Source organism: Pedobacter cryoconitis (genome assembly GCF_014207135.1).
In the GTDB taxonomy this organism is placed as follows: domain Bacteria; phylum Bacteroidota; class Bacteroidia; order Sphingobacteriales; family Sphingobacteriaceae; genus Pedobacter; species Pedobacter cryoconitis_D.
This window is the reverse complement of record NZ_JACHCC010000004.1, coordinates 346,029-403,699: the sequence shown is the minus strand read 5'-3', so window position 1 is coordinate 403,699 and position 57,671 is coordinate 346,029. Positions and strand designations below refer to the sequence as shown.

At 39.5% G+C, this 57,671-nt stretch carries 55 protein-coding genes (2 of these 55 cut by a window edge); 27 read left to right on the top strand and 28 right to left on the bottom strand.

What is annotated here, in order from left to right:
* Nucleotides 1-234, bottom strand: partial view of a sensor histidine kinase gene (locus HDF25_RS09435; protein WP_184624492.1) — the start only. Its footprint begins 1,593 nt before the window's first position; the window shows 234 of its 1,827 coding nt (coding positions 1-234); its start codon is at nt 232-234; the stop codon falls past the left edge of the window.
* A 146-nt stretch (nt 235-380) separates the two neighbouring features.
* Nucleotides 381-749 (bottom strand): DUF3127 domain-containing protein, encoded by a 369-nt coding sequence (locus HDF25_RS09430; protein ID WP_183880680.1) that lies wholly within the window; start codon nt 747-749, stop codon nt 381-383.
* A gap of 71 nt (nt 750-820) precedes the next feature.
* Between HDF25_RS09430 and HDF25_RS09425 the strand changes: the two genes are divergently transcribed.
* The 6 genes from HDF25_RS09425 to HDF25_RS09400 all read left to right on the top strand — a co-directional run bounded on the left by HDF25_RS09425 (nt 821) and on the right by HDF25_RS09400 (nt 5,909).
* The gene (locus tag HDF25_RS09425) at nt 821-2,029 is read left to right on the top strand and encodes a class I SAM-dependent RNA methyltransferase (RefSeq protein ID WP_184624491.1); all 1,209 of its coding nucleotides are present in this window, start codon (nt 821-823) and stop codon (nt 2,027-2,029) included.
* Nucleotides 2,030-2,152: 123 nt separating this feature from the next.
* Complete coding sequence (locus tag HDF25_RS09420) at nt 2,153-2,413, top strand: helix-turn-helix domain-containing protein (protein ID WP_184624490.1); 261 nt, start codon at nt 2,153-2,155, stop codon at nt 2,411-2,413.
* A 24-nt stretch (nt 2,414-2,437) separates the two neighbouring features.
* The gene (locus tag HDF25_RS09415) at nt 2,438-3,097 is read left to right on the top strand and encodes an HD domain-containing protein (RefSeq protein ID WP_184624489.1); all 660 of its coding nucleotides are present in this window, start codon (nt 2,438-2,440) and stop codon (nt 3,095-3,097) included.
* A gap of 34 nt (nt 3,098-3,131) precedes the next feature.
* Nucleotides 3,132-4,157, top strand: coding sequence for a sensor histidine kinase (locus HDF25_RS09410; RefSeq protein ID WP_184624488.1), 1,026 nt, complete (start codon nt 3,132-3,134; stop codon nt 4,155-4,157).
* A gap of 87 nt (nt 4,158-4,244) precedes the next feature.
* On the top strand, nt 4,245-4,886 hold the full coding sequence (locus HDF25_RS09405) for a DUF47 domain-containing protein (protein WP_184624487.1): 642 nt from the start codon (nt 4,245-4,247) through the stop codon (nt 4,884-4,886).
* A 12-nt stretch (nt 4,887-4,898) separates the two neighbouring features.
* Nucleotides 4,899-5,909, top strand: coding sequence for an inorganic phosphate transporter (locus HDF25_RS09400; RefSeq protein WP_184624486.1), 1,011 nt, complete (start codon nt 4,899-4,901; stop codon nt 5,907-5,909).
* A gap of 66 nt (nt 5,910-5,975) precedes the next feature.
* On the opposite strand, the gene HDF25_RS09395 is transcribed toward HDF25_RS09400, so the two are convergent.
* Nucleotides 5,976-6,884 (bottom strand): energy transducer TonB, encoded by a 909-nt coding sequence (locus HDF25_RS09395; RefSeq protein ID WP_184624485.1) that lies wholly within the window; start codon nt 6,882-6,884, stop codon nt 5,976-5,978.
* Complete coding sequence (locus tag HDF25_RS09390; protein ID WP_184624484.1) at nt 6,877-7,455, bottom strand: RNA polymerase sigma factor; 579 nt, start codon at nt 7,453-7,455, stop codon at nt 6,877-6,879. Before HDF25_RS09390 ends, HDF25_RS09395 begins: the two co-directional genes overlap by 8 nt.
* 185 nt (nt 7,456-7,640) lie before the next feature.
* Here HDF25_RS09390 and HDF25_RS09385 point away from each other — a divergent pair, with 185 nt between their 5' ends.
* Both HDF25_RS09385 and HDF25_RS09380 read left to right on the top strand, forming a co-directional pair.
* On the top strand, nt 7,641-8,441 hold the full coding sequence (locus HDF25_RS09385) for a DUF4197 domain-containing protein (protein ID WP_184624483.1): 801 nt from the start codon (nt 7,641-7,643) through the stop codon (nt 8,439-8,441).
* A 140-nt stretch (nt 8,442-8,581) separates the two neighbouring features.
* A complete protein-coding gene (locus HDF25_RS09380) occupies nt 8,582-9,832 on the top strand; it encodes a DEAD/DEAH box helicase (protein WP_184624482.1) in 1,251 nt (416 codons plus the stop codon).
* Nucleotides 9,833-9,936: 104 nt separating this feature from the next.
* Here the strand turns inward: HDF25_RS09380 and HDF25_RS09375 are convergent, their stop codons facing one another.
* Nucleotides 9,937-12,360: a glycoside hydrolase family 3 N-terminal domain-containing protein gene (locus HDF25_RS09375; RefSeq protein WP_184624481.1), complete on the bottom strand. Its 2,424-nt coding sequence runs from the start codon at nt 12,358-12,360 to the stop codon at nt 9,937-9,939.
* A 330-nt stretch (nt 12,361-12,690) separates the two neighbouring features.
* Between HDF25_RS09375 and HDF25_RS09370 the strand changes: the two genes are divergently transcribed.
* Nucleotides 12,691-13,971 carry a replication-associated recombination protein A gene (locus HDF25_RS09370; protein ID WP_184624480.1) on the top strand — a complete coding sequence of 427 codons (1,281 nt, stop codon included), beginning with the start codon at nt 12,691-12,693 and terminating at the stop codon, nt 13,969-13,971.
* A gap of 232 nt (nt 13,972-14,203) precedes the next feature.
* Complete coding sequence (locus tag HDF25_RS09365) at nt 14,204-14,887, top strand: OmpA family protein (protein WP_184624479.1); 684 nt, start codon at nt 14,204-14,206, stop codon at nt 14,885-14,887.
* 88 nt (nt 14,888-14,975) lie between these two features.
* Here HDF25_RS09365 and HDF25_RS09360 read toward each other — a convergent pair whose 3' ends face one another.
* The gene (locus tag HDF25_RS09360; RefSeq protein ID WP_184624478.1) at nt 14,976-15,320 is read right to left on the bottom strand and encodes a hypothetical protein; all 345 of its coding nucleotides are present in this window, start codon (nt 15,318-15,320) and stop codon (nt 14,976-14,978) included.
* A gap of 93 nt (nt 15,321-15,413) precedes the next feature.
* On the opposite strand from HDF25_RS09360, the gene HDF25_RS09355 reads away from it, so the two are divergent.
* Together HDF25_RS09355 and HDF25_RS09350 are read left to right on the top strand one after the other, a co-directional pair.
* Nucleotides 15,414-16,430, top strand: a complete 1,017-nt coding sequence (locus HDF25_RS09355) for a Gfo/Idh/MocA family oxidoreductase (protein WP_184624477.1) — start codon at nt 15,414-15,416, stop codon at nt 16,428-16,430.
* Nucleotides 16,430-17,209: a zinc-dependent peptidase gene (locus tag HDF25_RS09350; protein ID WP_184624476.1), complete on the top strand. Its 780-nt coding sequence runs from the start codon at nt 16,430-16,432 to the stop codon at nt 17,207-17,209. Before HDF25_RS09355 ends, HDF25_RS09350 begins: the two co-directional genes overlap by 1 nt.
* Nucleotides 17,210-17,212: 3 nt before the next feature.
* Here HDF25_RS09350 and HDF25_RS09345 read toward each other — a convergent pair whose 3' ends face one another.
* From HDF25_RS09345 to HDF25_RS09335, 3 genes are all read right to left on the bottom strand, one after another.
* Nucleotides 17,213-18,202, bottom strand: coding sequence for an alpha/beta fold hydrolase (locus HDF25_RS09345; protein WP_184624475.1), 990 nt, complete (start codon nt 18,200-18,202; stop codon nt 17,213-17,215).
* A 127-nt stretch (nt 18,203-18,329) separates the two neighbouring features.
* Nucleotides 18,330-20,648 carry a TonB-dependent receptor gene (locus HDF25_RS09340; RefSeq protein WP_184624474.1) on the bottom strand — a complete coding sequence of 773 codons (2,319 nt, stop codon included), beginning with the start codon at nt 20,646-20,648 and terminating at the stop codon, nt 18,330-18,332.
* Between the two features lie 140 nt (nt 20,649-20,788).
* On the bottom strand, nt 20,789-21,130 hold the full coding sequence (locus tag HDF25_RS09335; protein WP_184624473.1) for a hypothetical protein: 342 nt from the start codon (nt 21,128-21,130) through the stop codon (nt 20,789-20,791).
* A 176-nt stretch (nt 21,131-21,306) separates the two neighbouring features.
* Between HDF25_RS09335 and HDF25_RS09330 the strand changes: the two genes are divergently transcribed.
* The 4 genes from HDF25_RS09330 (at nt 21,307) to HDF25_RS09315 (ending at nt 24,739) form a co-directional block, all read left to right on the top strand.
* Nucleotides 21,307-21,963, top strand: coding sequence for a TetR family transcriptional regulator C-terminal domain-containing protein (locus HDF25_RS09330; RefSeq protein WP_184624472.1), 657 nt, complete (start codon nt 21,307-21,309; stop codon nt 21,961-21,963).
* A 1-nt stretch (nt 21,964) separates the two neighbouring features.
* Nucleotides 21,965-23,266: an ABC1 kinase family protein gene (locus HDF25_RS09325; protein ID WP_184624471.1), complete on the top strand. Its 1,302-nt coding sequence runs from the start codon at nt 21,965-21,967 to the stop codon at nt 23,264-23,266.
* A 207-nt stretch (nt 23,267-23,473) separates the two neighbouring features.
* The gene (locus tag HDF25_RS09320) at nt 23,474-23,950 is read left to right on the top strand and encodes a nuclear transport factor 2 family protein (protein ID WP_184624470.1); all 477 of its coding nucleotides are present in this window, start codon (nt 23,474-23,476) and stop codon (nt 23,948-23,950) included.
* 18 nt (nt 23,951-23,968) lie between these two features.
* Nucleotides 23,969-24,739, top strand: coding sequence for a dienelactone hydrolase family protein (locus HDF25_RS09315; RefSeq protein ID WP_184624469.1), 771 nt, complete (start codon nt 23,969-23,971; stop codon nt 24,737-24,739).
* Here HDF25_RS09315 and hisS read toward each other — a convergent pair.
* The 3 genes from hisS to pdhA form a co-directional block, all read right to left on the bottom strand.
* Nucleotides 24,736-26,136: a histidine--tRNA ligase gene (hisS, locus tag HDF25_RS09310; RefSeq protein WP_184624468.1), complete on the bottom strand. Its 1,401-nt coding sequence runs from the start codon at nt 26,134-26,136 to the stop codon at nt 24,736-24,738. The genes HDF25_RS09315 and hisS overlap by 4 nt on opposite strands.
* Before the next feature lie 81 nt (nt 26,137-26,217).
* Complete coding sequence (locus HDF25_RS09305; RefSeq protein ID WP_184624467.1) at nt 26,218-27,849, bottom strand: pyruvate dehydrogenase complex dihydrolipoamide acetyltransferase; 1,632 nt, start codon at nt 27,847-27,849, stop codon at nt 26,218-26,220.
* 31 nt (nt 27,850-27,880) lie between these two features.
* The gene (gene pdhA / locus HDF25_RS09300) at nt 27,881-28,873 is read right to left on the bottom strand and encodes a pyruvate dehydrogenase (acetyl-transferring) E1 component subunit alpha (protein WP_184624466.1); all 993 of its coding nucleotides are present in this window, start codon (nt 28,871-28,873) and stop codon (nt 27,881-27,883) included.
* A 235-nt stretch (nt 28,874-29,108) separates the two neighbouring features.
* Here pdhA and HDF25_RS09295 point away from each other — a divergent pair, with 235 nt between their 5' ends.
* Nucleotides 29,109-29,663, top strand: coding sequence for a C40 family peptidase (locus tag HDF25_RS09295; protein ID WP_184624465.1), 555 nt, complete (start codon nt 29,109-29,111; stop codon nt 29,661-29,663).
* A gap of 70 nt (nt 29,664-29,733) precedes the next feature.
* Nucleotides 29,734-30,837 carry a CapA family protein gene (locus HDF25_RS09290; RefSeq protein WP_184624464.1) on the top strand — a complete coding sequence of 368 codons (1,104 nt, stop codon included), beginning with the start codon at nt 29,734-29,736 and terminating at the stop codon, nt 30,835-30,837.
* Nucleotides 30,838-30,839: 2 nt separating this feature from the next.
* Here HDF25_RS09290 and HDF25_RS09285 read toward each other — a convergent pair whose 3' ends face one another.
* Nucleotides 30,840-31,025 (bottom strand): hypothetical protein, encoded by a 186-nt coding sequence (locus tag HDF25_RS09285; RefSeq protein ID WP_184624463.1) that lies wholly within the window; start codon nt 31,023-31,025, stop codon nt 30,840-30,842.
* A gap of 124 nt (nt 31,026-31,149) precedes the next feature.
* On the opposite strand from HDF25_RS09285, the gene HDF25_RS09280 reads away from it, so the two are divergent.
* Entirely contained in the window at nt 31,150-32,076 is a 927-nt protein-coding gene (locus HDF25_RS09280) for an SPFH domain-containing protein (protein WP_184624462.1), read from the top strand.
* A gap of 68 nt (nt 32,077-32,144) precedes the next feature.
* On the opposite strand, the gene HDF25_RS09275 is transcribed toward HDF25_RS09280, so the two are convergent.
* From HDF25_RS09275 to HDF25_RS09260, 4 genes are all read right to left on the bottom strand, one after another.
* A complete protein-coding gene (locus HDF25_RS09275; protein WP_317618196.1) occupies nt 32,145-34,274 on the bottom strand; it encodes a carboxy terminal-processing peptidase in 2,130 nt (709 codons plus the stop codon).
* Nucleotides 34,275-34,490: 216 nt separating this feature from the next.
* On the bottom strand, nt 34,491-35,162 hold the full coding sequence (locus HDF25_RS09270) for a hypothetical protein (RefSeq protein ID WP_184624460.1): 672 nt from the start codon (nt 35,160-35,162) through the stop codon (nt 34,491-34,493).
* Nucleotides 35,163-35,182: 20 nt separating this feature from the next.
* Nucleotides 35,183-36,025: an isoaspartyl peptidase/L-asparaginase gene (locus tag HDF25_RS09265; protein WP_184624459.1), complete on the bottom strand. Its 843-nt coding sequence runs from the start codon at nt 36,023-36,025 to the stop codon at nt 35,183-35,185.
* A gap of 7 nt (nt 36,026-36,032) precedes the next feature.
* A complete protein-coding gene (locus HDF25_RS09260; protein ID WP_184624458.1) occupies nt 36,033-36,908 on the bottom strand; it encodes a cyanophycinase in 876 nt (291 codons plus the stop codon).
* A 400-nt stretch (nt 36,909-37,308) separates the two neighbouring features.
* Between HDF25_RS09260 and cphA the strand changes: the two genes are divergently transcribed.
* Nucleotides 37,309-39,924: a cyanophycin synthetase gene (gene cphA / locus HDF25_RS09255; protein ID WP_184624457.1), complete on the top strand. Its 2,616-nt coding sequence runs from the start codon at nt 37,309-37,311 to the stop codon at nt 39,922-39,924.
* Between the two features lie 42 nt (nt 39,925-39,966).
* On the opposite strand, the gene HDF25_RS09250 is transcribed toward cphA, so the two are convergent.
* The 5 genes from HDF25_RS09250 to fumC are packed head-to-tail and all read right to left on the bottom strand — an operon-like array spanning nt 39,967 to nt 43,675.
* Nucleotides 39,967-40,512, bottom strand: a complete 546-nt coding sequence (locus HDF25_RS09250) for a DUF1543 domain-containing protein (RefSeq protein WP_184624456.1) — start codon at nt 40,510-40,512, stop codon at nt 39,967-39,969.
* Nucleotides 40,513-40,517: 5 nt separating this feature from the next.
* Nucleotides 40,518-40,967, bottom strand: coding sequence for a low molecular weight protein-tyrosine-phosphatase (locus tag HDF25_RS09245; protein WP_184624455.1), 450 nt, complete (start codon nt 40,965-40,967; stop codon nt 40,518-40,520).
* On the bottom strand, nt 40,968-41,768 hold the full coding sequence (locus HDF25_RS09240; protein ID WP_184624454.1) for a S1/P1 nuclease: 801 nt from the start codon (nt 41,766-41,768) through the stop codon (nt 40,968-40,970). It abuts the gene before it with no gap.
* A 10-nt stretch (nt 41,769-41,778) separates the two neighbouring features.
* Entirely contained in the window at nt 41,779-42,276 is a 498-nt protein-coding gene (locus HDF25_RS09235; protein ID WP_260409347.1) for a fumarate hydratase, read from the bottom strand.
* 1 nt (nt 42,277) lies between these two features.
* A complete protein-coding gene (fumC, locus tag HDF25_RS09230) occupies nt 42,278-43,675 on the bottom strand; it encodes a class II fumarate hydratase (protein ID WP_184624453.1) in 1,398 nt (465 codons plus the stop codon).
* 226 nt (nt 43,676-43,901) lie between these two features.
* On the opposite strand from fumC, the gene HDF25_RS09225 reads away from it, so the two are divergent.
* Nucleotides 43,902-45,110: a serine hydrolase domain-containing protein gene (locus tag HDF25_RS09225; RefSeq protein ID WP_184624452.1), complete on the top strand. Its 1,209-nt coding sequence runs from the start codon at nt 43,902-43,904 to the stop codon at nt 45,108-45,110.
* Between the two features lies 1 nt (nt 45,111).
* Here HDF25_RS09225 and recG read toward each other — a convergent pair whose 3' ends face one another.
* The 5 genes from recG to HDF25_RS09205 all read right to left on the bottom strand — a co-directional run bounded on the left by recG (nt 45,112) and on the right by HDF25_RS09205 (nt 50,143).
* On the bottom strand, nt 45,112-47,217 hold the full coding sequence (recG, locus tag HDF25_RS09220; protein ID WP_184624451.1) for an ATP-dependent DNA helicase RecG: 2,106 nt from the start codon (nt 47,215-47,217) through the stop codon (nt 45,112-45,114).
* Nucleotides 47,218-47,228: 11 nt separating this feature from the next.
* The gene (locus HDF25_RS09215) at nt 47,229-48,146 is read right to left on the bottom strand and encodes an EamA family transporter (RefSeq protein ID WP_184624450.1); all 918 of its coding nucleotides are present in this window, start codon (nt 48,144-48,146) and stop codon (nt 47,229-47,231) included.
* 1 nt (nt 48,147) lies between these two features.
* Entirely contained in the window at nt 48,148-48,528 is a 381-nt protein-coding gene (locus HDF25_RS09210) for a RidA family protein (RefSeq protein WP_184624449.1), read from the bottom strand.
* The gene (locus HDF25_RS25930; protein ID WP_317618194.1) at nt 48,529-48,660 is read right to left on the bottom strand and encodes a DUF6728 family protein; all 132 of its coding nucleotides are present in this window, start codon (nt 48,658-48,660) and stop codon (nt 48,529-48,531) included.
* 133 nt (nt 48,661-48,793) lie between these two features.
* Complete coding sequence (locus HDF25_RS09205) at nt 48,794-50,143, bottom strand: OmpA family protein (RefSeq protein WP_184624448.1); 1,350 nt, start codon at nt 50,141-50,143, stop codon at nt 48,794-48,796.
* 169 nt (nt 50,144-50,312) lie between these two features.
* Between HDF25_RS09205 and HDF25_RS09200 the strand changes: the two genes are divergently transcribed.
* Genes HDF25_RS09200 through HDF25_RS09190 form a run of 3 tightly spaced genes read left to right on the top strand, consistent with a single transcriptional unit; the run spans nt 50,313 to nt 53,178 of the window.
* On the top strand, nt 50,313-51,602 hold the full coding sequence (locus HDF25_RS09200; RefSeq protein WP_184624447.1) for an aminopeptidase P family protein: 1,290 nt from the start codon (nt 50,313-50,315) through the stop codon (nt 51,600-51,602).
* Nucleotides 51,603-51,605: 3 nt separating this feature from the next.
* Nucleotides 51,606-52,259 (top strand): glycosyltransferase family 32 protein, encoded by a 654-nt coding sequence (locus HDF25_RS09195; RefSeq protein WP_184624446.1) that lies wholly within the window; start codon nt 51,606-51,608, stop codon nt 52,257-52,259.
* Nucleotides 52,260-52,302: 43 nt separating this feature from the next.
* Nucleotides 52,303-53,178 (top strand): glycosyltransferase family 2 protein, encoded by an 876-nt coding sequence (locus HDF25_RS09190; protein ID WP_184624445.1) that lies wholly within the window; start codon nt 52,303-52,305, stop codon nt 53,176-53,178.
* A gap of 1 nt (nt 53,179) precedes the next feature.
* Here HDF25_RS09190 and meaB read toward each other — a convergent pair whose 3' ends face one another.
* Nucleotides 53,180-54,076: a methylmalonyl Co-A mutase-associated GTPase MeaB gene (gene meaB / locus HDF25_RS09185; protein ID WP_184624444.1), complete on the bottom strand. Its 897-nt coding sequence runs from the start codon at nt 54,074-54,076 to the stop codon at nt 53,180-53,182.
* A 59-nt stretch (nt 54,077-54,135) separates the two neighbouring features.
* On the opposite strand from meaB, the gene HDF25_RS09180 reads away from it, so the two are divergent.
* The 3 genes in view from HDF25_RS09180 to HDF25_RS09170 are tightly spaced (at most 26 nt apart) and all read left to right on the top strand, a layout consistent with a single transcriptional unit that may run on beyond the window.
* Nucleotides 54,136-55,959: an ABC transporter ATP-binding protein gene (locus HDF25_RS09180; RefSeq protein WP_184624443.1), complete on the top strand. Its 1,824-nt coding sequence runs from the start codon at nt 54,136-54,138 to the stop codon at nt 55,957-55,959.
* Nucleotides 55,960-55,985: 26 nt separating this feature from the next.
* A complete protein-coding gene (locus HDF25_RS09175; RefSeq protein WP_184624442.1) occupies nt 55,986-57,035 on the top strand; it encodes a glycosyltransferase family 4 protein in 1,050 nt (349 codons plus the stop codon).
* Nucleotides 57,028-57,671: the 5' portion of a glycosyltransferase gene (locus tag HDF25_RS09170; protein WP_184624441.1), read on the top strand. Its footprint extends 76 nt past the window's final position; only the first 644 of its 720 coding nucleotides appear in the window; it begins with the start codon at nt 57,028-57,030; the stop codon falls past the right edge of the window. The genes HDF25_RS09175 and HDF25_RS09170 overlap by 8 nt, the downstream gene beginning before the upstream one ends.

Sequence of the window (57,671 nt, the reverse complement as noted above, 5' to 3'; positions counted from 1 at the left end):
ACGTTGATTTTCCATCTTCAAACGCCATTCCAGATCTTTCTTATTGATATGGTTTACTGCATTTAACCGCTGAACTTTCCCGGCAACAGCACTTAATGCCTGGTTAACCTCCTGTTCGAAAAGTTGTGATTTAAGTCTATAAGCTTCCCTGATGTAATACAATTGCATTACAAACACACCAAGCAACGCTATGGTCATGAGCGCTGTGATTAACCAAAGACTTCTTTTCTTCATTATTCTGTTCAAAAATAACGAAGACAGGGTAAATAAATTCTATTTTAACAATATTTAACACGAATAAGGGCGCGTTTCAGCAAAAAAAAATGCCGGAAAATAATTCCCGGCACTCTTAGTACAATTTGTTCCCTATAAAAAGATCTTTAGAATGGCAAATCGTCTTCCTCACCCGGTGCATTATTTAAATCTGCAGGAGGAGCGTATTGTGGAGTAGAAGCAGCTGCAGCACTGTTAGTCAATGCATTGATACGCCAAACTACTAAACTATTGAAATAAGATACTTTTCCCATTTTATCTGTCCACGGACGACCGCGAAGATTGAATGAAACTTCTACATCATCGCCGGTTTTCAAGCTATCAAATAAAGCAGTTTTATCCTGTAAAGCTTCGAACCTGATATATTCAGGATAAGTTGGGTTTTCTGCATATTCAATAATGAGATCACGCTTTTTAAAAGTCTCACTCACCTGCTGTAATGCACCGATTTCGTGCACTTTTCCTTTTAATTCCATAACAAATACTCTTTTATTCTACTTACTAGTTCAAATCTCTATATTATTATTGATAACTTAGCACAATAATTATGCAAGTTTTCCACAACAAAAGTAAGGTTATTTTAACCTGTAACAAAAGACTTTCTCCTTATCTGGTAGAAGAGGTAAAAGCACTTGGCTACGAAATCGTAAGAGATTTCCCTACGGGAGTAGAACTGAATATCACTTTAACCGAGTGTATTAAACTAAATTTAAATTTAAGGTGTGCCAGCCAGATCTTATACTGTTTAAATAGTTTTAAAGTCAATAATCCTGAAGAATTATACCGTGAGCTGGTTGCCATGCCATGGGAAGAACTGATCGATTTTTCCGGCTATTTCTCCGTTACTTCGAATGTAGATAATCCAACTATAACCACTCCTCTTTTCACTAACCTGAAAGTGAAGGATGCTATTGTTGACAGAATAAAAGAGAAGAAAGGCATGCGCCCGAACTCGGGTTCGGATGCGAATAAAACAGTAGTCCATCTTTACTGGAAAGACGACGAAGCTGATATTTTTATCGATACGTCGGGAGAAACCCTGGCAAAACATGGTTATCGTAAAATACCAGGAAAAGCGCCGATGCTTGAGGCTCTTGCTGCCGGGGTAGTCATGAGTACAAACTGGGACCAGAAATCACCGTTTATCAATCCGATGTGTGGTTCAGGAACACTTGCCATTGAGGCTGCTTTACTGGCGACAAACAGAAGACCCGGTTTGTTCAGAATGAACTACGGTTTTATGCACGTGATTGGCTATGATGAAGAGGTGTTTTTTGCTGAACGCAGGATCTTAAAAGATCAGGTGATCAAAAATGTCGATTTACAGATTGTAGCAACTGATTTGTCGGAAGATGCAGTAGATATTAGTCGTAAAAACGCAAAAACTGCCGGAGTAGATACACTGATTACTTTTGAAGTATGTGATTTTGCAGATACTCAGGTTCCTGAAGGTGGAAAAGGCGTGGTTGTATTCAATCCTGAATATGGAGAACGTTTGGGTGTCCATTCACAACTGGAGCTTACTTATAAACGTATAGGTGATTTCCTGAAGAAAGATTGCAAAGGATACAACGGCTATATTTTTACGGGTAATCCCGATCTGGCTAAAAAAATCGGATTGAAAGCTTCCCGTAAAGTTGAATTTTATAATGGCAAATTAGATTGCCGGATGCTGGAATATGAATTATATGACGGTACGCGCAGGGCGGAAAGTGAAAGGCCTCAGTCTAAAGATCCAAAACCGGAAGATCAGTAAATCAGATCCGCAAAAAATAAGAAAAGTATACCCGCTCTGGCAGGTATACTTTTTTTTATGCTCAGGCCCTAAATCCAATAGGTCTTTTTTTTCGTTAGTTGTCTTTATGCTAAACTTAGTATTATGAAAGACCCACTGGATCTAACATCAGAAATTGTGGCAGTTAATATCAGAAAGATCAGAGAATTCAGGAATTACACTCAGGATTACCTGGCTGCCAAGCTGTCAATTTCTCAAAATGCCTATAGCAAGATTGAACTGGGATATAGTAAACTTACTGTAGAAAGGTTATTTCAGATTGCTGTAATTCTTGAAGTTAAAGTCATACAACTGATTTGCATGGACCATAGTCAAAAAGTTGATCTCCATCAGCAGATTGAATAGCCCGGAATATAATATCTTTGTTTCATGCAAATGGACTTTGATAGTATAAAAGAAAAAACAATCCGCTTTGTAAAAGACACATTAGCAGGAGCCGAGGCCGGCCATGACTGGTTTCATATTGAAAGGGTTTATAAAACGGCCCTGAGTATAAATGAAAAAGAAGGTGGTGATTTACTGATTGTCACCCTTGCGGCACTGTTACATGATATTGCCGACAGCAAGTTCAATAACGGTAATGAAGAGATAGGTCCTGAAATTGCCGGAGAGTTTATGAAAAGCATTGGACTTGACGATCATATTATCTTACATGTACAACAGATCATCAGGAACCTGAGTTATAAAGCAAGCCTTGGCAAAATAGATTTCTTTTCGAAAGAACTGGATATTGTTCAGGATGCAGATCGCCTGGATGCTATAGGAGCAATAGGGATAGCCCGTGCCTTTACTTATGGTGGCTATAAAAACCGGGTGCTGTATGATCCAGAGATTCAGCCCGACCTGAACATGAGTAAGGAGGCCTATAAAAATTCTGCAACACCAACTATCAACCATTTTTACGAAAAACTGTTGCGTTTGAAAGAACTAATGAAAACCGGTGCAGGAAAAAAGCTTGCAGAACAAAGACATGAGTTCATGTTGATTTATCTGGAGCAGTTTTATAAAGAATGGGAAGGTGTAAACTAAGCCCTATTTAAAAATTATCTTGTAAATTGCCTTCATGAAGTTAAGTGTTCTTGTTCTCATCACTGCGTTGGCAGTAGGACTGTCCATCGGACTGGTCAATTTCCATTTTCAGCAAAGCTGGTATTTTATGCTTGTCTCTTTCGGAGTTTCGTTTGTGACAAGTTTCATCATGTTTTATTATTTGCTGGAGAAGTATATCTATTCCAAAATTAAACTGATCTATAAACTGATCCATAATCTTAAACTGGGTAAAGACCTGAAAGATGCATTGGGTGAGTATGTAAGTACTGATCCTATTAATGACGTAGAGCATGAAGTCAAAGAATGGGCGGGGGCAAAAAAACAGGAAATAGACCTATTGAAGAAACAGGAGCAGTTCAGGAGAGAATTTCTATCTAATGTATCGCATGAATTTAAGACCCCACTTTTTGCTATTCAGGGATATATTGAAACTTTACAGGATTGCCTGATTGACGATCCGGAAATGGCCGTTAAGTTTTTAAATAAGGCTGAAAAAAACGTAGAGCGTCTGAGTTACCTGATTAATGACCTGGATGCTATCTCAAAACTGGAATCTGGTGAAGTACCTATAGATTACCGGAAATTTGATTTCGTACTCCTGGCCAAAGAGGTCATGGAAGCCCTGGAAGATAAAGCCAACAAAAGGAATGTGAAACTCTCGTTTAAAGAGAAGTATATGCACCCCGCTTTTGTAAATGCAGACCGCGAAAAGATCAGACAGGTCATGATTAACCTGATTTCTAATTCCATTAAATACGGAAAAGAAAACGGATCTACAGCAATCAAAATATTTGAATTACATGATCAGTACCTGATAGAGGTTACAGATGATGGAATTGGAATTGATGAAAAGCACTTGCCACGATTGTTTGAACGTTTTTACAGAATAGATTCGCACAGATCAAGAGAGGTTGGTGGAACAGGACTCGGGCTGGCAATTGTGAAGCATATCCTGGAGGCGCATCAGCAAATTATTTCTGTAAGAAGCACATTGCAGATCGGAACAACCTTTGCTTTTACACTTCAAAAAATCGGCTAAAATTTAAAGAATTATTCCTTTAATGTTAACACTTAACACTAACTTAACATTGAGACCCTACTTTTGTAACCATATCTTATAGTTAACATGAATAATATTTTTAAGTTCTTTACACCAAAAGACAAAAAATTCCAACCGCTGTTTGAACAAGCCGGAAGTAATGTATTAAAGATCTCAGAGGCACTTTTTCTGGCGTTAAGTACCAAAGATCTGGAAAAAAGAAAAGAATATATCAAAGAGATCGAACGACTGGAACATGTTGGCGATGAAATTACCCACTCTATATTTTTAGAATTAAGTAAAAACTTTATCACTCCTTTTGACAGAGAAGATATTCATGCACTGGCAAGTGCAGTTGATGATATTGCAGATTATATCCATGCTTCGGCAAGTAATATAGAGCTGTATAACATTACGAATATCGGTGATGCTATGATCAAATTAGCTGAATTACTGGTTGAAATGTGTACAGATTTAGATAAAGCCATCAAAGAATTGAGAAGCTTTAAAAATATCCGTGTAATTGCTGATGCTTGTGTACGTATTAACAGCGGAGAAAATCAGGCGGATTATGTTTGTAATATTGCAATTGCGCGGTTATTCGAATTTGAAACCAATGCAATTGAACTGATCAAACAGAAAGAAGTTCTTCAAACACTTGAAATGGCTACAGATAAATGTGAAGATGCAGCAAATGTGTTGGAATCTATCCTGGTTAAGAACGCTTAAAAATTCAAAAAAATGCTTACACCCTTATTGATCGTTGTAATTGTTCTGGCTATAGGTTTCGATTATATCAATGGCTTTCATGACGCAGCCAACTCTATCGCTACGGTTGTATCGACAAAAGTACTTACCCCTTTCCAGGCAGTACTCTGGGCAGCTCTTTTTAACTTTGCAGCGTATTTTGTTTTCACTGATCACAAAGTTGCAAATACAATTGCTAAGACGGTTTTGGAACAATATATTGATCTGCCGGTAATTCTTTCGGGATTAATTGCTGCAATCATCTGGAATTTATTTACCTGGTGGTATGGTATTCCTTCAAGTTCATCACATACTTTAGTAGGTGGTTTTGCTGGTGCAGGTATGGCAAAAGCGGCTAGTGTTGGTGCCAATGCACTATCAGCAATCAGCCTTGCACCTATCCTGAAAATTGTCGCCTTTATCGTTCTGGCTCCGGTAATCGGTATGTTTATCTCGGTAATTATATCGATCATTCTTTTGCACCTTTCTAAAAATGCCAGACCTTCTGTTGCAGAGAAGTGGTTCAAAAAATTACAGTTGATCTCTTCAGCCGCTTTGAGTTTCACTCACGGAGGAAACGACGCGCAAAAAGTAATGGGGATTATCTATGTGGCCATGGTTGCCGGTAAAGTATTAAAGACAGGCGATACCATGCCGGAATGGATTCCTTTTACCTGTTACGCAGCCATCTCCTTAGGAACAATGAGTGGAGGTTGGAAGATTGTGAAAACAATGGGTTCTAAAATTACTAAGGTAAATGCTTTTGAAGGTGTAGCGGCGGAAACTGCAGGTGCGGTAACCCTGGGATTGACAGAGCACTTTGGTATTCCGGTATCTACTACGCATACAATTACAGGCTCTATCGTTGGGGTTGGCCTGCTTAAAAGAGTTTCAGCTGTAAGATGGGGAGTAACTGTAAGTTTACTCTGGGCCTGGGTATTAACAATCCCTGTATCGGCAGTACTGGCAGCTGTTATTTTCAAAATTGTTTCCCTTTTCTTTTAAGATTTCACTCCTTTAACGGAACTCAATCATAAAAAAGCCCTGAACGGAAAGTTCAGGGCTTTTTCTTTAGAATGCAATTGTATAAATCATCCTGCTTTCCGGTGATTTAGGCTGCTCCCATTTTGGTCCTTCCTTAATCAGCCGGACAGCCTCATCTTCAAATTCCTTAGCTGCACCTCTGATAATTTTAATATCAGCTGGTTTGCCTTCCTGATCAATCAGGAAATTTAGTTCGACAAAAGTACCCGTATGACCAGTCAGTTTGTTGTGATCATTCAAGTAACTGTCAAAATTAGCCCAGCCACCTATTGGCGCCGATACTATCGGTATAGCTGTAGCCACAACTGCCTTACTCCTTACACCAGCCACTTTCCCCATCAGCACACGTGATGCAGATGCTGCGTTACTATCCGCTGCTACAGCAGGAACAGGAGCACTCTGAACAGCATAAGACTGCACAGCCTTATCCATTACGACTTCCTGTAACTTTTCTCTTGCCGGACTGATCTGGCCAGGGATAACCGTTTTTTGTTTCTTAGATACTGCCGGTATATTCGCAGCATAAATATCATTTTTAGCAGAGTCTATAACCGCAGGTGCCGGTGCAATATTCACTTCTACCTTTCTGGGGTGATTTTTTGCCATTTGCTCTCTCTTCTCTCTGTCTTTCATAAAGAACATAATACTGACAGAAATAAACATAACCGCAGCTGCAGCAGCAACACTTAAGCGCTGCCAGGTAAATACAGTTTCTTTTTTAGTTTCCTGGTGTTGTGCAATCCGTTCGTACAATTGCTTCTGAAGCAGCGATACTGAATGCACGGCCCTGCCCGGGGACTCACTTAATCCAGCCAGCGCCTGCGCAACAAAAGGATCTTCCAGCGCCTGCTTTTCAATCTTGTGCATAGCCTTGCTATCCAGTTTACCATCCAGATAATCTTCCAGTAACTCTATATCTAACCAATCGTTATTCACCGCTGTTTTTCTCTATGCAATTTTTTAAATTCCGTTTCCCATTTTGAATATAGCTCTTTACTTTGAGCATTTCATAACCAGTAAGTTCTGCGACTTCTTTATAGCACTTCTCCTGGAGATAGAATAGGTCAACACTCTTCCTTTGTTCTTCGGTAAGCGTCTCCATACACTTTTCCATTATTGTGAGTTGCTTTTCTTTGGTATCATCTATATCCAGATGCACGAAGTCGGTATTTTCCACAAAAGTATCATCAATCGAAACCGTATTGTTCTTCGATAACTTCCTGAGTGCCATTAAACAATGATTTCTTGTTAATACATGCAACCAGCTTTTGAAATTCTGCACCTCATGAATTTTCAATTTCAGGATCAGCTCTTCAAAAATCTGCATAACGGCATCTTTACTCGCCTCTTCTTCCTTGAAATAATTAAGACATACTCCATAAACCAGATGCATATACCGGTTATAAAGCAGACCTAATGCGTCCAGACTTCCTGTACTTTTGTACTGATGAAGAAGGGCTGCATCACTGAGTTCTTTAATTCCTGCTGTATTTTTTATAAATTTCAAGGTGTCTGGGACGGAAAATTCTTCTCAAGTATAGAAATATTTTCTGAACTCTTGTAGACACCCGTTTAAAATTCATGAAATAAATTCAAACAATGTCAAAAGAACAGCTGGCCTCAGAAGATAAAATTATTGAATCACCATTTAATGGCCAGAAATTTGCTTACCATTGACTTTACACAAAAAACATGCAAAAAATTAAATTATTCTCACTCGCTTTCTCTGTCATCGCCCTGAGCAGCTATAATGCACAAAGTCAATCCATTGGAAGTTTACTGAAAAAAGTTACCTCGGCCAAAGAAACTAACAATTCAACTACTCAGCCTGCGAGCCAGACAACGGGTACCACGACCACTTCTTCCTTAGGAAAACCCAGTACATTGGAAATGGGACAGGGTATTAAACAAGCACTTGAAGCTGGTATTTCAAAGGGCGCGGATCAGCTGTCTAAGAAAGACGGATTTCTTGGAAACGTCGCTGTTAAAATTCTTTTCCCTCCTGAAGCTCAAAAAGTAGAAAAGGCACTCAGAAGTGTGGGCCTGGGCTCATTGGCTGATAATGTGATCACCAGCTTAAACAGGGCAGCAGAAGATGCAGCCAAAGAGGCTAAGCCCATTTTTGTTGCGGCGATTAAACAGATGACCATTACAGATGCGACAAATATCTTGTTAGGCAAACCGAATTCGGCAACAGAATATTTCCAGAAGGCAACGACAGCACAACTAACGGAGAAATTCAGACCGGTAATCAATACCAGCCTGAACAAAGTCGGTGCAGCCAAATATTGGGGCGAGGCTACCGGACAATACAATAAATTACCTCTGGTTAAACCTGTAACGACAGACCTTCCGGCTTATGTAACACAAAAAGCAGTAGAGGGTATGTTTATTCAGGTTGCTCAGGAAGAGTTGTCTATCAGAAATAATCTGGGAGGCCGTACAACTTCAGTACTTCAGAAAGTATTCGGTTATGCAGATCAAAAAAAATAGAATTCCGGTATTAATGTGATATCACAGCAATTTTTCCCTTTTTTGCGCCGTCTTATAGCTAAAGCAGTACATACTAGTTCTTAAAGCGAAAAATAAAGGTTACTTTTAGGCAGAACAAATACGAATAACATACAAGTATATTGGATTTTAAAGATTTTAATTTTAACCCTGATTTATTAGAGGGTTTATTAGCTATGGGTTTCAGAAATGCGACTCCAATACAACAGGAAGCAATTCCTCTTATTTTAGCAAAAAAAGACCTGATAGCATGTGCTCAAACGGGCACAGGAAAAACAGGGGCCTACCTGCTGCCGATCATGAATATGATCAGCCAGACAGAGAACCGACATAACAACACCCTTATTCTTGCCCCTACCCGGGAACTCGCCCAGCAAATTGATCTGCAGGTTGAGGCACTCTCCTATTTTACAAATATCAGTTCACTGACAGTATATGGAGGAGGGGATGGTATTGCCTATGAACAGCAAAAACGCAGTATGCGCGAAGGTGTTGATATTATTATTGCCACACCAGGAAGATTAATTTCCCACCTTTCCTCAGGCGCATTAAAACTGGATCAACTGCAACACCTGGTTTTGGATGAAGCAGACAGAATGCTTGATATGGGCTTCTATGATGATATTATGCGCATCGTAAGTTTCCTTCCTGAAAAAAGACAAACAGTATTGTTCTCTGCTACGATGCCGCCGAAAATCAGAAAACTTGCTGGCAACTTACTGAAAGATCCGGAGCAGATCAGTATCGCAATTTCAAAACCTGCAGCGGGAATTAATCAACAGGCTTATTTAGTACATGATACTCAAAAGGTAAAACTACTGACTGAACTGATGAAAAATGTTGATTTCCCAAGCATCCTGATTTTTGCATCGACGAAAGAAAAAGTCAAAAATCTGGGTAAGGTTTTCCGCGGGCTTGGATTTAAGGCAGAAGCTTTTCATTCGGATCTCGGCCAAAAAGAAAGGGAAGCAATTTTATCAGAGTTTAAAAACAAACGTGTACCCGTATTAATTGGAACGGATGTATTATCCCGGGGAATAGACGTAGAAGGAATTTCGTTAGTTATTAATTTCGACGTACCACATGATCCTGAAGATTATATCCACAGAATTGGACGTACAGCCAGAGCTGCAACAACAGGTACTGCGATTACTTTAGTTAATGACAAGGACAAACGCAAGTTTGCCAACATAGAAAAACTAATCGACAAAACGATTGACAGAATGCCTTTACCAGAACATCTGGGAGCTGCCCCTATAGAAACACCGGGGTCAGCTGACAAACCGGAACGCAAGGAGCGGAATGCTCCCAAACGTAAATTCTGGAAGAAGAAACCAAAAGCCGGGGGGCCGGCACCCCAATCGGAATCATAAAAAAGGGGAGCAAATAAGCTGAGCCTTACACCACTTTAACCTGATGGCTGAATAAATAATGTTTATTCAGCCTTTAGTTTTAAAACGATCTATAAACTAATCCACTACAGGGCATTAATTTCAAATTCTTTTTTAAGCCTGATATCAACTGAGGAACTGCCAATCATGACTTCGAACTTACCTGGTTCAACTGTCCAGTTCATATTCTTGTCCAGCAAAGCCAGATCATCCGGATGCAAAGTGAAGTTAACGGTTTTTTTCTCTCCTGGTTTTAAGTTAATCCGTTCAAAACCGCGAAGATCATATTCATAGGTAGTTACACTGCTCACTTCATCTTTCAGATATAGCTGTACAACTTCGTCGCCTTTACGGTCTCCTGTATTGGTGACTTCAACACTTACCCGAATATCTCCCTGTGCATTCAGTTTTTCAGGAGAAACCTTTAAATTACTATACGCAAACGTAGTATAACTTAACCCGTATCCAAAAGAATATAAGGCTCCGTTCACACTGGTTTTACCCCAACTGTTCTCACCTCCCTGACCTGCCTGCGAAGCTGGTTTAAAAGGGAAATTGAATTCGATCTGTCCTGTCGTTTTAGGAAATGTAATCGGTAACCTGCCTCCGGGATTATTTTCACCAAACAATGTTTCGGCTATGACCTGGCCACTTTGCGGGCCAGGAAACCAGGCTTCCAATATAGCTGGCACATACTTATTTTCCCAATTGATGGTTAGTGGCTGTCCGTTAATCATCACCATGACTACAGGTTTACCAGTAGCTTGTAATGCCTGGATTAGTTTAAGCTGCCGGCCGGGCAGATTCAACCCGGTTCTTGACAAACTTTCACCTACCCTATCCACATCCTCTCCCACTACAGCAATAATTACATCAACATTCTTCGATTGCGCCACGGCCGAGTCTATACCGGTTTGCTCCTGTATAGTTAATGGTGTTTCTATAATCTCACTCTCTGGCCAGGTAGCATCCACCACATTACATCCTTTTGCATATAATACCTGTCCGCTATTACCTATATAATCAGTTATTCCGTCAAGCACACTGGTTACCGGGTTATGGGAAGGGCCATAACGGCTGATTGCATAACTAGTCTCTTTAGCCATTGGCCCGGTTACTAATATTCTTTTCATTTTATTCTTATCCAGTGGTAAGAGCTTGTTTTCGTTTTTCAATAACACCATGGCTTCACGGTTCATTTGCAGAGACATTGCAGCAGCAGCCGGCGTATGAACAATCTGATCAGCAGATTTTGGATCTTTTACATAAGGATCATCAAACAGGCCAAGTCTGAACTTTACCCTCAGCACATCAGCCACACGCGAATCAACTGTTTTCATAGCTAGTTTATTCTCCCTGATCAGCTCACGCAGAGGGAAAATAAAAGACTGGGGCATCGTAAAATTGGTGCGTACATTTAAACCTGCTTCCACAGCCTGTCTAACGGCTTCTTTATAATCGCCAGCTACATGATGTTTACTGTATAAATATTCCACAGCTTCACTATCAGAGACCACATAACCATTAAAGCCAAATTTCTGACGCAGCAATTCTGTTAAAAAATAATAACTGCCGGTAACCGGCACACCATCCCAGTCATTATAGCTACTCATTACACCCATGGGATGTGCTTCCTGAATTACCCGGCGAAAAGGATATAAATAAATCTGGTACATCTCACGTGGTGCTACATGAGGATCTGTACGCGCACTGCCATCTCTACCGCCTTTTGGAACACTGTAAACTGCGTAATGCTTCAATGTGGAAGCCACCCCCTCTTCCTGTATCCCTAATACCATTTGTTTACCCATCTCTGCAATATGAAAAGGATCTTCACCATAGCATTCCACGACACGCCCCCAGCGCTGATCACGTGCCGGATCAAGTATCGGTGCATATACATTAGTATATCCCAGTGCCTTGGCTTCCCTGCCAACCGTTTGCCCAGCCTGACGCACCAGTTGCTTATCGAAAGTACTACCTATGGATATAGGTGCGGGTAATGGTGTCGCCCGATCATGATTTAAACCATGAATACCCTCATTAGTAAAATCAACAGGGATACCCAGACGTGTTTCTTCAACAAACCACCTTTGTATTGTATTAATCGCCAGTGCGTGTTTGCTAAAGGGAAAAGAATATTGCGTAGGTGCATCATCAGTATGGGAAGTTAAATTGTTCAGTTCTTCGTCAATATTCGCAATACCATCTTTCCATACTTCATTCTTCCATGACGGACTTGGCATTTCTTCCTTCAATACTCTTTTATACCCATATAAAGTAGCCATCTGACATGTTTTTTCTTCAACAGTCATCTGACTGAGCAGGTCGTTTACCCGTTTTTCTACAGGCTGTGAAGGATCTTCAAAGATGTCCATCTTCCCGTTCTTGTTGAAATCGACCCAGCCCTTATGGTATATACTTTGGGGCTGTGAAACCACGGAAAGAGAAAAGAAGCTAAAAATCAGGGTGATCAGACTAGCCAGATAAAATTGCTTGGAATATACCATAGATAATATATTGCGGTTTATCTTTTAAACTTAATCATAATTCGGGATGAAAGCACGGGTCGCATCAAAATTATGCTGGCTGATATCCTCATAAACACTTATTAATCACATAATTCATAGATAGCTCAGTCTTTATTCGACAGAAACTGAATCTTGTCTGTAAGACCTCTGAAAAAAGTCTGAATGAAGTCTGAACAAGATATATAGAGAACACTGATTCTCAGTATCTTACAATCTGTGTTTTTTCACCTTTTTTTGAGCCATAACTGCTCTTTTTTAAGGATATCATATATAAGGAATTATCTGCTCCTCTTTTTTTATCTTTACATTATGCAAAACCTACCTCCATTAGCAGAACGTATGCGTCCACAAAATCTGGATGAATATGTTGGTCAACAGCATCTGGTAGGTCCCGATGCCGTCTTGCGCAAAGCGATACAAAGCGGACAGCTACCCTCCATGATTTTCTGGGGCCCACCCGGAGTAGGGAAAACAACGCTGGCTTATATCATCTCTCAGGCGCTTGACCGTCCTTTTTTTAACCTGAGCGCAATTAATTCCGGAGTAAAAGATATCCGTGAGGTCATCGACAGAGCCGCAGCCCTAAAAGATAGTTTCCTGGGCCTGCCAATTCTATTTATCGATGAGATACACAGATTTAGCAAATCACAGCAGGATAGTCTGCTTGGCGCCGTAGAACGCGGACTGGTAACCTTAATTGGGGCGACAACTGAAAATCCGTCGTTTGAAGTTATCTCCGCATTATTATCACGCTGTCAGGTTTACATTCTGAAGTCTCTGGATGAAGATGAATTATCAGGCTTATTACAAACAGCCATCAAAGAAGATGTACTGCTAAAATCAAAAAAAATCACCATCAAGGAGCATGAAGCACTTATCCGGTTATCCGGTGGCGACGCCAGGAAACTCCTGAATGTGCTGGAGATTGCTGTTAATGGTATCGGTGGAGAGCAAATTACACTGACCAACGAGAATGTGCTGAAGCATGCCCAGCAAAATCTGGCACTGTATGATAAAGCAGGAGAACAGCATTACGATATCATCTCCGCTTTTATTAAGTCTATAAGAGGGAGTGATCCAAATGCAGCTGTCTACTGGCTTGCCAGAATGATTGAAGGAGGTGAAGACCCCCTGTTTATTGCCCGCAGACTGTTGATACTTTCTTCTGAAGATATCGGCAATGCCAATCCTAATGCATTATTGCTTGCTAACAATTGTTTCCAGGCAGTAAATGTGATTGGTTATCCGGAAGCAAGGATTATACTTTCGCAGGCAGTTACTTATCTCGCTTCCTCTGCAAAAAGCAATGCTTCTTATGAAGCTATAAATAAAGCGCAGCAACTGGTACAACAGACAGGTAATTTACCTGTACCACTCCATATCAGAAATGCACCCACGAAACTGATGAAAAACATTGGTTATGGGAAAGATTATAAGTATTCTCATGGTTATGAGGGAAACTTTGCTCCGCAGGAATATTTACCGGAACCGTTAAGCGGGACCAAATTATATGATCCCGGAAATAATCCTGCCGAAAATAAACTCCGCGAAAAACTAAAGCAGAACTGGAAAGACAAATACAACTATTAAGAATAATTTTATATTCTTAATACATTAACCGGGCAATTTCTGACGGACAATTTTACCTATAGGCCATCATATTGTACAGAATTCTGGTCAATCTAAACGTTTCCAGACAGTGGGCTGCCATTTATTCCGGGTTTTCAATGCAATATTTTAGTGTTAATACAATAAATCCAGTATTTTCCACACTTGGCATTACGTTTGATTAAATGCTTTTATAAACAAATATTTTATTCCCATGGTTACTTCAAAATATAAAATAGCGACATTCTGTATAGCATTATCAATAAGCTCTATGGCTTTTCAAGGCTGTGATAGTTTAACTAAAACACAAAAAGGAGCTGGTATCGGTGCCGCTGCAGGTGGTGTATTGGGTGCTATTATTGGAAACAAAGCTGGTAATACTGCTGTTGGAGCTATTTTAGGAGCTGCTGCTGGTGGAGTTGCCGGTGGGTTCATCGGAAAACGTATGGATAAACAGGCCGCTGAAATCCAGAATGCAATCCCGAATGCAGAAGTTGTTCGTCAGGGAGAAGGTATTATCGTGAAATTTGACAGCGGTATCTTATTCGACTTTGACAGTGCAAACTTAAAAGGTCCGGCTAAAGACAATGTAAAATCATTAGCTGCATCGTTAGAAAAATATCCTGATACTGAGATCAAAGTTATTGGTCATACAGATAATAAAGGAACTGAAGCTTACAACATGGGGCTTTCTGAAAGAAGAGCTGCTGCTGTTAAAGCATTCGCAGTTACTCAAGGTGTACCTGCTTCCCGTTTAACAACTATCGGTAAAGGTTTCTCTGAGCCAATCGCAGATAATGCTACTGACGCAGGAAGAGCTGCTAACCGTAGAGTAGAGGTTGTAATCGTAGCAAATGATCAATTGAAACAACAAGCTGCTCAACAAGCTAAAAACTAAAAATATTAAGATCTACCTATTTTAATTATAAAAAAACCGAAGTAATTATACTTCGGTTTTTTTATTGGTACAGATTTTACAACCTGCTTTATTGGTAGATATCTTCGAAATAGTGAATTGCGAGGGATTTCAGAAGTAATTCTTGCTCCATCATAGCAAATGATGGAACTGGCTTAACCAGTTTCCAATGTGGCCATCCATCCTGATCCAATCCTTCAAGCTCATAAAAGCCCATTTCACTCAATAAACGACAGGTTGCAATATGCATTAGTTCTTCTTTCTGACGTTTGCTGTATTTGCCCGGGCCTTTACCCAACTCCTGAACGCCTATTAAGAACAACATTACCTTTAAATCTGGTATATCTGAATCAAATTCTGCTGCAATCTTTTGCTGTAGAATTTTCCATTTTGCGTTAATTTCTGCGGGCTTCATACGCAAAGATAAAACTATAGTAAGGTTTATGACAATATTATTAATACTTAAGTTCGGGGATTCGTTAATTTAGCAGTTTAAACACAGAAATCGATGAATAGCATAATCTCGACTGGTCTGATGGCCTACGGCATGTCTGGCAAGGTTTTCCACGGCCCTTTTCTTGCCGCCCACAAAGGGTTTAAACTCCGCGCAGTCACTGAACGTAATCAAAAAAATGCAGAAAAAGACTTCACCGGGATCATCAGCTATAATAGTACTGAAGAATTATTAAATGATGAAGAGATTGAACTCATCGTCATTAATACGCCAAATTATACGCACTATGATTATGCGAAACAAGCGCTGAATGCCGGCAAGCATATTTTGGTCGAAAAGCCATTCACAGCAACATCTGCCCAGGCAGCAGAAATATTTGAATTGGCCGAAAGTCTTGGTAAAAAAGTATTTGTATACCAGAACCGGAGATGGGACAGTGACTTTACAGTAGTAAAGCGTATCATCAAAAGCGGGGAATTGGGTAAATTATCTGAAGTGCATTTAAGATTCGACAGGTATAAAGCCGCCATAGGCGCGAAAAGCTTTAAAGAAGAGCCTATAGCTGCCAGCGGTTTACAATATGATCTGGGTGCACATCTGCTGGATCAGGCAATCAGCCTTTTTGGAAATCCAGATTCATTTCATAAGATATTGGGCAGAAACAGAGAGCATACTAAAGTGGATGACTTCTTTTCGATCCATCTCAGCTACCCAAATAGTTTGAACGTCTTTGTCCACTCAAACATGATGGTGGTTGACGTACAGCCTTCTTTTGTACTTCACGGGAGAAATGGCAGCTTTATTAAAGAGCGTACAGATTTACAGGAAGAACAATTATTGAAAGGGATTAAACCCAATGATCCAGGCTTTGGGATTGAAGCTAAAGGCAAAGAAGGAGTTCTTACCCTGATCAATGAGAATGGAGAAAGAACAAAAAGTTTGATTTCTTCTGAACCGGCGAGTTATCTTTCTCTATTTGAGGCTGTGTACCAATCACTGGTTAACGATAAGCCTTATCCTATATCACAGGATGAAATCCTGAAACAAATTGAAATCCTTGAAGCAGAATAATGACTCCTTACTATATTTTAATTGCTGGTTTTATCATCGCACTGTACTTTATCCTCAGAAAAAGAAAACCTGAACAGACAACAGATCAATCGATCAGTGAAGCAGAACGCCAGATACTGCTTGGCCATGTAGCCTATTATCAGCATTTAGATGAGTCGGGCCGCCTTAAATTTGAGCATATGCTGAAAGATTTTCTGAGTCATGTCCGCATTGAAGGCATAGACCTGGTTCCTGATACGACCGATCGTTTATTAATTGCCTGTAGCGCTGTAATTCCGATTTTTGGTTTCGGGCAATGGAGATACCAGAATCTTCATGCGGTAATCCTCTATCCTGATACTTTCAATAAAGACTTTCAGTTTGAAGGAGGTGACCGCAATATCATGGGCATGGTAGGTACGGGATATATGAACGGCCAGATGATCTTATCCCGCTCTGCGTTATTAGAAGGCTTTTCTATAAACGCTGATAAAGAGAATACTGCCATTCATGAGTTTGTACACCTGCTTGATAAATCTGATGGTGCAACAGATGGTATCCCTGAGAACCTGATACCGCATCAGTATATTATTCCCTGGATAAAGATGATTCACCAGGAGATTAATAAAATAGAAGCAGGCCAATCTGATATTAATCCGTATGCCGTGACCAATGAAGCTGAATTCTTTGCTGTAGTTTCAGAGTATTTTTTTGAAAATCCAGCTCAGTTTAAAGAAAAGCACCCCAATCTTTATCAGATCCTGTCCATAATTTTCTCACAGGATCTGATGAAAAAATAATGCTTATAAACCACCTAATAAAGCTACATTAAATTCAGTGGACACTTCCAGATGAGGGATATGTCCGCTGCCTTCAAATTCGATCAGCTTGGCATTCGGTATTTTTGCAGCAATCTGCTTTCCCAGGATTTTATACTGACCATGTAAAGCCTGTTCCTGTGGACTAAGTAATCCCTTTCCAACAATAGTTTTGTCTTCTTTCCCAATAAAAAGAATTGTAGGGACCTTAATATTCTGAAATTCATAAACCACAGGCTGCTCATAGATCATGGTATAAGTCATTGCTGACACTCTTGCCCAGCGTGGATAATCTGTGCTAAAAGTGACTCCAGAGGCAATTTTAACCAGTTCATCATACTCAGGTTTCCATACTGTAAAATAAGATGTCTGATAGTATTTTTTTATACTTTCCGCTGTAGCTTTCAATTCTGTCTTATATTGTTCCTCCGTATTGACATAAGGGACGAATGTGCGGTAATCTTCCAGTCCGATAGGATTTTCCAATAATAGTTTTTCCGTAGTCTGAGGATACATTAAAGCAAATCTGGTAGCCAGCATCCCTCCCATTGAATGTCCCAGAATATTAGCTTTCTGAATTCCAAGAGTATCCAACAGGGCTTTATTCCAACGGGCCAGCTCATGAAAACTATAATGAATAAATGGTTTTGAAGATTTTCCGAACCCTATCTGATCAGGAACAATCACTCTGAATCCCCTACTTGTTAAAGCTTTAATTACACTTGTCCAGTAATATCCGGCAAAGTTTTTACCATGAAATAATACGACCGTTCTGCCATTCGCATTTTGCACAGGCGCTATATCCATATAAGCCATTTTTATATCCTGTCCTTCGGTATGAATAGGAAAGTACTTTACAGGGTAGGCATATTTGACATTTTCCAATGTAATTGACAGTGTATCTGTTTGTTGCGCCGACACTGACAAAGACGCACAAAATAAAAGGAGAGCGGGTAGCAATAATTTTTTGAACATATGATAATATAGGTAATCGTAGCCTACAACAAACCAGGCAGCTGAATGTTCTAAACCTAACAATTATTTTACAACAAAACCCCGTTCTTTAAATAAAAAACGGGGTTTTGCGCTCAGGTAACCTATATTATTTCTTCAATGTAAATGGGATATTTACACCAAAAGTAATATTACGGCCCATATTGTAGATTCCTAAAGTAGGATCTTCATCACTTAATCTTCCTGGTTTAAAACGGCTTAAATGATCATAATAAGCTTTGTTCAATAAGTTTTTACCAGCTACATAAACAGTGATATCCTGATTTTTGCTCAATTTCAAAGTCGTACCTACTGACGCATTTAAAAGCGTGTAACCAGAAGTAGGTGTCTCGAAACTATCAATTTTAGTCTGTTTGAAGTAATTATCAATACCTACAGATACATAAGAGTGTGAAGTACCTCTTAAGGTTGGCTCAAATCTTAATTCATTATGCAAGGTTGCAGCCGGTATAAACGGAAGGGACTGATTAGTGGTACGGTTCGTTGCCCTTGTATAGGAGAACCCGTTCTCAAAATGGATAAAACTAACCGGATGTAGTGTTAGTGAAGCCTCAACACCACGAAGAAAAGCATTGTTCTGTACAAAATTATAAACCGGGAAATCCCTGCCATCTACTGTTTTGGTCTGCCCATTGGTATTGTAATAAATGTAGTTGTTGATATAATTTGCAAAACCGCCTAAACTAGCGCTTACATATTGATTCTGATAATCGAAAGAGGCATCAAACTGGTAACTCTGTTCCGGTTTAAGATTCGGATTACCTACCTCATAACGGAACACCCCTTCGTGTACCCCATTTGAAGCTAGTTCAGCAATATTTGGTGCCCTGAAAGCACTTCCTGCGTTAGCCTTAAAACTAAGAGCATCATTAAATTCATGTGTATAACCTAATGCTCCTGTAACGTGTGAAAATTTATTGGTAAAGGCAGGATAATCAGATTCTCCGGTAAATTCCTTACCAGTCATTTTTCTATAGTCAAAACGGATACCTGCATTAAAAGTATCTTCATTCCAGGTCTTTTTAACAAAGGCAAAACCTCCGAATGCCTGTGAGTCAAAATCAGGAATCAGCTGTTCTTTTCCTTTCGTATTCACACTGTGGATATATTCGCCCGATACACCAACAACCGGTGCCCAGCCATTGATTTCTTTAAATGAGTATTTCAGGTCATAACTGTAAGTATAGCTGTTCAGGAATAAATTTGGTCCTTCTCCTGCTGTACCTAATTCTCTGCGCAGGTTATGCTGATAACCTAAAGTAGCCTTTAAACTTCCTTCACCTAAAAGGATATTACTGTTTAAAGCTAATTTATAATGACGAACATCTTGCTTAGGATAAGCTACAGTTCTGTCCTTGTTCTGAGCATCTGTAAAAGGATTTCCATCAGCGTCCACTAACTGTCCTGCATCATTCCTTTTAGGCTCATAAAATCCAATATTTGTCCGAAAGGACGAAGCATCCAAATGTGCATATCCCCATTTTTTATTCAAACCGATCTGTCCTTCGAAGTTAGTCTCGTTGAAACCCGAATTCGGTACATATTCCGTAGGCGTCTGATAAGAGTAAGCATTTTTATATGACCCACGGGCTTTGTAAATAAAGCCATTTTCATTTCCCTGGAGCATTAATGAACTTCCGGACATTCCGTTATTGGTTGCATAGTTGGTTAAAAACTCACCTCTTAATGTACCATCCGGTGCCGGCAGTCCATCCAGTATATTAATCACACCGCCTAAGGCATCAGAGCCATACATTAAACTTGCAGGCCCTCTCAGTATCTCCACACGGTCGGCACTATACTGATCGATCTCAATTCCATGTTCATCTCCCCATTGCTGGCCCTGTTGTTTTACACCATCATTCAGTGTAACTACACGGTTATAACTTAATCCCCTGATTACTGGTTTGGAGATCGCTGGCCCGGTTGTAATTTCCGATACGCCAGGCACCCTCGAAATTGCGTCTATCAGGTTAGTTGATGGACGATATAATAAATCAGCTTTGCTAACCGTACTCACTGAAGTACTGTTTTTGCGGTTATCGGAGCTTGAAGCTGAGCCGGTAATTACAACTTCCCGTCCTTCAATAACACTTGGCTGTAAAGCAAACTCCAGCTTACCAGGATTAGAAAAGTCAATTGACTGTGTGATTGTTTTATAACCGATATAACTTACCTGAACAAGAAAACGACCATGGGCAGGTGCATTTCTGAAGATGAACTCTCCGTTTTGATTCGCTGTAGCAGAAGTACGTAAATCAGGAATTGTAATAGAAGCTCCCGGTAATGGCAGTTTAGTATCGGCATCAATAATTTTACCTTTGAATTCGGCTATATCGGCAGCAAATGTACTGGTAAAAATAAAAGCAGACAGCAATACAACTAAAAATAGATGTAGTTTTTTCATTATAATATTATGTTTTTTCAGACATGGATAAGTCCATTCAAGTATTCTTGAACTCATTCAGGCTTCCTGTGTGTGTATTTTTTAAATAAAATGGCAGACGGATGAATCCTTCGGATATCCGCAATAAAAGATAGATGATCTTATCCCGTAACCGGGGGGCCACGCAGAGAAGTACTGATCAGCTCAGTATAGGATGTTCCGGCTAAAGTATAGATCTTGTCTATTATCTGCACAGGAAGCATAACCTGGTAGGTTAAAGTATCCTTGTAGTAGTCTTTTTCGAAATGAGCAGAACAAATCAGACAGTTATGTTTCTGACTGCCAACATGGAACTTATGCATACATTCTTTACCGTTTTGGGCACAATAGTCTCTTTGTTCTTCATGGTGATGAAGAGAGCTCCACGGAGTGAGTGCTATGGCGAATACCCAAAGCAACAATACCGCTAAAATCCGGTTGATATGTAAATGCTTTTTGCTCAATTAAAACAAAAGTAATCAAATCTGTATAATTCAGGTAATCCCGGTGTAACAATGCTTTTAAAAAACGATATCCATTCTCTTCTATAACTATTTAGCATCGGATTGTCATCTCAATGCTTTTCTGTCTGATTCAGAAACTATTCGGAAGTATAAATCGTTATTTAAGATAAAAAGCTATGGCAACGTCTCAACAGATTAAGACAGGTTATATCGATTATGTACTGACTCATGATGAAAAACCTAAATCAGTTTATAGTTTCGTGAAAAAATTAAAGATCACAGAAGCTGAGTTTTACAAGTTCTACGGCTCCTTTGAAAGTATTGAAAAGCTAATCTGGGCAGAACTTACTGCCGAAGCTATTGATACTATCCAGCAACAGGAAATCTGGGCACAATACTCATCCAGAGACAAGATGTTGTCTTTTTTCTATAGTTATACAGAGCTCCTTAAAGGACACCGGAGTTTTATAGTTTATAGCCTTAAAAAGCATACAGACAGATTTTCTACGCCCGAAGTCCTGGCCGGAGCCAAACCTATATTTGAAAACTTTGCAACGGGATTAATTAACGAGGGCCTGGAAAGCGGAGAGCTGGCTGATCGCAAATTCTTTGCAAAAAGATATAAAGATGCACTTTGGATACAATTTGCTTTCCTGGTAAACTTCTGGATTAATGATGACAGTGCCGACTTTGAAAGAACCGATGAAGCCATTGAAAAGGGAATCAATGTCACCTTTGATTTATTCCAGCGATCCCCTATTGATAACCTGGTAGAATATGGCAGGTTCTTATCCAGAAATGTGAATTTTTCAGACATCAGCAGCAAACATTAATATGAACGAGCAAAATAGTATTCCCACCACTAAAACTGAGCGTTCTGCTAAATTTGTTAAAACAGGTTTTCAGATTGGTGGAAATTACATTAAACATTACTCCAAAAAGCTTTTTAATCCACAATTAGGCAGAGATGAACTCAATGAGGATAATGCTGCCGATATCTATAAATCCCTGAGTGAACTCAAAGGAAGTGCCTTGAAGATTGCACAAATGCTCAGTATGGATAAAAATATACTGCCTAAATCATATATAGAGAAATTCACGCAGTCACAATATAACGCCCCTCCACTTTCAGGTCCCCTGATAGTAAGAACATTTACCCGGAATTTCGGTAAAACACCAGAAGCGATTTACGATAAATTTAACCTGGTTTCTTCCAATGCCGCCTCTATCGGGCAGGTACATGAAGCTGAACTGAAAGGCAAGAAACTAGCCGTTAAAATTCAGTACCCCGGTGTTGGGGACAGCATTTCTTCGGATCTGAAATTAGTCAAACCATTCGCTTTCCGTTTGTTGGGCATGAGTGAAAAGGAACTAAACATCTATATTAAAGAGGTAGAAGAGCGGTTATTAGAAGAAACTGATTACGAACTGGAAGTCCGCCGTTCCATTGAAATTACAGAGGCCTGTAAAGATTTGAAAAATGTAGTCTTTCCTACGTATTACCCGGCACTTTCCGGCAAACGCATTATTACCATGGATTGGATAGATGGTATGCATTTAAAGGAATTTCTACAAACTAATCCTTCCCAGGAACTCAGAAATAAAATCGGGCAGGCTTTATGGGACTTTTACAATTTCCAGCAACACGAACTGAGAGCAGTGCATGCAGACCCTCATCCCGGAAATTTTATGATTACGCCGGATGAAAAACTGGGTGTAATTGATTTTGGCTGTATTAAGGAAATGCCTGATGATTTTTATGTGCCCTTCTTTTCGCTGATTTCCTCGGATGTAATTAAGGATAAAAAAAGAACCATTGAGGCTTTCAGAAAACTGGAGATGATTCATCAGGATGATGATCAGGCGCAGATCGAATTTTATTATAAATCCTATCTGGAGATGATCCAGCTATTTGCTAAACCCTATACAAGTAAGATATTTGATTTCAGCCAGCCGGAGTTCTTTACACAGTTGTATGCTTATGGCGAGAAAATCGCTAAAATGCCCGAGTTTAAACAGGCCCGGGGAGTAAAACATTTTATCTATGTAAACCGGACTAATTTTGGGCTGTACACCATTCTCCAGGAATTAAAAGCTGTGGTAAAAACGGATACTTACAACCCACATCTGGCTTAGAACCAGCCTGAAAAAGGAAATGTACAGTCGCCACAACCGTACATTTCCCGTACCTAAAAACTTATTTATAAGACATAAATAACTTAAAAAGGTTTCATCTTCATTGTAATTAGTTTTCCACTAATTAACATTTTACAGAGAATCATTTTTTCACCTGCTGATTTGCGCTACAGAATTATACTTATATTAGTGTAAACCAAACCTTAAATGGAAACCAACGAAAGTTTGATTCATCATTTTTATACTTGTTTTAAAAACAAGGACATCAAAGGTATGCAAGCTTGTTATGCTGATGACGCCACCTTCAGTGATGCTGTATTTAAATCATTAAATGCTAATCAAGTGCGTAAGATGTGGGAAATGCTGATTAAAAAAGGCAAAGATATGCGCATAGAATACGATCACGTGGAAGTGGGAGGAGAAATGGGCAGTGCAGAATGGATAGCACATTACACCTTTTCTCTGACAGGAAAAAAGGTCGTCAATAAGATCAAGGCATCATTCGTTTTTGAAAATGGAAAAATTATCCAGCACGAGGATGATTTCAGTTTCTACAAATGGTCAAAACAAGCACTTGGATTAACTGGGCTGTTATTGGGGTGGACCGGTTTTCTGAGAAACAAAATCAGCGAAACAGCATTTGAAAATCTACGTTTATATATGGCGGCACACCCTGGACCTTAAACAAAACATCATTTGATTATGAAAACATCATTCACTATTATGCTTACACTTCTGGCTATCGGCACTTACGCTCAACTCAAACCGGTTTCCTATAAAGACGGCGCACAGCAGCTCAAAGGTCTTTCTGTTACTCCGGTTAAAACAAACCTGAAAAAAGCGGGTATTTTAATCCTGCCTGCCTGGAAAGGAATTGATAACAACGCAAAAGAAGCCGCAGTTAAATTAAGTAAACTAGGCTATTATGCTTTTATAGCTGATATTTATGGAGAAGGCCATTATCCAAAAGACGCGAAAGAAGCCGGTCAGCAATCCGGTTATTATAAAAAGAATGTCGAAGCTTATCACCAGCGGATTAAACTGGCCTTAGCGCAGCTGATTAAAGCAGGTGCAGATCCCTCCAGAATTATCATCATCGGCTACTGTTTTGGCGGTACAGGTGCCATTGAAGCTGCAAGAGCCAATTTCCCGGTGAGGGGCGTGGTTTCTATTCACGGTGGCCTGGCTCAGTATGCAGGAGAGAGAGCCACGGTTCCGATTAAACCTAAATTATTGATTTTACATGGTGCGGATGATCCTTCGATGACTGCAGAACAGGTACTGGCTTTCCAGCAGGAAATGAGAACAGCTAAAGCCGACTGGCAAATGATTGAATATGCCAATGCCGTACATGCATTTACTGACCGTGATGCTGGTAATGACAATTCAAAAGGCGCCGCCTATAATGAACTGGCTGCTAAAAGATCATGGAAACACATGTTGCTGTTTTTTGATGAAATATTAGCCAACTAACTGGCTAATATTTCTTGCTGAAGCAATTCAATAATGGCAGAGGCGGTTAGCTTCTGCTGTTCACCTGAATGCATATTTTTTAAAGTTAAAACTCCGCTTTGCAGCTCATCACTGCCAATCAGAATCACATAAGGAATAGATTTAGCGTCGGCATAACTCATTTGTTTCTTCAATTTTGCCGCAGATGGATATAACTCTGCAGCGATATCAGCATCGCGTAACTGCTGTAACAGAGGTAAAGCATAAAGCTCTGCTTCTTCATCGAAATTGCTGATCAGTACTTTCGTACCCGCCGCTGCCGATTCCGGGAACAGGTTCAGCTCCTGTAAAACGTCATAAATACGGTCTGCCCCAAAAGAAATCCCTACTCCGGTCAAGCCTTTCAAACCGAACATCCCGGTCAGGTCATCATAACGGCCACCACCGCAAATACTTCCCATAGCTGCTTCATTGGTCTTCACTTCGAATATACAACCCGTATAATAGTTCAGTCCGCGTGCCAGCGTTATATCCAGTTCCAGATCCGGTTGTTTCAGGTCGCTGTTTTTCAATAATCCCTGAACATAGGTAAATACAGTTTCTATTTCTGCTATCCCCTTTAGTCCGACAACAGAATCAGAAAGAACTTCTTTTAGTCTTTCCAGTTTTGCTTCGTTCGTACCCTCCAGCAAAATAACCGGTTTTAATCTGACAATATCATCTTCGGTAAATCCTCTCTCCAGCAGTTCCTTTGTTACACCTTCAAAACCAATTTTATCCAGTTTATCGATAGCAACGGTCATATCTATAATCAACTCTGGTTTACCGATAATTTCGGCAATCCCGGAAAGGATTTTACGGTTATTGATCTTGATCGTAAAATCAGTCATTCCTAAATTACAGAGTGCCTCCTGATAGATCAAAACAAATTCTGCCTCATTTAACAGACTTTCTGAACCTACCACATCCACATCACACTGATAAAATTCACGGTAACGGCCTTTTTGTGGTCTGTCTGCTCTCCAGACAGGTTGGATCTGGAAACGTTTGAACGGAAGAGAAATCTCGTTCTGGTGCATCACTACATACCTTGCAAAGGGAACTGTCAGATCATAACGTAATGCTTTTTCACTGATTGAAGAAATCAGCGCATTAGAATTCAATGCAGCAAGATGTTCAGGTTTAGCTTTAGAAAGGTAATCCCCTGAATTTAATATTTTGAAAATCAGCTTATCACCTTCGTCACCGTATTTACCAGTCAGGGTAGATAGATTTTCCATCGCAGGCGTCTGTATTTCGGCATAGCCATATTTCTTAAATACCTTTTTAATAGTATCAAAAATATAATTACGTTTCACCATTTCCTGAGGTGAAAAATCACGGGTTCCTTTTGCTAAAGACGGTTTAATGTTTGACATGGGGGCAAAAGTACAAAAAGTACAAAAACTAAAGGGCATAAAAAAAGCTGCCGGAGCAGCTTTTTAAATATTCGGGAATTATTAAACCAATAATCTTACTGGTTCTTCTAATAATGCTTTAAATGTTTGCAGGAATGCAGCACCTGTAGCGCCATCAACCGTACGGTGATCACAGCTCAAAGTAACTTTCATTACGTTTCCAGGAACAACAGCTCCGTTTTTAACAACTGGTACCTGTGAAATTCCACCAACAGCCAGGATACAAGAATCCGGAGTGTTAATAATGGCAGTAAATTCTTCTATACCAAACATACCTAAGTTAGAAACAGTAAATGTTGATCCTTCCCAATCCGAAGGCTGTAGTTTTTTAGCTTTTGCACGTTGTGCGAAATCTTTAACTTCAGCAGAGATACGGGATAATGATTTTCCATCTGCAAAACGAACTACCGGAACCAGCAATCCATCTTCAACTGCAATGGCAACGCCGATATTCACGTGCTCATTATAGCGGATCTTATCGCCCAACCATGAAGAATTCACGTTTGGATGCTGTTTCAAGGCTACAGCCACAGCTTTGATCACTAAATCGTTGAAAGATAATTTAACTGCTGAGAATTCGTTCATTTTTGTACGGGCAGCCATAGCAGCATCCATATCAATACTCATCGTCAGATAGAAATGCGGTGCTGTAAACAAACTTTCACTTAAACGTTTCGCAATCACTTTACGCATTTGCGATACCGGTTTCTCAGTATATTTCTCTTCACCTATATATTGTGCAAGAACCGGTGCTGATTTCTCAGCCGGAACAGCAGCAGCTTCTGCAGTTTTAGCTGCAGCAGGCTTAAAGTTTTCAATATCTTTTTTAATGATACGTCCACCATCAGCACTTCCAGCAACCTGTGCCAAGTCAATCCCTTTTTCTTTTGCAATTCTTTTAGCCAGTGGCGATGCTTTTAAACGGCCGCCATCAGCCTGGTGACTTTCAGTATTTTCGTGTGATACTACCGGAGCCGCAGCAGCTTCTTTTACAGGGGCAGCCGACTGGTCAGCTACTGGTTTTGCCGGAGCATCACCCTGATTTAAGATACCACTGATATCAGTTCCTTCAGGACCAACTATCGCAATAATACCATTTACTTTCGCCGCAGCACCTTTTTCAACACCGATATGTAATAAAGTTCCTTCCGCATAACCCATTACTTCCATAGTTGCCTTATCGGTTTCTACATCTGCAAGGATATCATCATTTTTAACCTTATCACCTACTTTTTTATGCCATTCAGCGATTACGCCTTCAGTCATGGTATCACTTAACAAAGGCATACGTACTACTGTTACGCCTAATTTTTCTAGGTCAGCATCAGTTACTGCAGCACCTTTTGCCTCAGCTTTTGGAGCTTCTTCAACAGGCTTCTCTTCTTTAACAGGTGCAGAAGCACCTTCTGCGTCAAGAGCAGCTTTATAATCTTCGCCTTCTTTACCTATTACTGCAATTACTGCATCAACAGGAACAGCTTTACCTTCTTCTACACCTATAAACAGGATGGTGCCATCCCAGTAGGATTCCAGGTCCATGGTCGCCTTATCGGTTTCCACTTCTGCCAGAACATCTCCACTTTTAACTTTATCGCCAACTTTTTTATGCCACTTCGCCATTACCCCTTCGGTCATGGTATCGCTCATTTTGGGCATCTTAACTACTTCAGCCATTCTATAATATCAATTGAAATACGTTGTAAAATTAATCTTGGTACGGATAGTCTGCCTGAACATAAACATCAGTATATAATTCTGATGCTTCAGGCCATGGTGACTCTTCAGCAAATTTCACAGATTCATCCACAATCTGTTTCACTTTAGCTTCAATTTCTTCAATCCAGGCTTGGTCAGCATACTTTTCCTGAAGAATAGTTTCTCTTACTGATTCAATAGGATCTTTAGCTTTATATTCTTCCAATTCGTCTTTAGTACGATATTTTGCCGGATCAGACATAGAATGTCCACGGTAGCGGTAAGTTCTCATTTCTAAAAACGTTGGTCCTTCACCATTACGGGCACGCTGAGCAGCTTCGTCCATTGCATTGTGAACAGCAACAGGGTCCATACCATCAACTGGTGCACATGGCATATCAAATCCTAAACCGATTTTATATAGATCTAACATATTGGTTGTACGCTCTACAGATGTTCCCATGGCATAACCATTGTTCTCACAAACAAAAATTACCGGAAGTTTCCAGAGCATGGCCATATTAAAGGCTTCATTCAGTGCGCCCTGACGAACAGCACCATCACCCATATAGCAAACATTTACGTTTTTAGTTCCTTTATATTTTTCAGCAAATGCAATACCTGCACCTAATGGGATCTGTCCGCCAACGATTCCGTGTCCGCCATAAAAGTTATGTTCTTTGCTAAACATGTGCATTGAACCACCTTTACCTTTGGAACATCCGGTAGCTTTACCGTACATTTCTGCCATTATACTGTTTGCACTTACACCTTTCGCCAAAGCATGAGCGTGATCACGATAAGCAGTAATCATAGAATCTTCAGGATTTAAAGCAGAAATCGCTCCGGCAACTACTGCCTCCTGGCCGATATATAGATGACAAAAACCACGGATTTTCTGTTGTCCGTAAAGTTGACCAGTTTTCTCTTCGAATTTACGCATTAGTAGCATCGACTCAAACCACTTCAGATAGGTATCCTTATTAATTTCTACTGCACTCATTTTTGGCTATTGATTTTTATTTATGAGAGCAAATCTACTTTTTTATTGTAATATATCGAAGGAATAGTGTAAAATGAACATGATCCTTGACCGTAAAATGTTAATAACTCACATATTTCCACAAATTACATTTGGATAACATATCTAATTTACATAGTTTTGACAACCTGACAATAAGCCCCTTGTGGTGTACGTTTAAGTGCAAGTACCTTTTACCCAAACTTAACAGTGTAACATGATAAAAAAATTTTTGTTTTCTGCCCTTATTGCTTTGTGCAGCGTAACTGCTTTAAACGCACAAACTAAAACAAAAGAAACCAATAAATTAGAGGATCCTGACAACTTAGCTTCCCAATATTTTTCACAGGTTATGGGCGTCGCAGTAGACGCAACATCAAACGTAAAACTCTACAAATTTATCTACGAATGGATTGGAACCCCTTACCGTTTCGGAGGGAATACCAAGAAAGGAATTGATTGTTCTGCTTTTACAAAAGCTATTTACGATAAAGTTTTCAACACTACGTTGTTAAGAAATTCCCGGGACATCTTCAGCATGGTTAATCCACTGCCTAAAGACGAACTAAGAGAAGGAGATTTAGTTTTCTTCAAAATCAGAAGTACAAAAATTACACATATAGGTATTTATTTAGGCGACAATCGTTTTGCTCATGCATCTTCTTCAAGAGGGGTTGTAATCAGTAACCTGAACGAGCCGTATTATTCACGCTTCTTTTATAAGGGTGGCAGAATCCTTGAATCGGCTAAAAAAGATTTGATTGAAGAATAATCCTATCTTATTAAAAAAGACATCTGATCCATCTAAAGTACTTTAGATGGATTTTTTTATGAATAAAAATATGCGCGTTAAACTAATCAGCTTTATGCTCCTGACTGTAATGGTCAGCCTTGTCCTTTTAAGCTGTACCGGCAACAGCAAACTTGCCGCCCATCAGATTACTCAGAGAGATACTATCTTAAAAGCTAAAAAGGATACGCTTTCAATCGTCGCCGTGGGTGATTTGATGCTGGGTTCAGCCTATCCTTCGAAATCCAATCTTCCAGCAGATGACGCCAGAGGTAGTTTCAAAAATGTTCTGCCCTATTTAAAAGGGGATATTGTTTTTGGAAACCTGGAGGGATGTTTTTTGAACCAGGGAAAATCCACAAAATGTAAAGACACGATTGGCAACAGCTGTTTCGCCTTCAGGATGCCTGAGCGTTATGCAGGAATTTATAAGGAGGCGGGTTTTAACCTGTTAAGTGTAGCGAATAATCATGTAGGTGATTTTGGCTGGAAAGGAAGGAAACGCAGTGCAGCAATCCTCGATTCACTGGGTATCCAGTATGCCGGCCTAACCTCTCATCCTTATACTATTTTTGAAAAAGATAGCGTAAAATATGGGTTTTGTGCTTTTGCTCCTAATGAAGGTACGGTTTCCATTAATAATATTGACAGTGCCAGACAGCTGGTATCTTTTCTTAAGAAACAGGTAGATATTGTGATTGTTTCTTTCCATGGTGGTGGCGAAGGGGCCAGATTTGAGCACGTAACCCGAGCCAATGAGATCTTCTACCAGGAAAACCGGGGAAACGTCTATGCTTTTGCACATGCAGTCGTAGATGCCGGGGCAGATATTGTTTTAGGACAGGGCCCGCATGTTACCCGTGCAGTAGAAGTTTATAAAAATAAATTTATTGCCTACAGCCTGGGCAATTTCTGTACCTACGGTATGTTCAGTTTAAAAGGCCCGAATGGTTTTGCGCCGCTTTTACAGGTTAAGATCAATGGCAAGGGAGACTTTCTGTATGCTGATGTAATTTCGGTTAAACAAGATAAAGTTCACCGCCTTACAATAGATACTGCACAAACTGCATTCAAAAAAATAATTTCTTTAACAGCTGCTGATTTCCCCGGCCATAATCTAAAGTTTACTGATCAGAAGATCCGGATGAAGGATTAAAATTAAGCCTCATCCTTCGTGTTTTTAATCAGCCCTATACCTGAGATAAAGAATATTATACTGATTACTGCGGAAACTAATAGTTCACGTGTCATCATTGTATGTTTTACAAACCCAACACCTGCATAGATCAGACCGATGATGCCAAGGATAGTTAAGATTGTACCAAAAATTCTTTTTACGTTCATGATGATTAAGTTAATTCTAATCTTGCTGTGCAATATCTGTGCCCGGAGTGTTTAAGCACCAGAATATTTGCATATGATAGTTATTGCGTATCTTGAAAAAGTTTAACTTTTTAAATTATTAATCATGAATTACGCCGTGTATATCATTTTATTTATTGCCATTGTGGTATTGATGAGCTCTTTTGTCACAGTAAAACAAGGTACCATTGCTGTTGTCACGATCTTCGGAAAGTATCAGCGCCAGTTAAGGCCGGGACTAAATTTTAAAATTCCGCTAGTGGAAGTTATTCATTCCCGGATTTCAATCCAGAACCGTTCGGTGGAACTTTCCTTTCAGGCAGTCACGCAGGATCAGGCCAATGTATATTTTAAGGCCATGTTATTATATTCAGTGCTTAATCACGATGAAGAAACTATTAAAAATGTAGCTTTCAAATTCGTGGATGCAACCAACTTAATGCAGGCACTGATTCGTACCATCGAGGGCTCTATCAGAGCTTATGTAGCTACACAAAACCAGGCCAACGTTCTTGCACAGCGAAATGAGATTGTAATGCATGTCAAGGAGCAAATTGACATCGTACTGGAATCATGGGGTTATCACCTGCAGGATCTTCAATTGAATGATATCACATTTGATGATGAAATCATGCGCTCAATGAGCAGAGTGGTAGCTTCGAATAATCTGAAGGCCGCGGCAGAAAATGAAGGACAGGCATTATTGATTACTAAAACCAAAGGTGCAGAGGCTGATGGAAATGCTATTAAAATTGCCGCAGCTGCTGAACGTGAAGCTGCGCAGTTACGCGGACAAGGTATAGCACTGTTCAGGGCAGAGGTTGCGCACGGTATGACCAAAGCCGCTCAGGAAATGGAACAGGCAAACCTGGATATTTCAGTTATTCTATTTACCATGTGGACAGAATCTATCAAACATTTTGCGGAGAATAGTGATGGCAATGTGATTTTCCTTGATGGTTCTACAGAAGGTATGAACAAAACTATGAAGGAAATGATGTCTATGCAGTTTCAGAAACCCAAAAAACCTTAGCGAATTATAATCCAATAAAAAAGCCTGAAGCATATGCTTCAGGCTTTTTTATTGGATTATAAACTGTTTTATTTCTTCAGTTGAATGAAATCAGCCATTACTCTTAAACTCTCATCCTGGAAGAAATCGAAATCCTCTCCCTTTTTAACTTTATCTCCTTTTTTAACTGCCGGCAAACCTCTTGCTGCTCTGAGTTTATTTGTCTTTTCCAGTGACTTGGCCTCAAGGCTGTCCCGCTCTGCCTTCAGCTTCGTCTCATTGAGTGTAACTGATGTTTCCAGATCACGTTTCTTCATTTCTGCAATACCATCAATCAGGAATTTATAGTCCAAAGATTTTTCCATTCTTGCATCATGTAATTTAATTAGTTCTGGTTTAACACCTGATAAATTAGCTACAGGCACAAAATTAGATCGCTGAACCTCATCCCATGGTAAGGCCGAAGGTTCTGTATCTTCTCCTATTTTATCCATTGGATAGAACGATGGAAGTGTAATATCCGGCATTACTCCTTTATGCTGTGTACTGCTCCCGTTTACACGATAAAACTTAGCCATGGTTAAATTGATCTGTCCTAACTGAGGTGTATCTCCTTTTCCTCCTTTAATGGTTAGACCAGAACCTGGATTACCTTTCTGAACCAGACTTGCCAGACGTTGTAAAATAGAAGGGTTAATCAGTTTATTCAGATCTATAGACGATTGTACCGTACCTTTTCCATAAGTCTGTGTACCGATAATCACTCCTCTACCATAATCCTGTATAGCTCCGGCGAAAATCTCAGAAGCCGAAGCACTCAGACGATCTACCATTACGCCAAACGGGCCACTCCAGGCAACACCAGGATGCTCATCACTGCTTACCTCTATATTACCTTTCAGATCTTTAACCTGAACAACCGGTCCTTTATCTATAAACAATCCGGTCAGATCAATAGCTTCCAGCAGAGATCCCCCTCCGTTTGCTCTCAGATCCATTACAATGGCATCCACCTTATCTTTGTTTTTCAAAGTATCAATTAATAATTTCACATCACGTGTGGTGCTCTTATAATTAGGATCTCCGGCATTTGCAGCTTTAAAATCGGCGTAAAAAGCAGGGACACTAATAATTCCTATTTTATAAGACTGGCCATTGGACTGGATTGTTTTAACTTCTTTCTTGGCAGACTGATCTTCCATGACAATCTTCTCTCTTACCATTTCAACAATGATTGGTTTGGAAGACATATCATGACCTACCGGGATAATTTTCAATCTTACTTTAGTTCCTTTAGGACCTTTTATTTTAGCTACAGAATTATCAATTCTCCATCCGATAATATCTTCAAAATCACCGGTTGCCTGCGCAACAGCAACAATTCGGTCACCTGAATTCAGCTGTTTACTTTTAAAAGCTGGTCCGCCAGGAATAATTTCAGAAATTTTCAAGACATCATTTTCCAATTGCAGACGTGCTCCGATTCCCTCAAAGGAACGTGCCATATCTTCATTAAACTGAACCGCCTTAGCCGGATTGAAATAATTGGTATGCGGATCAATAGTTTCTGTAAAAGCATCCATAATCATCTGAAATACATCCTGATTATTCAGTTTCGATGATTGAGATTTAAGATTCTGGTATCTTTTAGTCAGGGTTTCTAAATTTTTAGCCTCAGGCGTCCCTGCAATCTTTAAATTGATTAATTCATATTTAACCCTCTTTTTCCATATTTCATTTAAGGTCGAAGTAGAAGTTACCCATGGCATTTTTGCTCTGTCAAACACATAAGTATCGTTCTGATTGAAGTCATACTTGTCTTTAATATGTGCAATTGCATAATTAAGGGTTTCATTATATCTTTTAGAGTAGACATTGAAAATATAAAATGGCGCACTCAGATCACCAACTCTGAAAGCATCATCAAGTGTATACCTGAATTGCTCAAAATCTTTGATATCCGAAGCCAGGAAATAACTTCTGTACGGGTCCAGTGCCTTAATGTACTTATCCAGTATCAGGGAAGAAATGGAATCATTGACTGTTAATTTCTTATAGTTATAGTTTTCTATAAGGGCTACTATTTCCTTACATACCAAACTCTGCTGCTCATCAGGCTTAATATTAGGGATCCCTTCAACCAATTGTTGTGGTTTTGGAGCGGCCTGGCAGGCAAGTACAGCTGCTGTGAAGGTGATCAGTAATATTCTTTTCAACATCTCTTTAAATAATTTAAAATCCATTTTTACAATAACAACCAATATGATACCAATTTCTCAAATAAACAGAAAAGAGACAGCATTATACTGTCTCTTTTCTGTAATCTTTACCAAATATAACTAAATATTGAATAAACCGATCTTTCATAACGATTAAAATACATGCTAAAACGCACATAAACAGTGTCTTTTCAGATCAGCCAATTCGTATATAATTTATTTTAAAGCACTCTTTTTTTCCGCAATTGAAGTCCTCACTTGCTTAAACTGCCCATTGAACTGATTAATTTTTGATGTTTTGGCAAATAATTCGGCACGGTTAACATCTTTCAAGGCTAGTGAATATTCTTTTTTTCTGATTTTAACCAGCGCGAGGCCCAGAATTGAGTCAATATAAGATGAGTTATTATTGACTTGTCTGGCCAGGATTCCCTGCTGTGTAAAAAACCACATAGACTGCGTCAGCTTGTTTGCTGCCAGATAGATCTTCCCTAACTGATTGTAAGAAGCCATCTGACCGGAACGGTTGCCAAAACGGGAATAGGTTTTGAGTGCAACGTTTAAAGTTACCTGCTCCGCTTCTGCATAATGCTCTAATAAATAATGAACATTACTTAATCTCAGGAGGGAAGCGCCATAACGCGAGAAATTCTTAGAATTATTATATTCGAACGCAGCCTTCCCGAAAAAGGTCAATGCATCGTTTAGATCCCCGCTTTTTTCATTCTTCTCAGCTTGTTCAAAATAAAAATCACCGTCTGCTCCGGATACAGCGATCGTAATGGAACCATTGCTTGATAAAGGTTCCTGCTGAACAAAAGAATTTGTTTGTGCCTTTGCCGAACCTGAAACAATCAGGCAGAACAAAGCGAAACAGAGTTTATACATTTTACAAATATATATATATTTTAGTTAAACACCTGTAAACTAACATCAAAAGAAGCCCAGACCATATAAGGATGGGAATCTGTATGATAAATTTCTCCGTCTGCAGTGATACCAATTACACCCGCGAAACCATTTATAGCTTTAAGTTCGCTGAAAGACTTATCACAGGCCTCTTTTAAAGTAAATCCATCTGTAACACGCGTGACAATCCTGGCGGATAAGGCTACGCTGACGATATCTTCTCCAACTCCGGTACATGAAATACCGGCGTGGTTATTTGAAAAGTTCCCGGCCACTGTTGCCGAATCACTAACCCTGCATGGAATTTCAAAGCCCTTACCTCCCGTAGAAGTTCCCGCAGCCAGATTTCCTGCCGCATCAAGCGCGACACAACCAACAGTTCCTTTATTGTTTTGCTGATTAAGTTTTGCCTGATACTCAGCTTCCCGCTGAGGAGTGACTGGATTAAACCAGGCATGCCCGTTTTTCCGCGCAAAATCTATCGCTCCATCGCCACTTAAGACACTGTCCTCATAGTTTAACAGTAATGAGGCAACCTGAATGGGGTTCTGCACATCCTGGATATTGATTACCCCGGCAAATTTCTGTGTTTTCCCATCCATAATAGAGGCACTCAACCTTACCTGGCCATCACTTTGAATCTGAGACCCTAATCCGGCATTAAAAAGTATATTATCCTCTAACAGACCAACGGCATAAGCCACTGTTTCAATTGCTGTATGCGTTGTTAAATAGATATGAGAAAGTGTAGCAATTTCAGACAGCGCATCCTGCTTTGCCTTTTTAGTTTCCTGATTAGTGGCAGATTCGCTGAAAAAACCTCCGTGAATAATTAACTTCATGTTTGTTTTATACTGTAGGTATAACTTTTGGGTGATGAATGGTTAGCTGATGTGCCGTAAGGTCATAAATATCTCCATCGCACATCACGTGTACAATCATATTTTTAATAGAAACAGGCTGCCCCATTTCCACATCGGTCAGGTTAGTATCTGACATACTTCTTCCATCCACAAGGATGACCATTCCCGACCCTATAGCCTCCATGGTATTTCCATTCGAGATATATAAGCCAGTATCTTCTCCCAGACCAATTCCCAGTATGCCCGGGCTACTTGCCGTAGCGTACAGAAGCCTTCCTATACGTCCCCGCTGTACAAAATGCGTATCAACGATAACTCCGTCTATAAAACCCAGTCCAGCGGTAATTTTAACTTCTCCTTTTAACAGGGCGTCTTTACTATTCCCCTGGTATATCATATTTTTTGAACTCGCTGCAGCACCTGCCGATGTACCTGCAATTACTATTTCTTCGTTCTGATATTTATCCAGCAAAAGCTCATGTATCGCAGTCCCTCCGAAAATTGAAGACAACCTCAACTGGTCCCCCCCTGTAAATATCAAAACATCTGCTGCCTTAACCCGTTCGCAGTTTACCGGGTCATTAGCTTGTTCTCTGTTAGCAATATTCAGTACACCTACATCATGCACATCAAGCTGTGCAAAGGCTTTTATATATTCTTCACCAACTTTTTCAGGAACCAGGGATGCCGTTGTAATGATCTCAAAACGAGAAGCAGTATCTTTCAAAGATTCGACAGTAATACGTTTTAAAATACCCCTTTCAAAAAAATTCATATTCTGAGGGAGACCGAATTGTGTCTCCGTAAAACTTCCGGTATTGATTGCACCACCAATAATAATTAATTTACCTTTTGGAGCCATTTTATTTGTTTTCTGATCCTAAAATTTCAAATATATACTCATTACTTTAAATATTACCATATTTCATCAAGAATCTGTGTGCAAACAACAATTATTCCATTATAATCCAATTCTTTGATTAAATTTATCCACGCTTATATACTAAATATTTTGGGTCTGATGCCCTATGTTATTTTGCCAAAAAATATTTATATATTAATGCTCCCGTTTAACAGCGTTTTTTAATTACAAAAACCCAATTAGACAATACCGGAAAACTATCCAGAAATGACTTTACTGACGATATAAAATTGATGAAATACAAACGGATGCCCGATTAGAATCCGACAGCATCATCAACAGAACACAGGAAACTGCTCCCGTACGATTAAAGATAATAAACACACAATAATTAATATATATGAAAATACTCGGCATTCAAGTGCTAAGAGGACCAAATATCTGGTCGGTCAACAGAAAAAAACTAATACAGATGAGATTAGATCTGGAGGATATGGAACAACGTCCTACAAATTTAATTGATGGGTTTGGTGATCGTCTGGAAAAAATGATTCCTAGTTTATTTACGCACAGATGCTCAAAAGGTGAACCAGGCGGTTTTTTCGCCCGTATCAAAGAAGGAACATGGATGGGCCATGTCATCGAACATATCGCCCTTGAAATACAAACTCTTGCAGGTATGGACACTGGATACGGAAGGACCAGACAAACCAAAATTGACGGTATTTATAATGTGGTATTCAGTTACCTGGAAGAAAAAGCAGGTATTTATGCGGCCGAAGCCAGTGTTAAAATTGCAGAGGCGCTGATTGACAATATCGATTATGATCTGGAATTTGATATTCACCGGTTAAGGGAACTAAGACAGATGGAGCGTCTGGGTCCAAGTACAGCCTCTATTGTAGATGAGGCTATCTCCAGAGACATTCCCTGGATCAGACTGAATAAAAGTTCTTTAATCCAGTTGGGATATGGTAAAAATCAGGTCCGGTTCCGGGCTACGATGACAGAAAAGACAAACAGTATTGCTGTAGATATCGCTGGTAATAAAGATGAAACCAAGCGGATTTTAAAAGATTCGGCCATACCTGTAGCCAAAGGAGTGACAATATCCAGTCTCGAAGAACTGGACCATGCCATTGAAAGTGTAGGCTTCCCTTTGGTATTCAAACCTCTTGATGGTAATCACGGCAAAGGTGCATCGATCAATGTAAAAACACCAGAAGCCGCCAGACTTGCTTTTGATTACGCCAAACAATATTCCAGAAGGATAATCATCGAAAGTTTTATCACCGGATATGATTTCAGAATCTTAGTCATTGACAACAAGATGGTCGCAGCCGCGCTGCGTGTACCTGCCCATGTAACCGGAAATGGAATTTCCACCGTTCAGGAATTAATTGATAAAGAAAATGAAGATCCAAGACGTGGATATGGACATGAGAATGTCTTAACTGAAATCTTAGTTGACCGGGACACCCTCGACCTTTTATCTAAAAAGGATTATACCCTGGAAACGGTTGTACCTAACGGAGAGCTTGTCTATCTTAAATCAACGGCAAACCTGAGTACTGGCGGAACTTCAATTGACGTTACAGATCTTGTACATCCTCAGAATATATTTATCAGCGAGCGAATATCCAGAATCATCGGATTGGATATTTGTGGAATTGATGTAATGGCGCAGAACCTGACGCAGCCTTTAACAGAAAATGGTGGCGTAGTGCTGGAAGTTAATGCAGCACCTGGCTTCCGTATGCACCTGGCTCCAAGTGAAGGCCTGCCAAGAAATGTAGCCGCCCCGGTTATCGACATGTTGTACCCTCCCGGCAAATCTACCAGGATACCAATTATCGCCGTAACCGGAACAAATGGAAAAACAACGACAACCAGACTGATTGCCCACATTGTTAAAAGCAATGGTACCAGAGTAGGTTTTACCACATCTGATGGTATTTACGTACAGAATACCATGTTAATGAAGGGAGACACTACGGGGCCTGTGAGTGCCGAATTTATTCTCAGGGACCCCACAGTAGAATTCGCCGTGTTAGAAACTGCAAGAGGTGGAATCCTGAGAGCAGGACTTGGCTTTAAACGTTGCGATATTGGTGTAGTAACCAATATACAGGAAGACCATCTGGGAATTTCTGATATCCATAACCTATCGGATTTAGCCCGCGTAAAAGCAGTTGTTATCGGCGCTGTTAAAAGAGATGGCTGGGCTGTATTAAACGCAGACAATAAATATTGCGTAAAAATAGCTGAAACCGCAGATTGTAAGATAGCCTACTTTAGCATGGATGAGAACAATCCGGTTATCGTGGAGCACTGTAAAAAGGGCGGTTCAGCTGCAATCTATGAAAATGGATATATCACCATTAAAAAAGGTGACTGGAAAATAAGAGTAGATAAGGTTACCCATATTCCACTGACCTTTGGTGGCAGCGTAGATTTTATGATTCAGAATGTATTGGCTGCAACACTTTCCACTTTCCTGTGGGGATACAAAATTGAAGATATCCGCATGTCACTTGAAACCTTTATTCCTTCGGCGGCCCAGACACCCGGGAGGATGAACATCTTCAAATTCAAGGAGTTTAAAATCCTTGTTGATTTTGCACATAACACCAATGGGTTCAACGGAATTAAAGATTATCTCAAGACTATAGAAGCTACCGAACATGTAGGTGTCATCTCGGGAACAGGAGACAGACGTGATGAAGATATCAAGGAGACAGCCCGTATCTCAGCCCAGATGTTTGATAAAATTATCATTTGTCAGGAAAAATATCTCCGCGGTCGTCAGCAGCAGGAAATCATAGATATATTGATTGCTGGTATTAAAGAGGTCAAACCCAACATGGAAATCATTATCAATAATGATTCATCTGATTGTCTGCGGTTCCTTGTCGCTACCGCAAAATCGGGATCTTTTATCACCATTCTGAGTGACACTATAGATAGTGCCATTGAAAAGGTTACAGAGTATCTGGATAAGGAATTCGGCATCTAATTAACAAAAAAGATCCGGAGGTTATCTCCGGATCTTTTTATGCTATAATTTCTGTAAAGGAAGATATCCCAGATGAATTTCATCCTCCACCTGTCCCTCAGACCTGGATATTAAAATGCTGAATTGATCTTTAAATCCTGCAGGTAAAACATCGTCAATCTCAAATATATCATCCACATCAACTCCATACTTATCGTCAATGTGAGAAGGTGCTCCTTCAAACCCTGTATGCTTAAAAAATGCAGAGTCTTTAGCTCTTCCGGTAACTTCAGCCTTATCCTTTCCGATTAAAAGCATCTGGTAATGCAGTTCACTGAATTCATCTGCTTTATATCCACCCAGGTTAAGGAAAAACATGGCAACCGGTTGTGATGCCAAAGATCTTTCGGCCACCTGTACATGGAAACCTTCTACATGGGTAACTTCTCTCCAGGCGTCAATATGTATCTTTCCGTTGGCTTCAGGCCAGAAATTCAAAATCTCAGGGATAAGATCTTTCAGGCTATTACCTACACCAAAAAAGACATCATGCTGCTCAATATTGCGGCCAGCTGGTTTACAGCCTAATAATAACTGATATAACTTCATTGGTTTTACTTTCTACTATGAATCAATTCAACGATTAGTTCTTTTGCTCTGTCTTCTATAGTCAGAAAAACAGGATTAAATAATTTGTCATCAAAATAAGGATCCGTGACTTCTTGCCCGTCTTTTAAGAACAGCGCAACTTTTTGACGTTGTTCTTCGGTCAAAGCGAGATTTAAAACATTTCTCAGATTACTCTTATCCATCACCAGGATATGGTCAAACTCCTCAAAATGTCTTTGCTGAAAAAGCCGGGCCCTTTGTGCAGAAATATCATATCCATGATGTCTGGCAACGGCGATACTCCTTCTGTCTGCCGGCTGGCCAACATGCCAGTCTCCTGTTCCGGCCGAAGCCACTTCCCAATCCAGATTTTCTTTGGCTATCAATTGTCTGACAACCCCCTCTGCAAGAGGAGATCGACAAATGTTACCCAGACAAACCATGAGTATCTTCATCTACGAATAAATATCATTAATAATCTGAGCCAGACGTACGCCGCCTTTTAGCAATTGCTGGTTCAATAAATCAATAAAATCAAAATTGTAACGATAGCTTAATTTATCATCCGCCTTAGTCTGATCGTATATTTTATTACATGCCTGATAAGATTCATAAACAGTCTCTTTCAGAGAATCATGACTCCATTTGGTGAATTGCTCCTTAGTCGGGTGATTAATTGCCTCAGCATATTCAGTATAGCTCAATTGTTGTCTGTCAATTAACTCCTCATCCCATACGCGGTGAAGATTTGATTTCTGACCAAACCAGGTCACATATACCTTATTACCACCCAAATCTTCTTTTCTTGCAGTATGCATCGGCTGATGAAGATCACCAACCATATGAATCAGCATACGCATAGCCATTCTTTGCTGATCAGCAGTACTTTGTTTGTTCTTCAGAACCGCGATCATCTCCGGGATCTTATTGTACACATTAGCTTGCTTATCGGTATCCAGAAAGTTAAATACACCGCTTTGATCCAGGCCACCCGGAATATTCACATAATGCCAGCTAGTCAGATAATTGTATGTAGAATCCGATTTGATAAAATCCGGCCAGTTACTTGCGATGGCCATAGTCTCGTCTCCTAAAACATTTTTCACTGCTTTTCGGGCTTTGGCAGTTAAATAGTAGTCGGCAATCTGACCGACAATTCTATGCCCTGTTTGTCCCCAGGCTGCTGCATTTAATGGCAGATAAGCGATCAGTGCCACTGCTACACAAACTTTTTTTAGTTTAATTACTGAAATCATTTTTTTCTATTTATAATTCTTGAGGTACACAGGTTATTTTTTGCTTAAGTACAAGATTAACATCACGCTGGTCACTTAAACTTTGTAAAGAAAGATGAGTTGCATCAGCCGATTTGATAATAAAGCTTTTTCTGTATATACCGACAGTATAACAACCTGATACCTTTTGTTTGTAATTAGCTTTTGTATAAGTGCCTTCCAAAAACAAACTGTCTTTTCTTACCTGGTATACTCCTTTTGCATACTCTTTCCAGACCCCATTATTATAGCAGGGATCTTCATAATAATTAACCTTTGAATGGGTAGTCAGGTCAACATAAAAGGAGTCACAGGTAAACTTGAGCTTATGCTGGGTATAATTCATCAGTTTAGCCGAATTCGTAATGCTATCCTGATTCCAGATACCCTGCAAAAATGCTTCTCCATTACCCTGTACGTTTGGGCGTCTCTCGCAACCGAGAAACGCCGTCAAACTTAACAGGATAATTAGATAATGGTATTTATTCATGCTATTTTAAGCTACCTACCATATCTTCCGGTTTCACCCACTCGTCAAACTGTTCGCTGGTTAATAAACCCAGTTCAACTGCCGCTTCACGAAGTGTTTTATTTTCTTTATGCGCTTTCTTTGCAATTTTAGCCGCATTTTCATAACCGATATGTGGGTTCAAAGCAGTAACCAGCATCAGAGAGTTTTCAAGATGTTTCTTGATCTCGGGCAAATTAGGTAAAATACCTACTGCACAATTATCATTAAATGATACACAGGCATCACCTAATAACCTTCCTGACTGTAATACATTTGCAGCAATTACCGGTTTAAAGACATTCAGTTCAAAATGTCCGTTACTTCCTCCGATACCTACAGCTACGTCATTTCCCATTACTTGTGCACATACCATAGTTAATGCTTCAGGCTGCGTAGGATTAACTTTTCCTGGCATAATCGAAGATCCTGGTTCATTATCCGGGATAATGATTTCGCCTATTCCTGAACGCGGGCCAGAGCTCAGCATTCTCACGTCATTACCAATTTTCATTAAAGCTACTGCTGTACGTTTATAAGCGGCAGATAATTCTACCATCGCATCGTGTGCTGCCAGTGCTTCAAATTTATTTGGTGCAGTAACAAATGGAAGGCCTGTAAGCTCAGCAATTTTCTTTGCAACCAGCACATCATATCCTTTCGGTGTATTCAGACCTGTTCCTACAGCTGTTCCGCCTAAAGCCAGTTCAGTAATCATCACTAAAGCATTTTTAATGGCTCTGATACTATTGGTAACCTGCTGCGCGTAACCAGAGAACTCCTGACCCAGTGTCAGTGGAGTAGCATCCATAAAGTGCGTTCTTCCTGTTTTTACAATCTGAGCAAACTCAGTTGCTTTAGCCTGCAAAGTGTGCTGTAGCTTTTCCAGACCTGGTATAGTGATCTCAACAGCTTGTTTGTAGGCAGCGATGTGCATAGCTGTTGGATAAGTATCATTTGATGATTGCGATTTATTAACGTCATCGTTAGGATGCAGTATTTTCTTTTCGTCTGCCAGACTTCCACCGTTCATGACATGTGCACGGTAAGCAATCACCTCATTCGAATTCATGTTACTCTGTGTTCCAGAACCTGTTTGCCAGATAACCAATGGGAACTGATCATCTAATTTACCTGCAATTACTTCATCACATGCTTTAGCAATCCACTCAGCTTTATCTTTTGCCAGAACACCCAGTTCCTGATTAGCCAATGCTGCAGCCTTTTTAAGGTAGCCAAAAGCATGGATAATTTCCTTTGGCATCGAAGCTTCAGGACCAATTTTAAAATTATTACGTGAACGTTCAGTTTGTGCTCCCCAGTATTTATCAGCGGGTACCTGCACTTCGCCCATGGTGTCGTGTTCGGTTCTAAAATTCATTTCTTTTGTTTTTTTTATCAGTGTATAGTTTCTTTTTCATCGATGATAAAGCTATTATGATTTTATGTTCATTTCGTTTGAAATTTGAAAAATCATAATGGTTTTCAAAAATAAGGTTTTATCTCTATAGAAGAATGTAAAGTATATGATAATGTTTAAAACTCTTTTGCGTTTAAAGGGTTAATATTGTTTATTTTTCGGCCTTCAAAAAAGACTAATCTAATTCATGACTTATCGTACCATTTTTCCCGTGGCTTTTTTGGCCACTTTCCTAATTAGTGCCTGTACACACGCCGATAAAAAACATCAGGACCCAAAGATCAGAACTGTAAATGATGACAAAGCAGATAGCCTGCTCATCGCATACGATCCAGCCAAAGGGGATAAATGGATTGCCAATTTTGTAGATAACCTGCATAAGAAATTTGGCTTCAATGGAAATATGCTGGTTGCCAAAGACGGTAAAATTCTTTATGAGAAAGCCATTGGCTGGGCAGATTACCTTCATCGTGACAGCTTAAAGATCAGTTCTGAATTTGAACTGGCTTCCATTACCAAAACATTCACGGGAGTTGCGATCATGCAGCTGGTTGAACAGGGAAAGCTGAAGTTAACGGATAATGTTAAAAAATTCTATCCTAACTTTCCCTATGAAGATATCACTGTAAAATTATTGCTTACACACCGGAGCGGGATGATGAACTATGTTTATTTCAGTGACGGCGTATGGAAGGATAAAAAGAAACCGATGAGTAATCTCGATGTGATGAACCTGATTGCGCAATACAAACCTAACCGTTATGCCAAACCAGATACCAGGTTCCATTACAATAACTCAAACTTCATGGTGCTGGGCGCCATCATTGAAAAAGTAACCGGCAAAAAATATGCTGATTATATGATGGAAAACGTATTTAAGCCAGCGGGTATGAAACATACCCATGTATATTCTACTACTGCCTATGCAAAAATACCTGTTGATGTGGTAGGACATGACCGCACCTGGAAGTATTCAGTGGTTCAGAATTTCCTTGACGGGCCAGTTGGCGATAAAGGTATATACAGTACCATTCATGATCTGGTATTATATGATAATGCACTAAAAAAAGGCCGCTTATTAAAACAGGCCAGTCTTGATTCTGCTTATACAGGCCACAATAAAGCTGTAAATGGTCACTTTAACTATGGTTATGGCTGGAGAATGTTTGATGGTGAGAATGGCCGCAAAGTAGTTTATCATACTGGCTGGTGGCATGGTTTCCGACATATTTATGTACGGGATATACAAAAAAATATAGTGATTATTTTCCTGGGTAACCTGACTAACGGAAGTCTGATGCATTTAGATGACCTTTATAAACATCTCGGTGTTCCGGTGATCAGAAAAGGGGCCTATACCGGCACCGGATCTATGCCAGGAAGTGACGAAGATTAAATTAAGATATTTTATCCAAAGCGATCCCTCCGCTTTTTTTATCGACAAAGCGCTTAAGTAAAGCGTTTTCCGGCAAAGAAAGTGTGGGATCCTGTTGAAAAACCTCTATTACTGTATTTCTGGCTTCATGCAGTATCTGCTGATCCTTCACCAGGTCTGCCAGTTTAAGATCCAGCACCCCGCTTTGCTGTGTACCAGACAAATCACCCGGTCCCCGCAACTCCAGATCTATTTCAGATATCTCAAAACCATTATTGGTCAATACCATGGTATCCAACCTCTTTCGTCCTTCTTTACTCAGTTTATGACCAGACATCAAGATGCAATAGGACTGCTCGGCTCCCCTGCCTACCCTGCCCCGGAGCTGATGCAATTGTGATAACCCAAAGCGCTCTGCATTTTCAATAATCATTACTGATGCATTAGGTACGTTTACCCCCACCTCTATGACTGTTGTAGCCACCATAATCTGAGTTTTACCATCTATAAACCGTTGCATTTCAAATTGCTTGTCCGCGTTCGGCATTTTTCCATGAACAATGCTGATCTGATATTCCGGGAGCGGAAACTGATAACGCATCTGCTCAATACCAGCTTCTAAATGCAGCAGATCTAAAGTCTCACTTTCTTTGATCAGTGGATACACCACATAAACCTGCCGCCCCTTGGCAATCTCCGTTTTCATAAAACCAAACATTCTGAGACGTTGCCCCTCAAATAAGTGTTTAGTTTCAATTGGTTTCCTGCCCGCAGGAAGCTCATCGATCATGGAGACATCCAAATCACCATACAAGGTCATTGCAAGTGTTCTTGGGATAGGTGTCGCGGTCATGACCAGTATATGTGGGGGAATGCTGTTTTTGCGCCATAGTTTTGCACGTTGTTCTACCCCGAACCGATGTTGTTCATCGATCACCACCAATCCCAGATTCTTAAACTTCACCTTATCCTCAATCAGTGCATGTGTACCAACCAGAATGTCAATTTCTCCGGCTTCAAGCTGCTGGTGCAAAAGCGTCCGCTGTTTTTTTGTACTGTTACCTGTTAATATGTCCACTTTAACCAGTGACCCATTTAACAGTGAAGCGATAGAATGATAATGCTGACGGGCAAGGATCTCGGTTGGTGCCATCATACAAGCCTGGCAGCCATTATCATTGGCTAACAGCATACTCATTAAAGCTACTACTGTTTTTCCACTCCCAACGTCTCCCTGAACCAGACGATTCATCTGAATGCCCCTTTGGGTATCAATTCTGATTTCTTTAATCACCCTTTTCTGCGCACCTGTAAGTGCAAAAGGCAAAATATCTTTATAAAAAGTGTTGACTCTTTCTCCGACTGTACTAAACAGATGGCCTTTAAATTTCAGCTCTCTGAATTGCTTATTGCTCAGTAACTGTAACTGAATAAAGAATAATTCCTCAAATTTCAATCTGCGCTGCGCCTGTTGTAAAGTGGTACTATCTTTTGGAAAATGGATATTCAACAAGGCCTCACGGCGGTTCATCATCCGGTATTTTTCCAGAATATAAGCCGGAATGGTCTCACGAATCTCCTGCAAACAATTTTCAATAACCAGAGTCTGCAGCTTTTGAATCCCCTTACTGTCAAGAGAAAACTTCTTCAGCTTTTCAGTAGAGTTATATACAGGCTGTAAAGTCAGGTTTCCTGTTACAGTAGCGGGTCTTGGATAATTTTCCAGTTCAGGATGAGAAATGCTATAAGAGCCATTAAATACAGTCGGCTTCCCAAATGCAATATAAACTTTGCCGCGCATTACATTTTCGTCTACCCACTTTAAACTTTGAAACCAGACCAGTTCAATGGTACCTGTCTCGTCAGTTAATCTCGCTACAATTCTTTTTTTATGTTTTTCACCTATCGTTTCTTTACCGGTAATGCGCCCAAGAATCTGCACATAGGGCAAATCATCGCGTAGCTCACTTATCTTGTAGAAGCGCGTTCTATCAATGTAACGGAAAGGATAATACCCCAGTAAGTCTGCATAGGTGAAAATACCTAGTTCCTTCTGTAGTATTTCGGCACGTTTAGGGCCAACCCCTTTCAGAAATTCAATCGTTGTATCCAGATCAGAAGCAAACAAGTTGTTGGTAATTAGGTATTAATATTATATAATTTAGTGGCAAATATATCTTTTATCAGGCTCCAGTTAAATAAAATAACTGAAAACAATAAAAGCAGGTAGGCATATATCTGGTTAGCGTTGATTGCCACGCCATAATATAACACAGCAATAGCAAAGGCTATGATTGGATTAATATAAATCATAATCCCCAGTGTAGACGAGGGTATACCAATCAGTGAATAAAGATTCAGGAATAGTGGTATAATCGTGAATACTGATGCAATCAGAAAAATATGCGTCCAGAACCAGCCACTTTGAGGGAAACCATGGTATTGATAAATAAAGAATGGCAACAGAATCAGACAGGAAACAAAAAACTGAACAGCCAGTACATTGAGTTTATCAATTCCCTGCATCTTTCGCTGAATAACCAGATAACCAGCATAAAATGCTGCAATAATTATTGACCACAAAACATCTCTTATTGAGCCTGTGGCAAGAAATATAACACTAATCAGTGCAATAGCCAGAGAAATCAGTTTTATCGGGGATAGCTGTTCTTTAAGAATAACAAAACCACCAAATGCAGTAAGCAACGGGCATACCATATAGGCAAATGCCGCAGACGTAAGACTTACATTGTTAACTGCATAAATAAAAGTATACCAGTTCAGCGTTAAAAATACAGTAGCCAGAAGAATTTGCCAGATAAAGGTTGTCTGCTGTTTTTTTGAGACATTCTTTACGTAGGTTATATCTGCTCTCAGTTGTTTTCTTCTAAAAAGAAGGATAACTGTCCAGATCAGGATCAATGAAGTAAATATACGATAGTAAAGGATCTCCTGAGACGGAAAGCTTTTGATATTCCTCAGCGGAACAGCAAAACATCCCCAGATTACAAAGGGGATGAATCCTGCAACTAAATAGCGTAAATTCGACTTCGCCAATTTATCCTTTATAAGCAATTACTGAGATTTCAACATTCACTCCCTTAGGAAGCCCTTTTACAGCTACAGTTTCACGTGCAGGAAAGTCGGATTCAAAATACGAACCGTAAACTTCATTCACCTCTCCAAAAAGATCCATATCCGATAAAAATATAGTAGTCTTCAGAATATGAGTGAATTCAAAGCCAGCCTCTAATAATACGGCATTCAGATTACGCATAACCTGTTCAGTTTCTTCTTTAACAGAGGACTGTGTAAGTTCTCCTGTTGCCGGATTAATTGGAATCTGACCGGATACATATAGAAATCCATTAGCTAATACTGCCTGACTATAGGGTCCGATTGGGGCTGGTGCATTCGAGGTATTGATGATTGTCTTCATTTATATCCAGTGTAAAAGTTTCAAGATGATTCCTATGACGAAAATTGAGATGGCAAGCACATTAATGACATGCATGATTTTGATGTCAATACTGGTGGGCCTGTCCGGATCTTTTTTTCTAAAAAAGTACATATCACAAATGTATAAAATAATGTTCCAATCAGGTACTGAAATTAAAAATCAGCACATCCTGTTATTTATAAAATACAAGGCACAAAAAAAGGCCCTGATAAATCAGGGCCTCTCCTATGTTGTTTAAGAAATATTAGTTTCTTGAAGTTTCAACACGACGATTTTGGATACGACCTTCTTCAGTATCGTTAGAAGCGATTGGATTAGCTTCTCCGTAACCTTTAGTAACAACTTTGTTTGCACTAACTCCAGCGTTAACTAAGTAAGTTTTTACTGAGTTAGCTCTGTCTTTAGATAATTTCAGGTTGTAAGCAGCAGTACCTTCGCTAGAAGCATAACCTTTTAATAAGGCTTTACCATTGCTTTCTTTTAACACTGAAGATAATTTATCTAAAGTTGGATATGATTCAGTTTTTAAAACTGAAGAGTTGAATTCAAACTGGATAGTTTCGAAACCAGTTACGTTACTAGTGTTTGCAGGAGCTACAGTAGCTGCTGCAACTGGAAGAGGACATCCTGATCCATCAACTGCAGTACCAGCAGGAGTTCCTGGGCATTTGTCAAACTGATCAGAAACACCGTCACCATCGCTATCTTTTTTCAAATCTTCAACAGATTTTTCAACGTTAGATACACGAGATTTAAGAGCTTCAACTTCACGACGTAAAGAAGGATCTTTCAATTCATCATACATCATTGCTAATGGGTTAACCCATTCTAAATCTGGTTTCGCTTTTGAACCTAAAGAGAATTCTAATCCAGCATAACCGTATGAGAATTTATCTTTAACTGGTTGTTTAGAATAAGTTCCGTAGAAGTTACTTGCATCAACAAAGTGCATTGTATAACCTAAGTTAAACGCAACACGGTCAGAAACTTTAAATTTCACACCAGCACCAACTGGGATATAAGCTTCTTTCACGTAAGTTTTATCACCGTTTTTACCAGCGTGGTCTTTCCAGTCAGTAACACTACCGTCAGCGTTAGTAACTTTAGGAGCATAAGCAACTAAACCGTAACCAACAGTAACGAAGAAGTTAACTGAATTCTCACGACGTAAGAAATCTACAGTTGCAACATTAACAACACCTCTGATGTCTGCAGCATAACCGATCTGAGTAGATGTACTAGAGAAGCCATTTGCAACACCACCTGGTTGATCTTTGTTTGAACCAGAAACTTTTCCACGGAAAATGTTACCTTCTAAACCAAAAGCATGACCCAGTTGTTTTTTTAATGAGATACCGTAACCTAAGTTAACGTCAGCATTTGAAACTTTGTTTGATCCACCGATCGCAACGAACGGAGATAAAACACCAGCATTAACACCGATTGACCAAGTTCTGTACTGGCCTCTTCCGCCAAATACTTTGGCTGAAGTCGAAGTGGAAGTAGAATCAGTTTGTGCAGATGCAAGAGTTGTAACTCCCATAACAGCGACAAAAGAAACTGCTAAACCCTTCTTTAAAGTAGAATAATTCATAATTTTTCTTTTTTAAGGTTAAACAAATTTAAAAATGTATAATTTTTTTGTGTAGCAAAATTAAACAAATTTTTAATTCTCACAACACCTGTACAAACTCCGTTCCAATTTTAACAAATTTTAAGAATTCGATATAATTACCTTTATTTGTTGTACTTAGACCCGGGACATGAAATACCAGAATATAGATCACAAACTCTTTGTCAAAAACAGAGAAAACTTCACCAAACACCTAAAAAACAACTCATTAGCTATATTTAACTCTAATGACGAGTTTACCAGAAGTGGAGACCAGAATTTTCTTTTCAAACAAAATTGTGACTTGTTTTATCTTTGTGGCATTGATCAGGAGAAGACTATTCTATTACTATACCCTGATTGTCCTAATCCTTTATATCGTGAAGTCCTCTTTTTAAGACAGACAAATGATCATATAAAAGTATGGGAGGGCCATAAATACACAAAATCAATGGCCGAACAGGCCTCCGGTATAACAAAGATTTATTGGCTTGAGGATTTTACGAATATTCTTCATAGTATAATACATTACGCTGATCACATATACCTCAACACCAATGAGAATGACAGCAGCCCACACACAGTTGCTTACCGCGATATTCGTTTTATTGAAGAGATGAGGACTAAATATCCTTTGCATCACTACGAAAGGGCTGCCCCAATCCTGCGTCAGTTAAGACAGATCAAGTCTGCAGAAGAAGTTATGCTGATTCAAAAAGCCTGTAACATAACCAGAGATGCTTTTATCCGTGTACTTAAATTTGTTCAGCCCGGTGTAGCAGAGTATGAAATCGAAGCAGAGATTATCCATGAATTTATAAGACAGCGGGCTACCGGTCATGCATACCCTCCGATTATTGCCTCAGGTAATAACGCCAATATCCTCCATTATGCAGACAATAATCAGTCATGCAAAGAAAATGAGTTAATATTAATGGATTTTGGAGCTGAATATGCGAATTACAATGCCGATCTGACACGCACTATTCCTGTAAGTGGCCGATTTACCCCCAGACAAAAGAGCGTTTATAACGCTGTACTACACGTGATGCAGGAAGCTAAAAAACTAATGAAGCCAGGTACTTCCGTAAAAGATTACAATGACGGAATAGGCGAATTAATGACAGAGCAGCTGATAATTTTGAAGCTGATATCAATAGACGACGTACATAATCAAAATCCGGCATTTCCAATCTATAAAAAGTATTTTATGCATGGAATAAGCCACCACCTTGGTCTTGATGTCCATGATTATGCTGATCGCCATACCCCCTTCAAAGCTGGAAATGTATTAACTTGCGAACCTGGAATTTATATCCCTGCCGAAGGATTCGGCATTCGCTTAGAGAATGATATATTACTGACCGCAGATCATAACATCGATCTGATGGCCGGCATCCCGGTTGAAATTGAAGAAATTGAAGAAATCATGAACAGCTAATTAATGTCAATACCAAAAATTATACACCAGACTTTTAAAACATCCCGCTTACCGTGGTTAACCCGATGGCACATTTCCAGATTCAGAAAGAATAATCCTGAATATAGTTATGAATTTTACGATGATGAGCGAATCGATACTTTTTTACAGGAAGAGTTTGGTCAGGATATCCTGGCACTCTATAAAAGAATTGATATAGGTGCAGCCAAAGCCGATTTTTTCAGATACGCAGTTCTCTATAAAAAAGGAGGTATCTACGTTGATATTGATAGTGCAATTAATGGTAAACTGGATGACTTCATCAGAGCGGATGACAAGGCTATTATTTCCGTTGAAAATAACCCGGATGTTTTTGTACAATGGGCTCTGGTCTATGAGGCGAATCATCCTTTCCTACAAAGGACTATTGAACTTATTGTAGAGAATATCAATTGTAACAGATACCCGCACGATGTACATCAGATGACGGGGCCGGCCGTCTATACAAAGGCAGTCAATGAATGTATAACATCCTTACCTGATGTTTCATACCGGATGCTTGGAACAGATTATGAGGGCCATTTTAAATTTAAATATCCATTGAGCAAACTATTGTATCAAAAAGGGGAGCACTGGAAAAAAGTACAATTAACAAAACCAGTCCTGAAACCTCAATAAAACTATCTTTGTTCCATTAAAAGCTTTACCTCCAAAACAGATCATGAAAGTTGCCGGTTTTACATTTATCAGAAATGCAGTAAAAAACGATTATTCAATTGTAGAAGCAATCTGCTCTATTCTTCCTATTTGTGATGAGTTCGTTGTAGCTGTTGGTTATTCAGAAGATGGTACCAGAAAACTAATTGAAGACATTGATTCTCCCAAAATAAAGATTATCGATACCGTATGGGAAGAGAGCCTGAGAGAAGGAGGAGCCGTTTTTGCGGTCGAAACCAATAAGGCATTCTCAAATATTTCCAAGGATGCCGACTGGGCATTTTACATACAGGGTGATGAATGTGTCCATGAAAACGACCTCCCTGAAATAGTTAAGGAGATGCAGGATAATTTACATGATCCACGTGTTGAAGGTCTGCTTTTTAAGTATAACCATTTCTATGGTTCCTATGATTATACTGCCGAATCCAGAAGATGGTACAGAAGAGAAATCAGAATTGTCAGAAGAAACCTCGATGTAAGTTCTTACAGAGATGCCCAGGGTTTCAGAATTAACGGGAGAAAAATAAATGTAAAGCTGATCGACGCTTATATTAATCATTACGGATGGGTCCGCCCACCACATGGATTAGTAAAAAAAGGACAAAACTTTGAAACGTTCTATAATCCGGATGCAGTTGTACAGGAAGTACCGGTTACAGCCTCTTTTGATTATGGCAATGCCGATGTTTTAAAACATTTCAAGGGGACGCATCCTGCTGTAATGCAAAACCGTATAGCTAAGGCTAACTGGAAATTCAGTATTGATCCGACGAAAGCAAAAAACAATGACAGTTTCCGTATCAAACTATTGTTAAAAGTATATGCACTTACAGGAATCAGGGTCGGGGAATATAAAAACTATAAAATCATTAAGTAATTCAATTCTCCTTATAAGCGTTGATAAATTTGTACAGGTTAAAATCAGGTTTATCATATGCTTCTGCTACCTTTTGCTGAAGTTCTGATTTTACTATATCCCTCATTCTGTAGTTCTGAATTAATTTAAAAGCTTTTTCTACATACAAAAACAGCCTCAGATCACTTTCTTCCTCCCCTGCATTTCGAATCCAGTGTAATAGATCCTGGGTACCTATACCTTTATCTGCTATCGTTTTAAATACAGGAACAACATTTTTACGCTGATGCAGCATCTTTGTAAGCTTATTGGCAAAGGACACAGCACCATCCCGGTCGGCTTTGTTGACCACAAAAACATTCCCGATTTCCATCAAACCAGATTTGATATGCTGGATCTCGTCTCCCGCCTCAGGTACTAAAACCACTACAGTTATATCAGCCAGACCGGCTATTTCTATTTCAGATTGCCCGACGCCAACAGTTTCCACAATAATATAATCGAAATCCGCCGATCTCAGCACATCCACCATTTCTATTATCTTGGCAGACAGGCCACCTACAGAACCACGCGTAGCCACAGACCGGATATAAACATTAGGTTTGTTAAAGTGTGCAGACATCCGTATTCTATCCCCTAAAAGCGATCCCAGATTAAATGGCGAAGTAGGATCGACCGCAATAACAGCAATCTTTTTACCTGCTTCGCTCCATTGATCAATCATAGAATTAACTAATGTACTCTTACCGGCCCCAGGTGGGCCAGTAATACCAATGACCGGGATACGCTGATTGATCTTCAGTCCTTTTAACAAATCATCACTGCCATCTAAGCTATTTTCGACCAGCGTAAGTACGCGGGCCAAAGCAATAAAACTTCCCTTTTTAATTTCTACTATAAGAGATGAATGGCTGTTCATTAATGATTCTTTTAAACAAAGCTAGTAAATCCGTAGCTTTGAAAAATTTTTAAATTCTAATGAAGATCTATTTCAGAATATTAAGCTTCGCAAAACCGATAGAAAAGTTTGCCATTCCATATATCATAGCAACGATACTAGCCATATTTTTCAATACTTTTAATTTCACCCTGCTATCTCCATTACTTGACACCTTGTTTTCTACCGGAAAACCAGCAACAGGCGGAGTTGCTGCAGTTATAGGAAAATTTGATCTGCTTGGTCAATTTAAACTCTATATCAATGAGACTATCAATACGGTAGGAAAAATTGGTGCATTAAAGATTGTATGTACAGTGATACTCGTATCTGTACTACTATCAAATTTCTTCAGGTATTTATCACAGCGCTTTATGGAAGACCTGCGTGTCCATACCTTATTAAATTTACGTAAAACTGTATTTAATAATGTAATGGACCTGCATCTTGGGTTTTTCAATAACGAACGAAAAGGAGATATTATATCTAAAGTATCTTCCGACGTACAGGTTGTCCAGTTTACAGTAACCAATACCTTACAAGTTATATTTAAAGAACCTGTACAGTTGATTTTCTACGTTTTTGTCTTGTTCAGTATTTCTGTAAAACTCACGTTATTCTCTTTACTTGTGATTCCGGTTTCGGGCTTCATTATCAGTAAAATTGTAAAAAGATTAAAAAAACAAGCTACTGCAGCCCAGGAGTCTTTCGCCAGAATGATTGGATTCTTAGACGAGGCATTAAGCGGCATAAAGATTATTAAAGCATTTAATACGACACAAAGGATCAAGGATAAATTTAGTCTAGAAAATCAGTATTATTCTTCGCTAAGCAGAAAAATGGCGAGAAGACAACAACTCGCTTCTCCCGTTTCCCAGGCGCTGGGTATCCTTGTGGTTGTGATTATTGTACTGTATGGTGGTTCATTGGTCATTAATGGCAGTAAGGAATTTTCAGCTTCCGACTTCATTATGTACATCGCAGTCTTTTCCCAGGTGATGCAACCCATTAAGGCTATCAGTGATTCATTTTCGAGTATTCACTCAGGTATAGCAGCAGGAGAAAGAGTGTTGGAACTGATAGATACTAAAGCACAGCTCACTGATAAACCAGATGCCATAGAATTTAAAGATTTCAGTCAGTCCATCGTATTTGAAGATGTGTCTTTCAGTTATGGAGACAATCAGGTCCTTCACCATATTAACCTGACTGTTCCTAAAGGAAAAACCATTGCACTGGTAGGCCCTTCGGGAGGTGGTAAAAGTACAATCATGGACCTGATCCCCCGTTTCCATGATCCGCTTACAGGTACCATAAAAATAGACGGATTAGATTATAAAGATCTTAAGGTTGATAGTATACGTGCCACAATGGGTACAGTTAATCAGGAATCCTTCCTTTTTAATGATACTATATTTAATAATATTGCTTTTATCAACCCGACAGCCACCGAAGAAGAAGTAATTGCAGCAGCAAAAATTGCGAATGCACACGAATTTATTCTTCAGACTGAAAATGGATACCAGACCACTGTCGGAGACAGGGGGAATAAACTTTCTGGTGGACAAAGACAACGTATCTGTATTGCCAGAGCTATTTTAGCAAACCCTCCGATTATGCTATTGGATGAGGCTACTTCCGCACTGGATACAGAGTCAGAAAAATTAGTTCAGGATGCCTTGAATAAACTGATGCAAAACAGAACATCTATTGTTATTGCGCACAGATTGAGTACAATTCAGCATGCTGACACCATTGTCGTAATAGAAAAAGGAGTGATTGCTGAAACCGGCAGCCACTCAGAATTAATGTCCAGAAACGGATTATACAGACGGTTAATTGACATGCAGTCTTTTACAGATTAAGGGAGTTCTAAAAAACATATATACTGATGAAAATTGCTTTTGACTGTGAGCGGATGAAATATCCTCATACTGGTTTGTTCGAATATTGCCGTCAGCTTGGACTGGCCTTAAAAGCAACGTCGGATCCTGCCGATAAGGTTACCTATTACATCAGAAAAGGGGACAAACAGTTCTTCAGCAATGAAGACACCTTTTTAGAACAACACACCCTGCATAAGTTCATTTTTCCGTGGTATAAAAACCTGGATTTATGGCACATTACGCATCAGACCTCTATGTATGTTCCATTAAGTCGTAAGATAAAAAAGGTAATGACCATCCATGACCTGAATTTTCTGTATGAAGAAAAGTCCGAAAACAAACGCCGGAACCTATTAAAGAAACACCAGAGAAACATAGACAGGGTTGATCATATCGTAGCCATTTCCGAATTTACCAAACAAGATATTCTCCGTAATCTGGAGGTTGGAAATAAGCCCGTTACAGTAATCTATAATGGCTGTACTGAAGAAGAGTTTCCAAATGCTGAAAAACCGGCTTACATCCCTTCTTCCCCCTTTCTTTTGGGATTGGGCACGGTGAACCCAAAGAAAAACTTTCATGTTTTAATCCCACTTCTGGTGAACAATAATTATGAATTAATTATTGCCGGAAATAATGATACTAACTACAAGGACAAAATAATGTCCGAAGCAGACAGATACCAGGTAACAGACAGGGTAAAGATCATCGGTTCAGTTTCTGATCAGGACAAATCCTGGTATTTAAAAAACTGTGAGGCTTTCTTATTTCCTTCTATTGCAGAAGGATTTGGTATTCCTCCAATAGAAGCCATGCGATTTGGAAAACCAACCTTTCTGTCCAATTCGACCTCATTGCCGGAAATAGGTGGGACAGCTGCCTACTATTTTAATGATTATGAGCCTGCCAGTATGCAAAAAGTATTCACTGATGGGATGAATGACTATCTTCAACGTAAACCAGCAGCAGAAATCATCAGACACGCTCAGCAATTTAATTGGGAGAACAGTGCCAGGGCTTACTGGGAAGTATACAAGAGTACATTAAATGGATAAGAAGATAGTATCAGTAGTTATTGTGACCTACAATGCTGAAAAGACACTTCAGCATTGCCTTGACAGCATTTATAATCAAGCCAGTAAAGCGATCGAAATCATTGTCATTGACGGGGCAAGTAAAGACCGGACAGTTGCTATACTAGAAGAAAACACAGCTAAGCTGGATTACTGGAAAAGTGAAAAAGATGCTGGTATATATGATGCTATGAATAAGGCCCTGGAATTTGTGACTACCGACCGGGTATTTTTTCTTGGTGCAGATGACCATCTTCTTCCTGACTTTTCTGCCATGCTACAGGTATTGCATGATCCAAAAGCAATTTATTATGCAAATGTAGTTTATAAAAAAGCCAGACATTCAGGATACATCACTCCTTATTACCAGGCCAAATCGGGCATTTTCCATCAGTCTATCATCTACCCTGTAACTGTATTTAAGAAATATAAATACAATGTGAATTACAGAATAGCGGCAGATTATGCTTTAAACATGAAGTGTTATCAAGATCCGGAATTTCATTTTAAATATGTCGATTATACCATAACTGAATATAACGATACAGGCATATCGTCGAATACCATAGATAAAGAGTTTGAAAAAGATAAGAGTAAACTTATTTTTGATAATTTCGG

Bases quoted from the DNA above. Each gene is read 5' to 3' on its own strand.
- HDF25_RS09430 (WP_183880680.1), bottom strand. From the start codon at position 749: ATGGAATTAAAAGGAAAAGTGCACGAAATCGGTGCATTACAGCAGGTG.
- HDF25_RS09425 (WP_184624491.1), top strand. From the start codon at position 821: ATGCAAGTTTTCCACAACAAAAGTAAGGTTATTTTAACCTGTAACAAA.
- HDF25_RS09420 (WP_184624490.1), top strand. From the start codon at position 2,153: ATGAAAGACCCACTGGATCTAACATCAGAAATTGTGGCAGTTAATATC.
- HDF25_RS09415 (WP_184624489.1), top strand. From the start codon at position 2,438: ATGCAAATGGACTTTGATAGTATAAAAGAAAAAACAATCCGCTTTGTA.
- HDF25_RS09410 (WP_184624488.1), top strand. From the start codon at position 3,132: ATGAAGTTAAGTGTTCTTGTTCTCATCACTGCGTTGGCAGTAGGACTG.
- HDF25_RS09405 (WP_184624487.1), top strand. From the start codon at position 4,245: ATGAATAATATTTTTAAGTTCTTTACACCAAAAGACAAAAAATTCCAA.
- HDF25_RS09400 (WP_184624486.1), top strand. From the start codon at position 4,899: ATGCTTACACCCTTATTGATCGTTGTAATTGTTCTGGCTATAGGTTTC.
- HDF25_RS09385 (WP_184624483.1), top strand. From the start codon at position 7,641: ATGCAAAAAATTAAATTATTCTCACTCGCTTTCTCTGTCATCGCCCTG.
- HDF25_RS09375 (WP_184624481.1), bottom strand. From the start codon at position 12,360: ATGGTATATTCCAAGCAATTTTATCTGGCTAGTCTGATCACCCTGATT.
- HDF25_RS09370 (WP_184624480.1), top strand. From the start codon at position 12,691: ATGCAAAACCTACCTCCATTAGCAGAACGTATGCGTCCACAAAATCTG.
- HDF25_RS09365 (WP_184624479.1), top strand. From the start codon at position 14,204: ATGGTTACTTCAAAATATAAAATAGCGACATTCTGTATAGCATTATCA.
- HDF25_RS09360 (WP_184624478.1), bottom strand. From the start codon at position 15,320: ATGAAGCCCGCAGAAATTAACGCAAAATGGAAAATTCTACAGCAAAAG.
- HDF25_RS09355 (WP_184624477.1), top strand. From the start codon at position 15,414: ATGAATAGCATAATCTCGACTGGTCTGATGGCCTACGGCATGTCTGGC.
- HDF25_RS09350 (WP_184624476.1), top strand. From the start codon at position 16,430: ATGACTCCTTACTATATTTTAATTGCTGGTTTTATCATCGCACTGTAC.
- HDF25_RS09345 (WP_184624475.1), bottom strand. From the start codon at position 18,202: ATGTTCAAAAAATTATTGCTACCCGCTCTCCTTTTATTTTGTGCGTCT.
- HDF25_RS09340 (WP_184624474.1), bottom strand. From the start codon at position 20,648: ATGAAAAAACTACATCTATTTTTAGTTGTATTGCTGTCTGCTTTTATT.
- HDF25_RS09330 (WP_184624472.1), top strand. From the start codon at position 21,307: ATGGCAACGTCTCAACAGATTAAGACAGGTTATATCGATTATGTACTG.
- HDF25_RS09325 (WP_184624471.1), top strand. From the start codon at position 21,965: ATGAACGAGCAAAATAGTATTCCCACCACTAAAACTGAGCGTTCTGCT.
- HDF25_RS09320 (WP_184624470.1), top strand. From the start codon at position 23,474: ATGGAAACCAACGAAAGTTTGATTCATCATTTTTATACTTGTTTTAAA.
- HDF25_RS09315 (WP_184624469.1), top strand. From the start codon at position 23,969: ATGAAAACATCATTCACTATTATGCTTACACTTCTGGCTATCGGCACT.
- hisS (WP_184624468.1), bottom strand. From the start codon at position 26,136: ATGTCAAACATTAAACCGTCTTTAGCAAAAGGAACCCGTGATTTTTCA.
- HDF25_RS09305 (WP_184624467.1), bottom strand. From the start codon at position 27,849: ATGGCTGAAGTAGTTAAGATGCCCAAAATGAGCGATACCATGACCGAA.
- pdhA (WP_184624466.1), bottom strand. From the start codon at position 28,873: ATGAGTGCAGTAGAAATTAATAAGGATACCTATCTGAAGTGGTTTGAG.
- HDF25_RS09295 (WP_184624465.1), top strand. From the start codon at position 29,109: ATGATAAAAAAATTTTTGTTTTCTGCCCTTATTGCTTTGTGCAGCGTA.
- HDF25_RS09290 (WP_184624464.1), top strand. From the start codon at position 29,734: ATGCGCGTTAAACTAATCAGCTTTATGCTCCTGACTGTAATGGTCAGC.
- HDF25_RS09285 (WP_184624463.1), bottom strand. From the start codon at position 31,025: ATGAACGTAAAAAGAATTTTTGGTACAATCTTAACTATCCTTGGCATC.
- HDF25_RS09280 (WP_184624462.1), top strand. From the start codon at position 31,150: ATGAATTACGCCGTGTATATCATTTTATTTATTGCCATTGTGGTATTG.
- HDF25_RS09275 (WP_317618196.1), bottom strand. From the start codon at position 34,274: ATGTTGAAAAGAATATTACTGATCACCTTCACAGCAGCTGTACTTGCC.
- HDF25_RS09270 (WP_184624460.1), bottom strand. From the start codon at position 35,162: ATGTATAAACTCTGTTTCGCTTTGTTCTGCCTGATTGTTTCAGGTTCG.
- HDF25_RS09265 (WP_184624459.1), bottom strand. From the start codon at position 36,025: ATGAAGTTAATTATTCACGGAGGTTTTTTCAGCGAATCTGCCACTAAT.
- HDF25_RS09260 (WP_184624458.1), bottom strand. From the start codon at position 36,908: ATGGCTCCAAAAGGTAAATTAATTATTATTGGTGGTGCAATCAATACC.
- cphA (WP_184624457.1), top strand. From the start codon at position 37,309: ATGAAAATACTCGGCATTCAAGTGCTAAGAGGACCAAATATCTGGTCG.
- HDF25_RS09250 (WP_184624456.1), bottom strand. From the start codon at position 40,512: ATGAAGTTATATCAGTTATTATTAGGCTGTAAACCAGCTGGCCGCAAT.
- HDF25_RS09245 (WP_184624455.1), bottom strand. From the start codon at position 40,967: ATGAAGATACTCATGGTTTGTCTGGGTAACATTTGTCGATCTCCTCTT.
- HDF25_RS09240 (WP_184624454.1), bottom strand. From the start codon at position 41,768: ATGATTTCAGTAATTAAACTAAAAAAAGTTTGTGTAGCAGTGGCACTG.
- HDF25_RS09235 (WP_260409347.1), bottom strand. From the start codon at position 42,276: ATGAATAAATACCATTATCTAATTATCCTGTTAAGTTTGACGGCGTTT.
- fumC (WP_184624453.1), bottom strand. From the start codon at position 43,675: ATGAATTTTAGAACCGAACACGACACCATGGGCGAAGTGCAGGTACCC.
- HDF25_RS09225 (WP_184624452.1), top strand. From the start codon at position 43,902: ATGACTTATCGTACCATTTTTCCCGTGGCTTTTTTGGCCACTTTCCTA.
- HDF25_RS09210 (WP_184624449.1), bottom strand. From the start codon at position 48,528: ATGAAGACAATCATCAATACCTCGAATGCACCAGCCCCAATCGGACCC.
- HDF25_RS25930 (WP_317618194.1), bottom strand. From the start codon at position 48,660: ATGTACTTTTTTAGAAAAAAAGATCCGGACAGGCCCACCAGTATTGAC.
- HDF25_RS09205 (WP_184624448.1), bottom strand. From the start codon at position 50,143: ATGAATTATTCTACTTTAAAGAAGGGTTTAGCAGTTTCTTTTGTCGCT.
- HDF25_RS09200 (WP_184624447.1), top strand. From the start codon at position 50,313: ATGAAATACCAGAATATAGATCACAAACTCTTTGTCAAAAACAGAGAA.
- HDF25_RS09195 (WP_184624446.1), top strand. From the start codon at position 51,606: ATGTCAATACCAAAAATTATACACCAGACTTTTAAAACATCCCGCTTA.
- HDF25_RS09190 (WP_184624445.1), top strand. From the start codon at position 52,303: ATGAAAGTTGCCGGTTTTACATTTATCAGAAATGCAGTAAAAAACGAT.
- meaB (WP_184624444.1), bottom strand. From the start codon at position 54,076: ATGAACAGCCATTCATCTCTTATAGTAGAAATTAAAAAGGGAAGTTTT.
- HDF25_RS09180 (WP_184624443.1), top strand. From the start codon at position 54,136: ATGAAGATCTATTTCAGAATATTAAGCTTCGCAAAACCGATAGAAAAG.
- HDF25_RS09175 (WP_184624442.1), top strand. From the start codon at position 55,986: ATGAAAATTGCTTTTGACTGTGAGCGGATGAAATATCCTCATACTGGT.